Raw genomic sequence first — 57671 nt, 5'->3', positions numbered from 1 at the left:
GACCGCCCTCGTAAACAAATAACTTGAGACCTTTTTTTTGAGCCACATCTAAGAAATACTTAAAGTCATTCTCAACATCGGGCAAACTATCTTTGAACCCCGGCAGTAACCCGCCCTCTCTTAATTGCTTAAAAGCTTTGCCAAATCCGCCATCTGCGTCATTCAACCAAGACTCTACTGTACTAACACTTTCTTTCCCGCCCAAGTTTCCGCTAAAATATCCCGCTATAGCTACGGCATCAATCCCGTGTTGATAACAAGGTTTATTGCCCTCAGCTACCCAATAGGAACACTCTAAAGAATAAGTTTCTAACTCTCTCCAGGCTCTTTGAGTTCCTAACACGCAGACAACTCGATTCTTTTGAACCCCAAAAACACCTTTCCAGATATCGCACATTTGAGCCGTACGCATTCCGTACCATTGCATAAAAGCATCGCCTTTATCTCCCCACTTCGCTTTACCTTGTTCCAAAGCATAATTCGATTGTGGAAATGACCAATTCCAAACCTCATTAGAATACTCTACATAAACTTTCAGCTTGGGATCTAAACTATCTTTGACCATTTTAGCAAAGTTAGTCATATATTCATCCGTAGCCTGATGTGGCATATTAAACCAGGGTTCTTCTTGGACTTTGTTAGCTAAATTCACCATAACTTCTATGGGAACATTTCCTCTGTCAGCATAGGATATACTCTCTGGTTTAGGCCGGTTTGACCAGTCTTTTTGTTCGGAACCATTTGTCCCCATCCAGTCCATAAAACGCAAGACTCTAAATTTTTTAATCTTGTCTATAAACAGCGGATTAAATATTTCACCACGTTGAAAAAGCTGTTCATCTTGGGAGTGAACAACTTTAATATTGCGGATATACTTCCCTGTTTTATTGGGGTCGGTAGCAGTAATTATAATCATGATGCCTCCGCCTTGTGTGGCATCGACATTAAGGATATCTCTCCCAGGTTTCGACGCAGCCTCATCTTTTTTGGCATCAAAGCCATATTCGATCGCACCTTCACCCTCATAAGTAACAATATATTGCCCTGAAGGATAGCGATTGGGGATTTCCCTCAGTAATAGCGTACTTACCCTGGTATATTTAGGAGCATCTTCGGGGGATGGGAGAGACTTCACCCACCCATTTTCATCAAGATTTAAAAGATTATACTCCTCTGTATCCCATTCACCTTTACAGCTTGGTTCTCCGCTAACGCATTGAGTTATCCATTGTCTAGAAGATTTGAAAGCATCTAAAAAGGGTAATTGTGTGGAGTAGTCAGCAATACCATTAAGCCCAACTCCTAAAGAAGAGCGAGAATTTGATGTATTTTGTACATCTGCACGCACCGCTACTTTGTTATCTACTTGCCGTACTGGTGTGGGAGCAATATTAGTTGTTAAAGCCCAACATCCGGGAATAAAAATGACAAAAATTAATAAACCCACCACAAAGCCCAGAGCTTTGTTGTTCGATCTGATACTTAATCGAGACATAAATTTGACTAATTTGATTATTTTAGGTAAAATCGCAACGGGTGCGACCAGTTTTAATTTTGATATTTTATCAAAAAGTTCCTTCTCAAACTATCAGCTATAAGATTATTAACATTTTTGCCTCTCTGTGCAGGGGCGAGCGCCGTTTCTGTCCCCAAGTGCGATCGCCCATCTAATCCTCTTTATCCAAATCTTCTTTTTTCGGAGTTTCCTCAGTAGAGGGGAATTCTAGTCGAATGTTAATATCAATTGATATTGTATTTTTCTCAATCACACCTATACCAACTCTTTTTACTAATGCTTCTGTGGGTACAGAATTATTTATTTTAACTTCAGGAGAAGGCAGAGTTTTCGATCCGGCTTCCTGTAGCCGATCGCAAATATTGCGCCAATTTCCTACAGGTTCGTTAGGTACATCTGCGAGTTTTTTAACATATTGGTATAAAGTTTTACATAAATAAAATTCTGCACTTTTGGAACTCTGAAACAGTTGGCGAGCGATTTCGGCGGGACTGCAACCGGAAAGCAATCCTCGGATGTAAAGTTTTTCTGTTTCTGTTAGTACCCTTCGCGATCTCATAATTGTAAAGTGCTGACAACAAATTACAACGGAGACCATAACAGCGGCGACGATTTCGATCGGGTTCCCACCTGCAATTTTTAGCTGGGCTGCCCAGGTGAGATGCTCCCCACTCTGCTCCCATTAAGCAATTTTTTTATAGCCTAACTAAAATTAGTTGGCAAGAGGTATATTCAAAAAATACCCAAAAATATTTGGATAAAATTCAAAAATTTGCTCTATTGATAACTGATGAATCAATCAAATATGAGGCATTGAAACATCTAGCTCAAAAAAATCCTGGAAGCTAAAAAATACGATCGAGTTGTTCAGATTGCTACAATTCTAGGGCGAGAGCGAGTCAGAGTTACTTCTTGGGGGTTTATTGTTGCTCCCGATTGGTAAAGCTAGTACGGGACTAAATTAACAACTCATTCTCTTTGTCTCTCGCCCCTGCCCATCTCTGGATCAGGGCGATCGCCGCCGATCCCCCAGCATCTCGCATTCTCCTCAATTCATACTTTATGCGGATGAAAACGCTGACCCCAATTTGAGAAACTGAGAAGTGGCGTTACCCTTTTTTTAGCGATGGCAAACCGAGTTTTGATTGTCGGCGGTCGGGGACGAATTGGCAGCAGCGTTGCCCAAGACCTTGTTACCCATACCGACGCGGAAATTACTGTTACCGGACGCAATTCTGAAGCCTCTATTGGGCGGGGATTGCCGCCGGATCGGGTGCATTTCCAAACTTTAGATTTAGCAGACAGTGCAGCCCTGCACCAAGCGGTTTCATCCTCTAATCTCGTCGTTCACTGTGCCGGGCCTTTTCACTACCGAGACGCCAGTGTATTGAAAACTTGCATAGAAGCAGGTGTTAATTATACTGATGTCAGCGACAGCCGCAGTTTTACTCGCAGGGCTTTAGAATTGCGCGAAACTGCTAAAAATGCTGGGATAACGGCTATTATTAATACGGGAATTTTTCCCGGTGTGTCTAATAGCATGGTGCGGCGAGATGTGGAACAATTAGATGAAGCAGAACACATCCATTTGAGTTATGTTGTCGGAGGTTCGGGCGGCGCTGGCGTTACCGTCATGAGAACCACTTTTTTAGGTTTGCAAACCCCTTTTGACGTTTGGGCCGATCGCAAGTGGCAGCAAGTAAAACCCTACAGCGATCGCGAAACAATTGAATTTCCCGCACCCTACGGCAACACAGGGGTTTACTGGTTCGATATGCCGGAAGCAATCACTTTGCCCGAAACTTTCCCCGTCAAATCAGTTGTGACTAAATTCGGTACGTCTCCCGACCTTTACAATCACCTTACCTGGTTTGTTGCCAAGTATTGGCCGGCTAGCTGGCTCAAAAATAACTCCGTGATTGAATTTCTCTCCTATGTCAGTTATGGGATGACCAGTGTTACTAATAGTTTTAGTGGGGTTGGTGTGGCAGTGCGATCGCAAGTGACTGGTCTCAAAAACGGCAAACCGACTAAAGTTTGCTCGACAGCGGTACACCCCAGTGCTGCCGTCGCTACGGGCATCGGTACTGGCAGCATAGCTCAATTAATGTTAGAAGGTAAACTGGAAAAACCTGGCGTTTGGTCGGTAGAGCAAGCTCTTTCTACTGAGCTATTTGAACGAGCTATGCAGAACAGAAACCTAGAGATAGAGCAGGTGGTTTTGTAGTGAGTTAGGTTATTTATAGCAATTTAAAATGTTGAGAAATGGAATTTTTTCCAGAAGGGCGAAGACGCGAAAGACGCGCCGAAAAAGAAGAGTCAGGGGCTTCGTAATAGATGAGAAAACCCCTAGATAGGGTTCCTCGCAGGAATTGCGATCGCCGCTCATAGGAGATGAGTTCCGCTTGTATAACTAATCTATCTTTTGGTAGAAGGAATAGTAACAAGCAGGCGCTTAAGATATGGGATGTCACGAGAAACATCCCTTTTGCCTCGCTCTAGATGCGGTAGCTGCGACAAAGATTGCGCTTGAACCAAGGTTGTCAATGTGCGATCGCAGTGAAGGGGCGACAAACACCATAATTTTTGCGGAAAAATACGAGGAGAAGTTGATATGAAGCGGGTTTTAAAAGCTCTCGGAAAAACATTGAGCCAAAGCATTTTGCTGGTCTGTACCCTGGCGTTCATGGGTCTGCTAAGTCTAGCGGTAGTACCCAGTCAGACTGCTTACGCAGGTCAAGATAGAACTCAGGCGCCGCCAGAAGCTAAAATTACTGACCCCGCAGAAAGTTTCGAGGATCTCAATCCCCAAGCAGCTTACGAAGAAATAGTCAAAACCTCTCAAAATCCTGCCAAGGTCGAGAAAGCTTACGACGAAAGCTTAAAAGAGTACAAGGGAGAACACCCGCAAGAAGGAATAGTTCAAAAAGCTGAAGATTTGATCGAAAAGGTCACAGGCAACTAATAAATCAAGAGATTTATATATAACTCAAGTTGCTGGTAAATACACAGCTTCAGTGAGTACACAATAAAGCCGATCTCAGAACTCAATTGAACATAATGATTTAGGGTGCGCCTCGGCGCACCTTATCGCTTGAGAGTAGTGTGTAAAACTACTTTTTGATTGGAGAAGTATTTTCTCATTTCCCTCCTTTGGAAGCTAGCAGATTCATCCTTAAGGCAGATGAATAGATATGAATTTAAAAGGTAAATTTAATAATAGTTACATTTAGATAAAAGGAAAAAATATCATGAGCGATGACAAAAAAACGGTACATGAACCTGATGCTAACCTCGACCCGCTTTCGGGGGAAACAGGGGCTCATCCAGTGGCAACGGGTATTGGTGCGGCGAGTGCCGGTGCTGCGGGTGCTGCGATCGGCGGTGCCATCGGCGGGCCTGTAGGAGCAGTTGTCGGCGCTGTTGTGGGTTCGTTTAGCGGCGGTTTGGTGGGCAAAGGTGTGGGCGAGGCGATCGACCCCACGGTAGAAGATGCTTACTGGCAAAGCAACTATAGTTCCCGTCCTTACGTGGACACTAGCGCAACTTATGAAGACTATCAGCCTGCATACCGAACCGGTTATGAGGGATACAGTCGCTATGGCGCTACTGGTAAGAAATTCAACGAGATCGAACCGGATTTGCAGCGCGACTACGAAACAAATCGCGGTAAGTCTAAAGTGAGTTGGGAAAAAGCTAAGCACGCCACGCGCGACGCTTGGGATCGGGTGGAACGGGCTGTTCCTGGCGACATTGACAAAGACGGCCGCTAAGGGCTTACGCCAAGTATTTCTCAGTCTTGGAGACACACAAACTCAAATGTTCCGGTTATTTTTAGCCGGGTACCGGAATGGAGAGAAGTGTTTGATCAAAAAAAAACCCGGCTGCTGCGTCTTGGACTGTTGTTGATAGATAGCACAGTTTTTAACGCGAGTTTAGCGAAGTTTTTGGGGATTTTCAGCCCCTCTCTACATCGGAGAGGGTATTTTTATGATCCCTTGAAATCCCATTTTTCAGCACTATTTTTATTTCACAGGACTGTTCGCTGTGAGAACTCGCTAGATACGTAGAGGCTTTGCTGTGCGGGACGATCGCACTCCTAAAAAATGCTTTTTACAAAATCGGGATGCTTCCGTTTGAGATTAACATTTTTTTTTGACTATTAGCCTTAAAATTAAACTTATTCAGGACTGAGGCATCGATCGCATATTTCTGTCATTGTTCGCGATGCGCTTTATTCAATCGCAGCCCCAGCGTAAAGCGTTGGTTGCTTCAAGCCCGATAATTGTTAAAAATCTAAATCCTCTCATTCAAAATCGGTATAAATTGTGGATGAAATGTTGGAAAGAGCTTGGACACTCAAGCAAAATTTAATTGACTTTGTGCTGGATGCTGAGGGAGAGTTGGCGGTAGCTTTGGAAGCTTATGCTGCCGCTCGATCGACCGGCGAGCGCTACGATATTGCTCAGCAAAATCAAGTGATTGACAGTTTTACCATCGAAGGTAAAGTCGGAGAGAAAACGCCGATCGAGCTATTTGTCGAAAGTCAGCCGGATTTAACCGAGAGCGATCGTAGCTTGCTGGAAAGTTGGGAACACAGAAGCTTCACCGGCTTATTTGAAATCACTCAACTTTCCCCCGACAGGTTTGAACTGATGAACTGGCTGACGGCTAAGCACTACGTAGTCAAGCCCAACAGTCCTAATTTTCTTGCAGAAATGTCTCGCTTTAAGTTAGGAGAAATCTTGCGGGCTCGGATTGCTCCTCTCACCGATGACTGGTGGATACTATCGGGCCCTCCGATACCGATGGGGAAATTGGGCAAGCCGAAGTTGGCGGTGGCGATCGGCAATTTCAAGCAAAATCACAAAAATAACCTATACAGCGATGCGCCGGAATTGTTAGAGCAAGCTTGGCATTCGGTAGAACAGTACCACGAAGATTTTACCGAATTTTTTGGCAGTGAGGAAGTTACGCTATCGGGATATCACCTGAATAAACAGTTGGCTGAATTTCAGGAATTCATCACTAAAAAACGCCTAGCGGATATCGGCATTAATGAACATAAATCTCTGGCGGAGATCGTTGAAGATGCTGGAGTCGATGCAGAAGAAATTAAAGCAGCAGCTATAGCAGCAGCCGGTGCAGATCCGTCTTCAGTGGAGGTAGGGATCGATAGCGATCCTCACTCAAAAATGGTAATGCCGAAAGTTGAATTGCCCGATCGCTTCAAGAAAGCCGAACAGGTGACAGCACTTTCTCATCCTCGCTGGGGACAAAGCTTTTTGTCTACTTACACTCAATTTACTGCACTGCTAGCAGCCGAAGATTTTTCAACCGTTCCCGGTTACGAAAAGCTGGTGCGTAACTATCTAGAAGATCCTGCAATTAATGTCTGGATTTGGCAACGGTTAGCTAAAGTTAATCCAGCGAAATTAGAACAAATTTTGCAAACTGTATTGGAACGTAAAGACTTTCAGATTGATCGCGATTTAGATGCTTTGCTGCAAGAGTTTAAAAAACCCTTAGAACCAGAACTCCCCGAAATTGCCAGCGTTCCCGTGCACCTGCACAACTTATTTCAGGAAGCTTTAGGCGAAGTTAATAAGTCAAAGTCTAAACCGCAGGATAAAAAGAAAAGCTCTAAAGGCTTTAAATCCTAAGCAACCGAGTTCGTGGCATACTCACAGCTAACTGTGAGTTTATTGCCCGGTAATATAACTCAAATAGCTTTGCAGTCAGGACTTTAGTTTTTCTTCAGCGCGATCGAAAGAACTGAAGTCCTCACTACAAAAACTTTTTTTTAATCTTCAACTTGTCGGACAGCCATGCGTTGCAGCGGCAGGCTGAGTATGCTAGAAGCAGTCAACAAGTAAGAAAGAACCGTAGTCAGCTTCAAACTGAGCAATAACCAGCTATCCTCTGGTAGGTGAAGTTTCAGCCCGAAAAAAGAGATGCAGTACACTATCCAGTAAGTAAAGCTCATCTTGATTAGGATTTCTTCGCTCAAAGTGCGATCGTCCGTTGGCTGCGAGTCACGATTATCACCCAGCAGGACTAGACCCGCAATAGATGCCACAAAAGAAACCATAACGAGATAGTCATGCCAGTTAAGCTCAACCATTTCTAAACTCCGCTTGTATCCGAATTTTTGGAATCAGACATCAGTCTAAAGGATAAGTTTTCCCGGTCAAAGCAATAGTTACAAATTGAAACAGCCGCAGTTACAAATCGCAATGAAAAGCAACCGCAACCGCCAGCAACAGGCGCGTTTAGTCAGCCGCCAAGGACAATTCCCCTTAAATATTGTCAAGTTGGGAGTACCGCGCCTGCATTTTGCCGACCTCTACCACAGGCTGCTAACTCTTTCTTGGCCGCGATTTTTCCTGCTGATTTGTCTGTCGTATACAGTCGCGAATTCTTTATTTGCCTTAGCATACTTGGCGGGAGGAGATTGCATTGCTAACGCGCGGCCCGGTTCTTTCCAAGATGCCTTTTTTTTCAGCGTGCAAACAATGGCGACGATCGGCTACGGTGCTATGTATCCGCGCACGGATTACGCTAATACTATAGTTGCGATCGAAGCGCTTTTTGGTTTGTGGGGAGTGGCGATGGTGACGGGACTGGCTTTTTCGAGATTTTCCAGACCAACAGCTAGAGTTATCTTCAGCCGGGTAGCTGTGATCGCTCCTTTCAACGGCGTTCCGACTCTGATGTACCGCACTGCAAATCAGCGTTTCAACCAAATTTTAGAAGCGCAGCAGCGAGCTACTTTGATCCGCAACGAGGTAACAGCGGAAGGAGAATTTATGCGGCGTTTTTACGATTTGCAATTAGTGCGAAGTCACTCTCCGGTTTTTGCCTTAACTTGGACGGTTATGCACGCAATTGAGGAGAGCAGTCCTTTGTACCAACTTACTGCCCAAGACTTGATGGAACAGCAAGCGGAAATTGTAATTACTTTAACAGGAATTGACGAAACAGTTTCGCAAACTATTCACGCGCGACATTCTTTTGTAGCCTCTGAAATTATGTGGAATATGCGATTTGTAGATATTCTTTTGAAATCGGCGACGGGAGGGCGGGTGGTTGATTATACTCGGTTTCACGATGTGAAGCCGGTGGAAGAAAAGTTGTGAGTATAATAGTGCTAGAATACCTCTAGGACGATAAAAGTTGATATTTATGACTTCAGTTACTACGAAGATGACACTCAAAGAATTGCAACCGCAACTCTTGGCTTTAACTCCCGAAGAAAAGGCTCAAGCTATACAATTCCTAGCCCAAAGTTTAAGCAACTTTTGGCCGGGAATTCAAAAGACTCCCGGTGTCATGGGCGGAGAAGCCTGTATCCGAAAAACTCGGATTCCTGTTTGGCTGTTGGTAAGTTATCGCCGTCAAAGTGCCACAGATGCTCATATTTTAGAAGGTCATCCCGATCTGAGTGCCGTAGATTTGGTGAATGCTTTTAGTTATGCTGAGGCATATCCTGATGAGATTGAAAGAGCAATTCGAGAACAGGAAGAGGCATAAACTGTGGCAGATCTTTATACCGCGATCGCACAAAGCATTAAAACTGAAATATTTTACCATTTTAAATCAGGCTTTTATGAACGGGCAAGATGCCCGTTCCACAAGAAATTTATTCTTTGTGGAACGGGCATCTTGCCCGTTCTTGAAAATGGTACAACATCTCAGTTAACATAAACAAAAAACTCCTCGTACTATGCGAATAATTCATACTGCTGACTGGCATTTAGGGCGACGTTTTCGAGGGATCGATCGCACTTTTGAAATTGCGATCGCCCTCGAACAGATTTTGAAGCAAGCAAAAGCCTTGGATGTCGATGCTGTGCTCGTTGCCGGCGACATTTTCGACGTGCCCAACCCTCCCGCTTACGCTGAACGCATTGCTTATAACTTTTTCTGCGAACTCCAAGCGGCAGGAATTCCCGCAATTGCGATCGCCGGTAATCACGATTCGGCATCCCGCATCGACAGCATCGCGCAATTGCTTTCCCTCGCCGGTGTTCGCGCTTTAGGCAAACCCAGGCTTTCTGCAGACGGCGGCACAATTACTCTTAATACAAAAAGCGGTAAACTTTGTGTGGGAGCAATGCCTTTTGCTTCGGAACAAAGACTGTTAGATGCTAATTCTCTCTGGCAGTCGGGCGATGCCGATCGCCGAAAAGACTACCGCGAAATAGTAGCATATTTACTCGAAGATTTAACCAGGGATTTTAGAGACAATACTGTCAATTTTCTCATGGGACACATGAGCATTGACGGCGCTCGATTAGCAAAATCAGAAGTCGCTTATTACACGCGAGAAAAGTACCTGCTTTCATCGCAAACTCTGCCGCCGGAAGCTCAGTATGTCGCCCTCGGACACATCCACATTCACCAGCGGATTTCTGAGACTTCTCCCGCTTATTATTCCGGTTCTTTGATTCAGTTAGATTTTGGAGAAGCGGAACAGGAAAAAGGATTTTGCTTGATAGAAGTTGAGCCGGGAAGTCAGGCAAAGGTGGAATTTAAGCCGGTGGCTTGCCACAAGCCGTTAAAAGTGCTTAAATGTCATAACGACAATCTCGATGAAACTTTACAAGCTCATCAGTATCATCCGGGTTTCTTGAAAGTAATTGTCGAACTGGACAGTCCGCAAATCGGACTTGCCGATCGAGTGCGCCAAATTTGTTCTCAAGCGCTGTTAATTGAACCGCGCTATCCAGATGCAGCGCTAGAAGCAACAGAAATAACTAATATCGATCCCAATAATTTCGATCCGGCAGCAGAGTTTTGCAACTATTATCAAAACCGCTTGGGAACGACACCGAAACCAGCAGTATTGGAGGAATTTAAAAATTTGTACAAGAAGTTTAAGGAAACAGTTAACAATTAAATGGGTAAAAAGATACAATCCAAAATCCCAAATCTCAAATTTCAAATAGTTTTAAGACTGAAACCCACGCTCAATGTCGCTTGTAGTCGAGTCTAGATCCCCCTAAATCCCCCTGGTTGTTGGGGGACTTTGATAATACTCTTGTCCCCCCCTTAACAAGGGGGGTTAGGGGGGATCGGGAAGACTGTAGAAGGAAGACAGTAGAGCTGAATATAACAATCTAAAACCCCAAATCCTAAAACTAAAATCAGTATGCGTCCACTAGAACTTATTCTCGAAGGATTTACCAGCTTCCACCGCGAACAGCGTTTAGATTTTTCTCAACTCGATTTGTTTGCAATTACTGGTGCTACAGGTGCAGGCAAATCTTCCCTGTTAGATGCCATGACTTACGCTCTTTTTGGCACGACAACTCGCAGCGGCAAACAGGTAAGTGATTTGGCAAGTCAAGGCAGCGAAAATTTAAAAGTGCAGTTGCGTTTTGCTGTGGGTTCGGCACAGTATCGGGTGACGCGAAGGTGGCGTTTTCGTCCCAAATCTCCCGAAAATAAGGTGATTTTGGACAACTGGCAAAATGGTCAATGGGAAACTTTGGGGACGAGTATCGTTGCTGTTCAAAATACCATTGAACAGATTTTAGGAATGGATTTTGATACTTTTACACGCGCAATTGTTCTGCCTCAAGGCAAGTTTGATGAATTTATTAAAGGGGATACTTCAAAACGTCGGGAAATTTTGCGGCAGCTAGCGGGATTTGAGATTTTTGAGCAGATGCGGAAGGAAACAAATGAACTCGCAAAGTTGCTGAAACAGGAACGGGAAATGGTGGAAAGGCAGCTAGCGGATTTGAGTGCGCCGACGGCGGATGAGGTGGATCAAAGACGATCGCAACTTTTGATTTTAGAGCAGCAGTTACCCCAGTTCGATCGCGCTGTGATGAAAGCTCAAAAGGATCTAGATGAAGAGGAACAGCTATTTTCGCAAATCGCTCGCTGGCAAGAGTTACAACAACAACTGGCCCAATTAAATGCTAATTCTGCTGAGGTGGCAATTTTAGCACAGCGTTTAGAAAGAGCGCAAGCTGCCAATCATTTACAGGGAGATTGGGCTTTAGTGCGATCGGCTCGCAGTCAGTATGAAACTGCCGAAAGTGCCTCGGTGGCAGCGCGAAAGCAGTTAATTAAAGCTCGCTCTGAGCTGGCAGTAGAGCAGCACCAATTTGATGCGGCAAAAGCCAAAGAAGACGTGCTAGCGCCACAAATTAAGGCTCGCGAAGATGCTCTAGCTGCTGCTAAAGTATATGAAGAACAGCGCGCTCAATTAGAAAAAGAAGTGGCGCTTGCCCAAAAAGTTCAACAGGAAAAACTCCGCTTTTTTATGGCAGCAGATAAAGAACTGCAAGCTGCTAACACTAAAATTCAAGGCGCGGGTTTTCGAGTTACTCAAGCAGCGGCACAGCTCGAACAGTATGCGCCGGGAGGAAAGCGTTTAGAGCAATTGCAGCAAATTTCACCCTTATTGATGGAATTGCAGCTAATTACCAAGCAGCAAAAGACTCAGCAAGAACAGTTGGATAAATCTCTGGCAGATAAGGAAAAAGCTCAACAGAATTATGTGCAGGTTGCCGCTAATTTAGAAGCAGCAGAAATCCAACTAAAAGAGTGCGATCGCGAGTTAGAAGCGGCCCAAACCGCTAATGCGGAAGCCGCACGTTTAGAGAGTGTGGCTGCTGTCAGAATGTCGCTGAATTCTGGCGATACTTGCCCGGTGTGCGGGGGGGTGCATCCTGAGAGCGATCGGCTCCCTCCTTTGCCCGATTCTAATATTGTCGATGTGGCTGGTTTGCGGCAGAAATTGGCTGCTGCAAATCAGGTTTTTCAAGATGCTCAAAGGTTGGCTGCTGAGGGAAAAAGTGCAGTAGCAGCCTGCCTGCAAAAAGAGTCGGAAATTGCTCAAATGTTGGAATTAACTGCGAATAAAGTTGCTCAATTGCAGCAGGAAATCACTCATGTGCTGGAAAATCCTCAGTGGGAAAGCTTGGGGTTGCAGCAGGAGTTGGCACTCCTTAAAGAGAGCGATCGCCAATACCGCGAAACCGAACAGCAGTTCCAACTGGCATCATTGGAATATGATAATTTTCAGGAAAGATTTAATTTGGCGGTGGCGACTCAAGCAGCTAAACAGCAGGAATATCAAGATGCGATCGCCGAATCAGACCGTCGCCAGCAGCAGTTGCAAAGTTGTGTAAATGCGCTTTATCAAATTACCGAATATCAACCTTATGCTAATTTAGCAAAAGTTTTAGAACAAGACAAGCAAGACTTGGCAAATCTGCTAAAAGTTGCCGAAAAATCCTATCAAACTGCTCAAAATAAGGTTATTCAAGCCGCAGAGAGAGAGCAACAAGCTGGAGAGACTTTTGGGCAAGCCCAAGCCCAGAAACAGCAGCTAAACCTGGATTGGTCAGCAAAATTAACGGCGGCTGATTTCACAGAAGAGACATTTTTAGCAGCGGTTGCGACTGTTAAGGAACAATCAGAATGGGAAAATGCTATTCGCTCTCACCGCGAATCAAAAATTCAATTAGAGACGCGGGCGAAAGATTTGAGCGAGGCGATCGCAGGCAGAACTACCGATGAGAATAATTTAGCACAAGTGCGATCGGCAAAACATACCGCCCAAGAAAACCTCAAACAAGCCAACAACAACCGCGCCGAACTTTTAGCTTGGATTCAAGTAGCAGCCCAAAATCTCGAACAAGCCGAAAGACTGTCACAGCAAATCACAAATTTCACAGAACAAGAGCAAACTTATCACACATTAGCGCAGAATCTCAAATCCAACGAATTTCAATCCTACATTTTAGAACATTTAGAAGCAGAATTAGTCGGCAGCGCCACCTTAATTTTGCAAGAATTAACCGAAAATCGCTACAAACTAAAAAACCAAGACGGCGAATACTGGGTAGCAGATAATTGGAACGGCGGGGAAGCTAGACGAGTCCGCACTCTTTCCGGCGGTGAAACCTTTGCCACGTCCTTATCAATGGCTTTAGCTTTGTCAGAAAAACTGTCTCAAGGAGCTCACTTGGGCAGCTTGTTTCTCGATGAAGGATTTGGTACTTTAGATACCGAAACTCTCGAAAGCGTTACTCAAATTTTAGAATCTTTGCGGCAGCGAGACAGGCTGATTGGAGTGATTACCCACGTTCGAGAATTGGGCGAAAGATTGCCCGCACAAGTTAAAGTGTTTAAGTCACCGCAAGGTTCTAAAATAGAATTACATAGATCCTGAAGTGGAGAGGCGCGTGCGTGAAATAGTCAACTTGCTTAAGGACGTACATTATAACTAAACCTGCCCTACAATTACCTATAATATATGATGAAAAATCATGCGACTCGAATGCAATCGGTACAGTCGCCAATAATTCCAGTAGTTGGCGAACTGATCCGCCAAAATCCGGGAACTATATCTTTAGGACAAGGCGTAGTTTACTACAATCCGCCACAAGAATCATTTGAAAAAATCCCCGAATTCTTCGCAAATCCCGACAATCACAAATACAAAGCCGTGGAAGGAATTCCACAATTACAGGATGCAATCGCAGCCAAACTAAAAACAGATAACGACATAGAGATTAATAGCAAAAACTGCATTGTCGTTACCGCCGGCAGCAACATGGGATTTACCAACGCCATTCTCGCCATCACCTCGGCGGGGGACGAAGTTATTATCCAATCACCTTATTACTTTAACCACGAAATGGCGGCAATTATGGCAAATTGCCGACCAGTGATAGTAGAAACCGACGCTAAATATCAACTTAATATCGATGCTATCAAAAAAGCAATTACCGACAAAACGCGAGCCATAGTCACCGTTTCACCCAACAATCCAACTGGCGTCGTTTATCCTGGCGAAGCACTCCGGGAAGTTAACGAAATTTGTCGCCAGCACAACATTTATCACATCAGCGATGAAGCTTACGAATATTTTACTTATAACGGCGTCAAACACTGTTCGCCCGCCGCTTTTCCCAACAGCAGCGAACATACAATTTCTCTGTTTAGTCTCTCCAAAGCATACGGTTTTGCGAGTTGGCGGATCGGGTATATGGTAATCCCAGAACACTTGCTTGTTTCAGTGAGAAAGATTCAAGATACCATCTTAATTTGTCCGCCCGTAATTTCTCAGTATGCAGCCCTGGGAGCCTTGCAAGTTGGTAGAGGTTACTGCGATAATTATGTAAGGGCGATCGCATCCGTGCGCCAACTCGTATTAGACGAACTCAATACCATCCAAAATTTGTGTACAATTTCCCCAGCCTGCGGAGCATTCTACTTTTTCTTGAAAGTTGATACTGAAATCGATACAATGGAATTAGTAGAAAAATTAATTCGCGAATATCACGTAGCAGTGCTTCCCGGTACAACCTTCGGCATGGATAGCGGCTGCTATTTGCGCGTTGCTTACGGTGCTTTGGAGAAAGCAACCGCCACCGCTGGTATTAGGAGATTAGTTAAAGGTTTGAAGACAATTTTAAACAAGTAAAATAGGAAGATTCAACATGGTTGCCACTAATTTAAAAGCAAATACAAATATCCAAGATACCTCCGCTGCAAGACTGGCAGACTTGCGCGATTTGATGGCAGATTATGAATTAGATTGCTATTACATCCCAGCGGTTGACGAACACTTAAATTTATCAGTTCCAGCAGCCAAGCAGCGGCGAGCTTGGATGTGCGGTTTTACGGGTTCCGCCGGTGATTTGTTGGTTGGCAAAAATTCCGCTTGGTTGTTTATGGATTCCCGCTATTACGAACAAGCCGAATTGCAAGTCGATACTGGAATTATTCAAATATCGAAACTCGGCTTAGAAGGAAATTTAACCTTAATTGAAACTTTAGAAAAACTGGCGGTAGAATCGGCAGAAAAATCAACTAAAATTCGCCTGGGTTTTGACCCGTTTACCGTAGCGACAGAGCAATATCAAAATTGGGTGAAAAAATTCGCGAATGCAGAGATTGAACTCCTACCAATCCGGGACAATTTGACAGACAAAGTGCGATCGCAAACTCCTTGGCAAACAGCCGAGACTTTACCCGCGATTGATGCAGAGCCCATATTTAGCTTACCTGTATCCCTGACCGGAGAAACCGCCGCCGAAAAATTAGCCAGAGTCAGGGAAGCGATGCAAAAAGCCAACATCGATGTGCTTCCGATTACCAACCTCAATCAAATAGCGTGGCTGTTCAACCTCCGAGGCTCGGATATTCCCCACATTCCCATTTTCATATCCTATGCCATTGTCACCACAGATTCAGCATTTTTGTTTACAAATACCGAACGAATTTCACTAGAAATCAAGCAAGAATTGCGGGCGGATGTAACTTTGCTTCCCTACGCAGACTATCCGCATACATTAGAAACTTGCGTAAATTTGCCACATAAAGTTCGGGTACTTTTAGACCCGAAACACAGCACAGCAGGCACGTACCAGTTAATATTAAACCATCAAGAAGCGCAGTTATACAACATCGAAATACTTTTTGAGACACATCCGGTGGAAGGGATGAAAGCTCGCAAAAATCCCGTAGAAATTGAGCAGATGAAATCAGCCAATTTCAAAGCAAGTCGAGCGAAAACTTTGACTTTAAAGTGGTTGACAAAACAGTTAGAAAATGGTAATGTATTGACCGAGTTTGATGTCAAAGAAAGCATCGAAAGATTTTACCAGGAAGAAACTGATTTTCAGACTTTAACTTTTAGAACGATCGCAGGTGCGGGAGCCAATAGCTCGATCGTACATTACGGAACCCCCAGCCCAGAAGTCACCTTAAAACCGGGAGAATTGCTGCTGCTGGACTCAGGCGCGCAATATTTAGCCGGTACAACGGACGATACGAGAACAATAAGTATCGGAGAACCGACGGCGCTACAAATAGAACACTACACCACAGTTTTAATCGCGCACATCAACTGTGCAATGCAGCAATTTCCCAAAGGAACAACGGGAGCGCAATTAGATGCGATCGCCCGTGCGGTATTATGGCAAGAACAGCTAGACTACGGACATGGCACCGGGCACGGAGTAGGCGCGTTTTTAGCCGGTCACGAAGGGCCAAACGGCATCAGCAAATCTGTGCAGTATCCCCTGGAAGCCGGAATGGTAACGAGCATCGAACCGGGATATTACGAACCGGGATGGGGCGGAATTCGCATCGAAAATCTCTATGTTGTCAGGGAAATGCCATCAAAAAACGGTTCGGTTTGGTACGGATTTGAATCCCTGACGTATATTCCGTTTGAGCGCAAATTGATAAATGTCGATCGACTGTCACAGACTCAACTCGCCTGGTTGAATAATTATCACGCTTCGGTAGTCGAGAAACTGGAACCCGTACTTGATGCAGCAACAATTGAATGGTTGAAAACAGCCTGCGCTGCGTTAGGTAAAATTGAGGTTACTGTTAGCCAATAAGCCGATCGTACTCTGCGTGCCCGCCGATCCAAAACCACAAAATACCCTGCTCAATCCCTATACCCAAAGCTCGGTAGTCTTGTCCGGCTCTGACTGACCAATACTTGCCGACTTTTTTGAAATGCAGCGATGGATGAGTTGGATCGGCTTTGAGTAATTCGTAACATCGATCGGCTGAAAGCTTTACGGTTTCAGGTAAAGCGTTGTAGCATTCCCAAAATCGACGAGTCGTGTAGTGCATCAAATTTCCCGATAGCGCCCCGCCTCAAAATCTGCGATCGCCTCCTGGGCTAAATCTTCCAACTTACCGCCAGCAATATCTTGTTCTAACTGCTCGTCCCAACGCCGATAATCCAACTCAAAAAACCATTCCAAAAGTTGATGAAACTTATCTGGTGGTAAATCCAGGATAGCGGCTTCAATTTGCTCGATCGTCAACATAGAGCTTCTGACCTGTAGCTAGTTATATCTATCAAAATTATACTAATAAAGCTGGTGACAGGATTTGAACCTGCGACAGGCTGATTACAAATCAGCTACTCTACCAACTGAGTTACACCAGCAGTGAAACTTAATATAGCAAACTTATAGTCATTAGCGCAACCCCCCCAGCCAACTTTTTTTTCAAATTCGCCCAAAACCCCTCCCCGTAAGGGCAAAACCGAAATTGTCTGCCCACTGCCAATTAACTAATCGCACCGCCAAATCTTAATCGTCTGATCCGCACTGCCGCTAGCGAGCAAATTGCCCGAAGGTGCGATCGCCACCGAGTACACCGTACCCGAATGTCCCTTCAGACTGCTCAACAACTCCCCCGTCTGCAAATTCCAAATATTAATCGTATTATCATCGCAGCCACTAACCAGAGTCAAACCGTCCCCACTGATAGCAACCGAATCGCCCCGACTCACATAATTCTGCAAAATATGCACTGCCTCATTCGTTCCTAAATTCGTTACACCCTTTCCCTTCGCATAATTAGTATTTAAAATCCGCAACAAACTGCCCGTGTGCAAATTCCGCAGCTTAATCGTATAATCATTGCTGACGCTGGCAAGAACCTGACCGTCCGGCGCGATCGCCACAGAATTCACCCCAACATTCAACCCCGAAAGAGTCCGCAGCAACTTGCCGCTTTCCACATCCCAAACCTTGCTCGTCGCATCCGAACTGCCACTCGCCAATATTTTACCGTCCGGGCTAAAAACCACCGAATTCACATTGTCCGAATGACCCTTCAAAGTCCGCAGCAACTCACCACTCCGCAAATTCCACAGCTTAATCGTATTATCAGCCCCGCCGCAGCTAGCAATTACCAGCCGCTTGGGGTTAATCGCCACCGAATTCACCTCCATAGAATGTCCCGGAAAAGTACACAGCAAATCACCGTTGTGCAAATTCCAAAACTTAATTGTTTCGTCCGAACTGCCACTGACCAACATTTTTCCGTCATAGCTAATCGCAACCGAATTTACGCGATCGGAATGTCCCGTCAGAGTGCCAATTAATTCCGCTGTTTCTAAATTCCAAATCTTAATAGTTTTATCCCAACTACCGCTAGCCATAATTTTACCGTCAGGGCTAATCGCCAGAGAATTCACAAATGATGAATGTCCCGGCAGCGTATATACACACCGCCATTTTTGATGTTTTAATTTGTGAGCTAATTCCTTCACCCGCTTAGCTGCCGCCTCAGCTTCCTCTCTGCGTTTGAGTTCAGCCTCCTCCAAACGCTGGCGTTCCGCCCTAGCTTTCGCCTCTCGCAGTGCCAGCCGCCGCATCTCTCCCTTATAGACTATTCGCTGCTGCTCCTGAATTTCTTTAAGAGTTTCTATATACGGTTGGGCCCAATCTTTAGAAAACCATTCATGAGCAAATTCCGCCTCTAATTTAAATAACTGAGGTTCGTGAGTAAAATCGATATTTAAATAATACAAATCAGCTAAAAAAGCGGCCAATAACTTGTGAATAGTCACAATTATTTGCCGAATAATCCGCAGGCTCAGCTTTTTGTCTTTCCCCTCTGCTTCCAACTGGTTATAAACCTCTTCCCAATTCCAAGGCTGCATCGCCACTAGAGAAACGCTCTGATTGATGACTCCCCAAAAACCCACATGAAAATTAACTTCATAATCGCTAATATCGCTGTACAGTATAGCAGTCGGTACGGGAGACAACACAGTCTGCAACCGCTCCACATCAATATCAGAAATGGATTTTTTGAAATAGTCTCCGTAAAACTGAACCGGGCACAAATCTCCGTGCGGGGGGTAGTGCTGGTTCAAAAAAGCTCTTAACTTAGCCGGCAGCTCGATATTCAGATTGTGGCGAAACGAATCGGGGCAATCTTCGCTAATTTTTGCGGGAGCAACTAACAGCAGCAATCGGTGCTGCTGCTGCTGCAAAATCTGTTCCGTTTCCTGCCTGCTCAAATTAGAAAACCAGTTGTCCCTATCCCAAATTGTTTGAATTTCGCTCAGCTTAACTCGAATTGCTTCTGATTGAAACTCCCGCATTAAGTCGCGGCAAAGCCTGCTAATTGCCCGCTTATCTCTTACTTCTTGTGCCTTAATTCGATTAGCCCGTTCTTCCTTTACCCATTCTTCTGCGTCGGCGATGGCGATTAATTCTTGTTCTCTGGCCTGCTGCCGCTGCAAATATCTTACTTGTGCTTTAATCCAGCGGGGGTCTTTTTTGATTTGCTGATTCAAAGCTGAAGAACCAGAGGGCTCAATTTCTGCATAGCGTTCGTTGACAGCGCTTGCTCCCAATCTTTCTCCCAATTCAGAGGCTACAGGCTTCAACAGTTCAATTAGGGTGTCTGAGACGGGGCGGGGTAAGGACATACCAGTTAAAACTTTTTCTTATTTAAGGACGATCGCGCGAGTCAGGGATATCTCACTGGGGCGGGGACTCTTGGCAGGGCTATTAGATTTGGGCGATCGGCCGATGATATATGTAAGGCGTATCGTGCAGGCGTATCGTGCAGCGGCGCAAGTTTAGCACCTTAACTCAATAATAGTATTTATACACTTTACATTTTACCCCGAATCTGAATCCAAAGCACCGACGGAAAAGACTTCAGGATATGCGATCGACCCTGAGTTCCCCCAATTTGTTTTTTTTGTTGCCTTTTGACTCGCTCTTGTCTATAATCGTACTTCACAACCATAATTACGGTATTCCGACCTAATAACCGTACTTTCTCGTTTAGGAACAAATATAATGAGCCCGTGGCAACGCCTAACTCAACACCTTCACTGGCCACAGCAGCCATCAGCCAGCACAAATCAATCATTTACTGCCCTGAAAAGATTTGTGTCCCTATTTTTAGTGGGAATAACTTTAAGTCTGGCGGTTGCATCCTGCGGCCAGGGAACCACCAACAACCCCGCAGCCACTCCAGGCGGTGCTACCCCAGCAGCTAACAAAGGCAACGTAGAATTAACCCTAGTATCCTTCGCCGTCACCAAAGCCGCCCACGAAGCGATAATTCCCAAGTTTGTAGAACAATGGCAAAAAGAAAAAGGCCAAACCGTCACCTTCAACCAAAGCTACGGCGGTTCCGGTTCCCAAACTCGGGCCGTAATTGACGGGTTAGAAGCAGACATCGTACACCTAGCCCTCGCCCTCGACACCGCAAAAATCGAAAAAGCCGGACTCATTGAGCCCGGGTGGGAAAAAGAAGTCCCCAACGAAGGTATAGTCAGTAAATCCGTAGGAGCAATAGTCACCCGCGAAGGTAATCCCAAAGGCATCAAAACCTGGGAAGATTTAAGCAAAGACGGAGTAAAAGTGATTACTGCCGATCCTAAAACATCAGGCGTTGCACGCTGGAATTTCCTCGCACTTTGGGGTTCGGTTGTTAAAACCGGAGGAGACGAAACCAAAGCATTAGACTTGACTACTAAAGTTTACAAAAACGTCCCCATCCTGACTAAAGACGCCCGCGAAGCCACCGACGTATTTTTCAAACAAGGCCAAGGCGACGCCTTAATTAACTACGAAAACGAGATTCTTCTGGCTGGTCAGAAAGGCGAAAAACCGACTTATACTATTCCCGAAGTCAATGTTTCGATCGACAATCCGATTGCCATTGTCGATAAAAACGTTGATAAACACGGCACTCGCGAAGTCGCCGAAGCATTTGTCAAATTTCTGTATACCCCAGAAGCTCAGCGAGAATTTGCCAAAGCAGGCTTCCGCCCAGTAGATGCGACAGTAGCGGCGGAACCAGAATTTGTCCAAAAATATGCCCCCATCAAAACCCTATTTACAGCTCAAGACTTAGGAGGTTGGGGAGATATTCAGAAGAAATTCTTCGATGACGGAGCTGTTTTTGACAAAATCCAAGGTTCGATTAGACAGTAGTGGCCGGGGCGGGTTTACGAGATGAGTGGTTTTAGGCAATTATTTTTGGTAAAACCCTCCCCGGAGCGCAATTATTCTTTCCAACTCAAAACTATTGACTTATGGCTGAATCATCTGCAATCAGTAACCCTCAATCTCCGATCGAAAATATCAAAAGGGCGATCGGCAAAATCACATTACCTTGGGGAATCACCCTAGGCTACCTCAGCTTAATGCTATTGCTCCCAGTTGCAGCAATGCTGCTGAAAGCCAGCACAGCAAACCCCGCCGAATTTTGGGCAATTGCCACCAGTCCGATCGCCCTTTCCGCCTACGATGTCACCTTCTTTACGGCATTAATTGCAGCATTAATTAACGGAGTATTCGGCACATTAATTGCCTGGGTATTAGTCCGCTACGACTTTCCCTTAAAACGGATTGTCGATGCAATCGTCGATTTGCCTTTTGCCCTGCCCACCTCCGTCGCAGGTTTAACCCTCGCCACAGTTTACAGCGATAACGGCTGGATTGGTTCGCTTTTTGCACCTTTGGGAATCAAGATATCGTTTACTCGATTGGGTGTAGGTATAGCGATGATATTTATTTCCTTGCCATTTATCGTTAGAACGGTACAGCCAGTTTTAAACGAAATGGAAAAAGATATCGAAGAAGCAGCTTGGTGCTTAGGGGCTTCTCAATTTGAAACCTTCTGGCGAGTAGTTTTGCCGCCACTATTTCCGTCTATTTTAACCGGAGTAGCACTCGGATTTTCGCGAGCGGTTGGCGAGTACGGATCTACTGTAATTGTAGCTTCTAACATACCGTTCAAAGATTTAATCGCGCCAGTTTTAATTTTCCAAAGGTTGGAACAGTACGACTATGCAGGAGCAACAGTTATTGGCACTTTCATGTTAGCTATTTCCCTGGCAATGCTGTTCGCCATAAATCTATTACAAGCATGGAGAAGACGCTATGACGGCTAATATCAATTCACCCGTTGGTTACAAATTTCCGCCCAGTGGTTCTAGCCGGAGTCAGGAAAAAGCTTGGGTAAAACCAACTTTGATCGGAATTGCGATCGGCTATCTCGCTCTGGTCTTATTTATCCCCACTCTCAACGTTTTTTATCAAGCTTTCAGAAAGGGATTTGATCCATTTTTGTCTAACTTAACTTCGCCGGATTTTCTGCACGCAGCGCAACTTACCCTGGTAATTTCTCTGATAGTTGTGCCTATAAATACAGTATTCGGTTTGTGTGCAGCCTGGGTAATTGGTCGCAATAAATTTCGGGGCCGCACGCTATTAATCAGCCTTTTAGACGTGCCTTTTGCCATCTCTCCCGTAGTTGCAGGTTTAATGATTGTACTGCTTTACGGTCGGGTGGGATGGTTCGGACCTTGGCTGGAGGCGGCCAATATCAGGGTTATTTTTGCCTTCCCTGGAATGGTGCTAGCTACTGCCTTTGTTACCTTGCCTTTTGTGGCGCGCGAAGTGATTCCTGTTTTGGAAGAAGTGGGAACTGATCAAGAAGAGGCGGCGAAAACTTTGGGAGCAAATGACTGGCAAATTTTCTGGAATGTCACGCTTCCGAGTATTCGCTGGGGATTGCTTTACGGAGTAATTTTGACCAATGCTAGAGCAATGGGAGAATTTGGAGCCGTCTCTGTGGTGTCGGGAAATATTGCTAAAAAAACGCAAACTTTGCCTTTGTTTGTAGAGGATGCTTACAAGCAGTACGCGACGCAAGCCGCATTTTCGGCGGCGGTAGTTCTAGGTCTTTTAGCAGTTGTTACCCTCGTGCTTAAGGAGATTTTAGAACGAAAAACTAGGATCAAAGAAGTTGAAGAATAGTCATTAGTCATTAGTCATTAGTCATTAGTCATTAGTCATTAGTCATTAGTCATTAGTCATTAGTCATTAGTCATTAGGGCTTTAGGGTGCGCGCTGTGAACCTCATCCCTCAAACCAGTCAGTAGTAGGGTGCGGCGCTATCGACAATCTGGTTGGAAGCTCGAAAATCTCGCAGATCCGCACCCTACAAGATATTGGTGCAAAATGTAAACTGAAACAAACATTAGGAGTCCCAAATGTTAGATCACAACACTAGCGAATCTCTATTTGAGGCGATCGGCAATTTTGACAAAACCCAAGAATCAGATATTCTCCAATCTGATAGTCGTGACAACAGACCAACTCAAACGCGCATTCGCATTCGTATTCCTAAAGAATACCATCAGGAACCTGTCATTTCTCACCTGATTTCTGAATACGGTTTGACGGTGAATTTTAATGCTGCTTTGTTGGGTGTTAAAACTTTAGATGACGGTTGGTTTGACTTGGAACTTAACGGTACAAGTAAACAGATTGAAACGGCTCTGATTTATCTCAATGATTTAGATGTGGAAATCTGGAGCAATTCCAATCATCCCGATGAAGAAACTTGGTAATTAGTGAGTCTTTGACGCACCAACCTGGAAGAGGAGTTAATATTTTGGACTGCCACGCCTAATTTTCTTTCTTCGAGCCGGTTTATTGAGTCTAATAGGCTCCAGGAATGTTAGTCATGAGTCAGCCTATCTCTTCCTGTAAAATTACATTTATCACGCTTCTAGTGAGGAATACAAGTGGTCATAAAACTCAGAGGACTTGTATTCCTTACTGCCAAGTAATTTGATTGCGGTTGTTCGTTAGCGAAGCCCTCGAAGAGGATCGCACATACAGATAATTCAGCAGCCAACAAGTACCAAATAACACCAGCTTACAGCTAATAACCGTGATTGATGACTCTTGATTAACCCATATCGATCATCATCAGTTAACTATTCGATTGACATTTTTTATAAAATCTGGTGTTTTCTCCATCTCTGGCATATCAATAAACAGCGCGCAAGTCTTCTCCAACATTGTTGTAACAGCCGGAACAATATCCCCCTTTAAAACTTCTAAACAATCAAACTAACTCCGTTAGGGCGGGAGAGCACAAAAAAATGTTTTTGTCAATATTCAATTTAGGTGAAAGTTAGGTTAGATGAAATTAGGGGCGATCGACTCTCATCCGCGCTGGAAAAAGATCGATCGCTGCTGCGGTTGGTTTGTGATATGAATTTGATGTGTGTGTGTACCAGGAGAATTTGAACGTGGAACTCTATAAAGAACGGAAACACCAGATAGTTTTTGCAGATTCACAAGTTAAAGATTGTGAAAGTTTAACAGAAACGGTCAATCCCGATACAGAAATTGTTATTCTGAATGCTGATCGCGACGGGATCGAGCAAATCGCCGAAACACTTAAACAGCGGCAAAACATTGCAGCCGTCCACATTTTGTCTCACGGCGCAGCAGCCAGCTTACAACTGGGAGGCACAGAACTAAATCTCAGCAACATTGAAAGCTACCGCAATTATTTAGAAACATGGTTTGCTTTGCCAGCAGCCGAGGCAAACTCGAACTCTTCAATTACAGCTAAACCCGAAATTCTGCTTTACGGTTGCAACGTCGCCGCCACAGAAGCAGGTGTTGCCTTCGTGGAAAGGCTGAGCCAGCTCACGGGAGCAAATATTGCCGCTTCCGATAACTTGACCGGCAGTGCGGCACTGGGTGGAGACTGGGAACTCGAAGTAACTACGGGAAACATAGAAACACCTTTGGCATTTTCTGCTGAGGCGAGGGAAGCTTACAGTGCAGTTTTAGTCGCCACATTTGCCGAACTGCAAGATGCGATAACTCTGGCTAACGCTTTGCCCAATGCAGACACGATTTCCATCACCGGCAACATCACCTTAGCCGCCGGAGACGTTCTGCCCAGAATTTCCACCCCCATCACGTTTACCGGCGGCGGTTTCATCATAAATTTCGCTAATAACCGGGGCTTTTTTGTAGACAGCGGGACTGCCCCAGTCAGCTTTTCCAACCTGACATTGACTGGTGGTCGAGCGCTAGGCGGTGCCGGTACAGGCGGCGGTGGAGGTGCGGCCGGCATGGGAGGCGCACTATTTATCAACACCGGCGATGTCACAGTTAATAGCGTTACCTTCAATGGCAACAGCGCTACGGGCGGCGCGGGCAGCGCCGCCCCCGTCAGTCCTGCAGTCGCAGGCCCTGGCGGCAACACCGATTTTGCAAGCCTGTTTCCCTTCGTTTCCGCAGGTGGCCCCGGTCAAGCAGGCCTCCCGGGCTTGCCAAGTATCGGCGGGGCAGGTGGGCCCGGCGGCCCCGGCGGCAATGGTGGCGCTGGCACTGGCGGATTGCCAGGAACCGGTCTCAACGGCGGAATTGGTGGCGCGGGAGGGGTTGGTGGCAGCGGTTTACCGGGCGGTACTAATGGCGGAGTTGGAGGCATCGGCGGCGCTGGCGGCGCTGGCGGCCTCGTCGGAGGCGGTGGCGGTGGCGGTGGCGCTGGCGGCACCGGCGGCCCGCCAGGTTCGGGGATTGCAGGCGCTGGGGGCAGTGGTGGCGCTGGCGGCCTGGGTGGCTTTGGCGGCGGTGGCGGCGGTGGCGGCGCTGGCGGTACCGGCAGTGTCGCAGGTGCGATCGGCGGTGGCGGTGTCGGTGGCTTCGGTGGAGGTAGCGGCAGCGGTGCAGCATCAGTAGCCAGCACGACCCTCGGAGGTTTCACCCCAGGTGGCACTAGTAGCCCAGCCAGTGGCGGCGGCGGTGCTGGTTTGGGAGGCGCAATTTTTGTTAAGGGTGGCAGTTTGGCTCTCAACAACAGCACTTTGTTCAACAACACAGCAATAGGCGGCGATCCGGCCGGCCCAATACCCGCTACACCTGGTTTTGGGGCGGGTGCCGCGATTTTTGTCAACTTAGGCGCTAGTGCAACTCTCACTAACAACACCATTACGGCCAACACTGCTGATCCTGATCCGGTTTTTGGCCGCGGCGGCGGAATTGCTACTAACGGCGGTACGGTAAATCTCAGAAATTCGATCGTCGCAGGTAATGTTGGCGGCGCGAATCCTGACGTGTTCGGGACCTCTTTCGCCGCCACCAGTATCAACAATTTGATCGGGAATGTTACTGGCAGCAATTTACCTGTCGCCCAGCAACTGACAGTTCCTCTAGCAAATGTCATCGCCCTTACCCCAGGATTGAACCAGGCTACAGGCGTTCCCGTGACTTATGCTTTGGCTGACAGCACTGCGACTCCTAATCCGGCGATCGATACTGGGGATGCCACGGCTGCGGCTGCTGCTGGCGCGACGGACCAGCGGGGTGCTGGCTTTCCTCGGACGATCGGCGCTAGTGTTGATATCGGTGCTTATGAGTACGGCCCGATCGTCACAGGGGTTAAATTCAACGACCTTAACGGGGATAGCCTGCAAGGTGCCGCGGCGACTGAACCAGGTCTTCCGGGCTGGGTGATTTCTGTAGGCACGAAGAGCGCTACTACCGCAGCCGACGGCACTTACATCATCCGCGACGTAAAAACAGATACTCCGATTACAGAAGCGCCCCCCGCTGGAACGCCTGCGACTGCTTGGGTGCAGACTCTCGGCCCGACTCCGGCAAATACGGGTATTGTTAATGTCACCGGTGCCAATTTCGGCAACTTCCAGAAAACATCGATCGCAGGCAAAACCTACACCGATCTCGCGGGCAACGGCTTCACGCCCGATGACACCGTATTAAACGGCATCACCGTTAACTTATACAAAGACACCAACAACAACAACACGCTAGAAGTCGGCACAGATACTGTTGTCGGCACTGCACAAACCACTGCAGGAGCAGGAGATTACACATTCTCGGAGATAGGCCCCGGCAATTACCTGATACAAGCCACTGCCCCAGCCAACTCCAGCATCTCTTTCCCCGCTGCCGCAATTCTCGTTAGTGCCCAAAGCGGTACTCCCGTCACCGGTCAAAACTTCGGCGTTTTCCAAAACATCACCGTTAGTGGCACCAAATTCACCGACATCACAGGCAACGGCTTCTCTGCTGACGACACCCCCCTCAACGGCACTACCGTTCGCTTGTTCAAGGATACTAACGATAACAGCACTTTAGATAGCGGTGATGCGGAAATTGCCTCTCAAGTTACCGGAACAGCGCCAGCAGCTCCTGGCACTTATACCTTTCCCAACGTCGGCTCCGGTCGGCACTTTGTGAGAGAAGACGTGCCGACTGGTTTCTCACAAACCGCCGGCCCGACTTTTTATCCAATTAACCCAGTCAGCGGCACAAACATTACGGCTCAAGACTTCGGCAACTTCCAGTTGGGCAAAATCAGCGGGATTAAATTTAACGATCTCAACAAAAATGGCATCCAAGAAGCGCCAGCAGAAGAACCCCTAGGAGGCTGGACAATCTACCTGGATGCCAACAACAACGGCGTCCAAGACGCAGTAGCCGCCGAAACAGGCACTAACGCCGCCGTCACCGATGTCGCCGGTAACTACCAGTTCACCAACTTGCCAGCCGGCACTTATACAGTGCGGGAAGTGCCACAAACAGGCTGGACGCAAACTGTACCCCCGGTCAATGCAGCCACGCCTACTCTTTCCGGCGCGTTTACGATCGCCGTCACTAGCGGTACCGACTCCCAAAATAACAACTTCGGCAACTTCAAGCCCAATAGCATCAGCGGTCTGAAGTTCAATGACCTCAACAACAACCGGGTACAAGATACCGGGGAACTAGGGCTTGCCAACTGGCAATTTTTCCTCGATACCAACGATAACGGCACTCTCGACACTGGGGAACCGAACACCCTTACCGATGCCGCAGGCACCTACAAATTCCTCGATTTGTCAGCCGGAACCTACAAGGTGCGGGAAGTCTTGCAACCTACTTGGACGCAAACTACCCCCAACCCCGATGACATCACTGTCACCAGCGGTCAAGACATCGCTAATATCAACTTCGGCAACTTCCAGTCGAGCACTATTAGCGGTCAAAAATTCAATGACCTCAACAACAACGGCCTTAAGGATGCCGGAGAATTGGGGCTAGGTAACTGGCAAATATTCCTCGACAGTATTAATCCCGATGGCATCTTTCAGCAGGGCGAACCCACTACCATCACTGATGCAGCGGGCAACTACACTCTCCGAGATATACCCGCAGGTACTTACCAGGTAAGGGAAGTCCAGCAAAATGGCTGGACGCAGACGACCCCCAACCCCGCCCCCGTTACGGTTAATCCCTCTGATAACATCACAGGCATTGACTTCGGCAACTTCCTGCCGCAACCCGGGGCGATCCGAGGTCTGAAGTTCCAAGACACCAACAACAATGCCACTCAGGATGCTGGAGAACCGGGTTTACCCAATTTCCAAATTCAGTTAACCAATGTTGTAGCTGGAACTGCTCCTGCTCCTGTTACCACTACCACAGACAACAGCGGCAACTACCTGTTCGCGAACCTAACGCCGGGAACCTACCGCGTCAGGGAAGTCAACCAACCTGGGTTCACCCAAAGCACACCCGAACCCGCCGACATCACCCTAACTTCAGGCGCTATTGTCAGCGGCATCAACTTCGGCAACTTCCCAGCGCCGACGCCGACGCCGACACCTGAACCGACTCCGACGCCGCCACTGCCACCTGTACCGACGCCGACGCCTGCACCTACACCGACGCCGACGCCTGCACCTACACCGACGCCGACACCTGCACCTGTAACGACGCCGACGCCTGCACCTGTAACGACGCCGACGCCTGCACCTGTAACGACGCCGACGCCTGCACCTGTAACGACGCCGACACCTGCACCTGTAACGACAGATTTGGTTTGCCCTGAGAACTTCCCCAGGATCGCTACTCCCAATCAGCCCGGCACTCCTTCAGCGGGTGTGAGCAACGGCCCTAACGGCGACGATACGATCGTGGGTAGTGTCGCCAGTGACTCTATCTTCGGGTTGGGTGGCAACGATTTGATCTTTGGTCGAGGGGGCGGTGACTATATCAATGGCAATATAGCCAACGATACTATCTACGGAGGCATCGATAACGATACTCTCTTTGGTGGCAAAGGGTTTGACCTGATTTTTGGCGATCGCGGTAACGATACGATTTATGGCAATCGTGGCAACGACTCTCTTTCTGGCGACGAAGGCAATGACATATTGTACGGGGGCAAAGCCGATGACGTAATTTTGGGAGGCGCGGGCGACGACGTGCTATTTGGCGATCAAGGCAATGACACTCTCTGCGGCGGCGAGGGTAACAATACCTTAATTGGCGGCAGCGGCGATGATTTGCTCTTTGCTGACACCGGCGATGACTTGCTCTTTGGCGGCATTGGCAGCGATACCCTCGTCGGCGGCAGTGGCAGCAATGGCTTTGTCTTGTCAGCGGGCGGAGGAATTGACACGATTTTCAACTTCACCGCAGGAGTTGATTCGATCGGGTTGGTGGGAGGCTTGGACTTCAATCAACTGTCATTGACCGAAACTAATGGCTCGACGGCGATCGGAATCGCCAACAGCGACCGGATTTTGGCTATACTTACGGGCGTACAGCCGAGCCAGTTATCGGCTCAGAGTTTTAGCTTGCTGGTTTAGTCTGCATATCAAACTCGGCAGTTAAAACCGAGCATACACTTGCCTGCTGTCCCTGCAGAGAGGGACTAGCGGGAAACAGAACCTCTAAGCATGGGTTTCGAGGCTCTGCCAAAGAAGGGGAACGAATTCCGTTCCCCTTCTTTGGTCAAATTTGTTCGAGATACTTGAGCAAGTCGGCCATTTCTTGCGGACTCGGTTGAAACTGCGGCATTGGTGGGGTTTGCCCGCTGGTGACTTGCCGGATCAGATCGAATTCGGATTTGCGCTCGGACACTCCGTGCAAGTTGGGCCCGACTTGACTGTCTGAAACGGAGATGTGACACCCCGCACAGTTCATTTGAAAGATGGCGGAACCCTGAAACGGGTTGCCCGTGAGGGATAGTACGCTTTTGACGTAAGGATCGGCGACTTGAAACTGACGAATTGCGAGCGTCGCCAAGATGATGGCAAGCAACACCGCTAGCGCAAATATGGCAAGTCGCTCGATCGGGTTTTTAATTTCATTCCGGGCAAGTTGGTTATTCAAAGGAGTTCAATTAAAAATAGTATCTACAAGAAAATTTATTTCTCATAACATAGCTTAATCGTTCGCAGCGGGGAGAGCAAGGTCTGATACTCCCGGAAGGGCGTTTTTTGGCAAATTCATCTGTGTAAGTGCTGGTAATATTAAAAATAGGTTGTTAAATCTTAACGTTAAGGAGATCTCATGGTAGAACCGCTGCTTTCAGGTATTGTTCTGGGTCTAATCTTTGTTACTCTGGCGGGGCTGTTTTTTGCTGCTTATCAGCAGTACAAGCGCGGCGATCAGTTGGGTATCAATAAGTAAAAGGGTCTACAGTCCCTCACTCAGGCTGTCAGGGGAATTGGGAATTGGGCATGGGGCATGGGGCATGGGGCATGGGGCATTGGTTATTAAATCGGCCTACTGACTTCTTCCCTCTTCCTTTTTCCCTCTTCCTTCTTCCCTCTTCCTTCTTCCATCCGTTACATCCGTTGCCGAACTTCCGTCTTCCTTCTTCTCGACATCCGTTACATCCGTTACATCCGTTGCCGAACTTCCTTCGTTAAAGATATCGATCGAGAATAGCAGCAGTTTCCAAGCCTGTTTTTTCCCAGCTAAATAGTTTTGCTCTGGCTAAACCGAGCTCCCGCAAGTGCGATCGAACTTTGGCATCGACTGCAAGCTCTTGCATAGCAGAGGCAATTTCCTCGACGTTGTAGGGGTTGACTAACCATGCGCCGTCCCCCGCCACTTCCGGCATTGAAGACAGGTTAGAGGTGATGACAGGAGTGCCACAGGCCATTGCTTCAAGCACGGGGAGACCGAATCCTTCCCAAAGACTCGGGAAAACCAGGGCGATCGCTTGGTTGATAACTTTGGGCAAGTCGGCTGGGGGGAGGTAATCTAGGAATTTTACTCGATCGACCAATCCCAATTCTTGAACCTGCGCTTTCAGCAGCGGCGTATAGCGCTTATCTTCCGAACCTGCTATCCACAATTCGTACTCGGAATTATCAGGGACAGCCGCAAAAGCTGCTACAACTCGCTGCACGTTTTTATAAGGATTGTGGCGGCCGATATAAAGAAAATAATTGCTTGTTGGCAAGTCTAAAAAACGGAAAAAACTGGTATCGTATCCGGGGAAAATTGGCGTAATTAAATTAGTAGGAATATGGCAAAAATTATTGATATCTTTAGCAGTTGCTTCCGAGTCGCAAATGACGTGTTCAGCCTGCCGCAGGACTTGGGGAATGTAATAGCGGTGGTAAGGTGTCAGAGGATCGAAGCGGCGGGGAAATCGCAGCGCTATCAAGTCATGTACTGTAATTATATAGCGGCAACCTGCAAATAGAGGAGCTTCGGGAATTGGGGAAAATAACAGGTTAGATTTTAGCTGTTTGTAAATTTTGGGGAGTTGGGTTTGTGTCCACAGCAATCGGTTGATGTGTCCTTTGGTTCCTTGTTCTGGTGTGAGGTTTGGGGGGATTTGGTAGCAGTTACTATTGGGGAATTTTTCGGCTGTTAGTAATGTTGGATTGAGGGATTTTAGATGGGGAAATAGGTTTTTGGCGTAGATGGCTAAGCCAGTCGGTTTGGAAATTAGGAAAGAAAGGTTAATTAGTAAGTTAGATTGGGGATTGGGCATGGGATAATATGTAGATTGCGGTTTTTGGGTGGGATTTTTTTTAACCGCAGAGGGCGCAGAGGACGCAGAGAGGAGAAAGGAAGAGAGGGAAGATTTAAAGATATTGCTGTAAGATGTTGGCGGTTGCTGTTCCGGTTTTGTGCCAACTAAATTGAGATGATCTGGCTAAACTAGCAGTTTTTAAGTTCGATCGCACTTTTGAATCTGTTGCTACTGTTTGCATGGCTTCGGCTATTTCTCCGACGCTGTAAGGATTGACTAATAATGCGGCATCTCCGGCGACTTCTGGCATCGATGACAGGTTGGATGTGATGACGGGTGTGCCGCAAGCCATTGCTTCTAAAATTGGTAAGCCGAATCCTTCCCATAGTGTAGGGAAAACTAGGGCGATCGCCTGATTCATCAGTACGGGCAATTCAGAATAGGGAACGTAACCGAGAAACTTTACCAAAGATTGTAAACCTAATTTTTCAACTTGTGCTGTCAACTGCGGTGTGTAGGCATTGGGAGGCCCTGCTAGCCACAATTCGTAATTTGTGCGATCGGGCAAACTCGCAAATGCACCGATTAATCTTTCCAAGTTTTTGTAAGGATCGTGTCTGCCGGTATAAAGAAAATAATTTTTGGCTGGCAAGTCGAGATATCTAAAATTGATATTATCGCAAGCTAGGGGAATTGCGGTCATCTTTTTATGAGGAATTTGGAAAAAGTTAGCAACATCTGCCGCCGTTGCTTGAGAATCGCAAATAATGTGTTCTGCTTGCCGCAAAACCTGCGGTATGTAGTAGCGAAAATAAGCTGTTAATCGAGAAAACCGTCGGGGAAATCGCAAAGGAATTAAATCGTGAACTGTGACAATGTAGCGACAGCCGGAATACAAAGGTGCTTCGGGAATAGGGGAAAATATCAGGCTTGACTGCAATTTTTTGTAAATTTTAGGTAACTCAAACTGAGTCCACAGTAGCCTGTTAATTTGTCCTTTCGGGCCGCGATTCGGTGTCAGAGTTTCGGGAATTTGGTGGCAAGTATAATGGTTAATTTGCTGGGAAGTCAGTAATGTTGGTTTTAGCTTTTGCAGTTGCGGGAAAAGATTAGCTGCATAAGTTCCGATTCCCGTTGGTTCAGGACTTAAGAAGGATAAATTGATTAAAAGTGGGTTAGACACGCTTGAATTAGCCTTTAAGTTCGATCGAGCATTTGAGCTATATCGGCAGGATTTGGCAGCCGAATTGTAGCATACTCTTGGTGAAGAATATCAAAAAAACTATTGACTTTTTTCTCAAAATGTGCAAGTCTAAAGTTCTGACTGCGTTGCTGTGCACCAGCTTGAAGTTCTGCTAGCAAATCAGGATTAACAATTAGTTGATGTGAATGCTGGCACAGTTCCTCAAGGGTATTGAACACAAAGCCCGATCGCCCATGTTCGACAATTTCCGGTTGGCCGCCACCGTTGAAAACAATCGGAGCACAATAGTTGTGCATTGCTTCCACAGTCGCCATCCCGAAATGCTCAAATCTTTGAGGATTGACTTCACCCAAACCGCAGCCGTGCCAAAATATACTTGCTCTAGCATAAAGTGATTTTACCTCATCAAAGTCAACATTGACTTTGAGATCTATCGCCCTTGAATCTTGCTTCAATAAATTCTGAACCGTCTTTAAATAAGGATTTTTCGGAATGCTGCTGCCAACTAAGATTAGTCGCCATCCTTCAAGTTCTTTGGGATAATCGGCTAGCAAACAGCGGAAAGCTTTAATTAGTTCAATTTGCTTTTTTGTTCCCCCAGCTTCAAACTGTCCCACAGCCAAAATTATGTTTTCTTTCGGCACTTTAACTGTTGCCATTTCCACGGGCGGATAAAGCAGAAAAGTTGGCTGTAGGTTCCAGCGTTTCTCCAACCACTTGACGGTAAATTGACTGTTGGCAATAATGAAAGTGTAATCATCGACAGCAAAGTGACGGTTGCGGAAGGTATTGGGAAAGTGGCAGAAAAATACTGAGATCGGCGACAGTGGTTTAACTTTTTCCAGTTGGTTCGCGTTGATGAAAATATCGTAGTTTTTGCTTTCTCTGGCAATTTCATCAAAGGGATTTTCCATATCTTCCACGATGATGCTGGAATCGATACACTGCATTCCGCGTTTCTCGTAAAACGCCAAGGGCATAATTTTAATTTTGCATCCTGAAAGGTTGAGTCCGTACCAGGATTCTAAGTCGGAAACAGCAACTGGTTTGTTGGCGATAAAAGTAATGTCAAATTCATTTTGTAGCAGCGAGGCGAGGGTAGCGACGTATTTTTGACCCCCACCAATAAAATGCAGTCCGTGATCGTAAATGGCGATCGACATTTTGCGATCGCCCCGAACCACCTGCAATCGAGACAAAATGCGATCGATCTTCATCCGACTGTAAATCACCGCCAACTTTTCCGACAACTGTGGTAATACAGTTTCAATGATTTCTGGTTTCTGATAATCTAGAAGTTTTTTAATCGCGACAAATAAACTCTCGAACAGCAAATCGTACTGCTTGTTAGTAAAAAAATCCGAAGTATGAATTCCTTTGACTAATTGCAACGGTTCATGTTTTGCCAAATACAAAAACCGATTGCGGTTGCAGAAATACTCGGTAAGTTTGCTACCTTTACTCGAACCGCGATACTCGTGATGGGCGATAGCTGCGGGAGTATAAAGCATTTTCCAACCGCGTTTGTGGCAGCGTTTGGCAAACTCTACATCCTCAAAATACATCACAAAATCTTCATCTATCGGCCCCACATCTTCGAGACATTTCCTGCGGAAAAGCACCGCCGCCCAACAAAGCCCTTCGACTTCCCGTTCTGTATCGTACTGTCCCGAATCTTTTTCGCCAAAGCCGACATCTTGCCAATAAAAATTAGGTAATTGCTGAATACCAGCGCTGTTAATTCGCCCGTCTTTAAACAACAATTTGCCGCTAGTCGCACCTAATTCTTTATTAGTTTCTAGCCGTTTTACAAGAATCTCTAACCAGCGACTGTCAAGGGTAGCATCGTTATTTAGAAAGCCGATATATTGCCCTTTTGCTTCGCTGATGCCGAGGTTGAGGGCTTTCGCAAAGTTGTTGGCGGAGTTGACAAAAATCCGAACTTTGGGGAATAGTTCGCGCAGGGAAGTAACGGAATCGTCTTGAGAACAATTATCAATTACAATTAAATCGAGTTGCGATTCGGGATACGCAAGTTTTTGTAGAGATTTTAAGCAATCTTTCGTGTGGCGCAGACCGTTATAGTTGACGATAATTAACGAACATATGGGCAGTGCAGTCATTCGATTTGAGATTTGAGATTTTAGATTTGAGATTTGAGATTGAGTAATTGAAGGATTGAAGAATTTTAGATTTTCGATTTGGAATTGAAGAATTGAATAATTTTAGATTGAAAAATTGAATGATTGAGGGATTTTAGATTTGGGCTTTGGGATTTTAGATTGAGGAATTGAATAATTTTAGATTTTTGATTGAAGCATTGAAGCATTGCTCTCGCGAATAAATATGGGGCCTTGTGACCAAATTATTTTGGGTCATCTTTGATGCTTTATTTTTGTCGATCGAGTAATTGAGCGGTAATCTTCTCTAAAATAGCAGTATGTTGCTGCTGCACTGCTTTAATTTGCTCTATTTCAGACTGAAAAGTTGCAATCGCTCTTTGTTGAGTCTCAAGCTGTGCTGTAACTTCAGGATATTCGCTGCTGAATTCCGATTCAATTTTTTCAAAGATAGTTTGTTGATTTTCTTGCAATTTTTGCAATTGTGTGCTTAATGTATGCACGACCCGCGTATTAGCAAAATTGTAAATTACTTGTCGTTCGAGTACCGGTCTGAGCAATTTTCGGACTATTTTCCTAACGACGATGACTGCGGAACCGAGTCGCCTTTGGTAAGAGGTAATAGGGATATTATAAATGTCGAAACCTGCCTTTAAAAGGGCGATATCTTCATCATCTTCATTTTGGGCGATCGTACTATTTTCTGTTCCCAACAGCGACAGCTCAGCAATACCAATTCGCGGCTCCAAAGTTTGCCGCAATTTATGTATTATCTTTTGAGTTGGTATTTCTTCGTACTCCAAACTTTACTCTCCTTGAGATAACTTACTATGACTTAATTATGGAACAGGCATCTTCGCTGTTGCAATCATTGTAACTAATTGTGAACAAGCCGCTTTGCTGTGTGAATAATTGTAATTAATTGTGGAACAGGCACCTTGCCTGTTCAAGGGCGGGCCGGATGCCCAACCCCTACTCCCCACAAGAAAATTTATCTCTTGCTAAATCAGGATTATTGCTTCCGATATTGGCAATATCTCAATTTAAGCTATAGCAATCCTAAATCATTTGTGAATTTCTTACTCCCTCCCCGAACCCGCGGGGAGGGTTGGGGTGGGGTAAAAAGTTTACGACTCCTGCAAGGATTGCTATAACTCAATTTGACTGTCATCACCAATCATAAACCGCAGAGCTTTTGGACGAGCCGGTGCATTGGTGAGTTGAGCTCGCTGCCCGATCACGCTGTCAACAATTCGCTGGTGAATGCCAACTATTTTCGCCCCTTGCAATATTACACTGTGTTCGATATCAGCATCAATCATCGTCACGCGATCGGCAATACTGCTGTAAGGCCCGATAAAGCAATTTTCAATGCGGCAATTTTCCCCAATTACCACTGGCCCGCGAACTGTAGAATTAATGATTTCCGTTCCTTCTCCTATTTGGACTCGCCCGATAATTTGACTTTTCGCATCTACTTTTAATTCAGTTGAAGCTACGATGCAGCTATCTAAAATGATTTGGTTTGCACTCAGCAAATCATCTTTTTTGCCCGTATCCAGCCACCAACCCTCTAAATTGCAGGCTTCTACGTGTTTTTCCTGATTGATGAGCTGTTGAATGGCATCGGTAATTTCGAGCTCGCCCCGGGGCGAAGGTTGAATTTGATCGATCGCCTCGTGGATAGTAGGAGCAAAAAAGTAAATTCCCACCAGTGCTAAATTTGACGGCGGAACTTTGGGTTTTTCTACTAACTGCAAAACTCTGCCTTTCTCATCAACTTTTGCCACACCGAAAGCAGAGGGATTGGAAACGGGACGCAGCATAATCAGAGCGTCTAGTTTCTGCTTGTTAAAAATCTCTAAAAACGGATCTAACTGATTCTGAATTAAGTTATCTCCCAAATACATAATAAACGGAGAATCGCCCAAAAACGGTCTGGCAACTTTTACCGCGTGAGCGAGTCCTGCCGGCTCTGCTTGCAAGATATAAGTAATTTTCGCCCCGAAGCGAGATCCATCTCCTGTTTTCGTCTTCACCTCTTCCCCGGTTTCGGGACTAATAATAATCCCAATATCAGTAATCCCAGCCGCCACAATTCCTTCAATTCCGTACCACAGTATCGGTTTATTTGCTACAGGAACCAACTGCTTAGCACCCGTATAGGTGAGGGGACGCAAGCGTGTTCCTTTACCGCCAGAGAGGATGAGTGCTTTCATTGGGTGAACTCTGAGTTATCCTTTAGGGTTTGCGGTGCTGGCAAGTATTGCCTGCACTTGTTAGCTCTCGTTGATTTTAAACCACTGCTACCCCGCTGGCAATAGTTGCAGTGTATCCTGACACAAATGATTTATTTTGCTCATACTTTTATAGTGCGGGAGGCACAGAGTGTCAGAAACCAGGTTTATTGCCACAGGAAGCAGTTAAAAGCTGAGGTTTTTGGTCAAAAAAACCCTTTCTTAAGGTCGCGGGTGCGCCCGTTCCGATTTAATTGCGTACCCTTTTAATAGCGGCCATATCGGGCAATCAATTGACTACCACTATTGTTTTGATTTGTCAACCAAGCCCACATCTGATCGCCCTGACAAAAATGCCACCATTCGTTAGGATGTTGCTGAAAACCCGCAGCTATCATCGCATTTTTTAATATTTGCCTGCGACGGTGATATTCCTGTTTTTGCGGCTCCTTGCTATTACAAAAATAATCGGGATAAGAACGTTCTGATATTTCATCAATCGGAGAACCCATATCAATTTGCCGATTGTTTTCATCCACTAAAGTTATATCTAAAGCTGCACCTGTACTGTGAGGGGGAGGCGTTGCGCGATCGAGGCTGGGTACTGCCCAAAATTGATAGACGTGTTCTATAATCACTTGGCCTTTGTCTTCGGAAACCGGAAATTCGCAGCCTTGAGCTAGGGCAATTTGATTAAAAGTATAATCTACCATAAATTGCTGCACTTCCACCGGCCGATAAGCGTCAAATATCAGAATTTTCCAATTTTGATAATTTTGCTGTAGCTGGGTTTGAGCTGCGATTAAACTATCTACAACTCCTTGCCGCAAGTAGTAAGGGGAATCTGCTTTGCTGTTGTGATACGGTGCACCCAACTTTTGATAAGGGTGGGGCATTTCAAAGGCAAAATGTTCTGCTGGAATAGGGACTAAAGGTTCGCCACATTCGTCGATAGCTATTTGCTGGTATGGTTTCATATCAAGGTTTTACCCTACTTTATGATTACTGATGAACTACAATACTCAGTATATGCTTTTCACTTGATTCCGTCGCGCTGCAAATAGCAAAGCAGCTAGAATATCCTTATGTTCTAAATTCTCATAGTCATCTATAATTTCTTTAGCATTCATACCCGAACTAAGTAATTCAATAATTAACTATACTGGATATCGGAGACCGCGCATACAGGGTTTTCCGTGACAGATATTTGGATCGAGTGTGATGCGCTGCAAAAGTTGGTTTTCCATATTTTAGGAGCAAATATTAAATATATCCTAACCTAAAGAGCGTAGCTTTCGATCGGTTTGTAGTAAGGACTTTAGTGCTTTCAATCTCCACCTAAAGTCCTAAAGTCCTTACTATAAAAAATCCTAACTTTGGCGGTAAGCAACTACCGCATAAAACGGATCGCCGCTTGGTATTCGCAGCATTTGCATAAAACTCGGCAAGTTAGGCTTGCGAACAATTACTTCCGGCTTGCTAAATCCAGGTATATTCGCTCCTTTGACAGAATCAAAGTAACCCTTAACTAATTCGACCCGATCGCCCTCGGAACCTTCCCGCCAAGCCGCGATCGCCTTTTGATAAAACATCCGGTTGGAAAAGCTCATAATTGCTATGCCACCAGGCTTCAAAATTCGGTGAATCTCGGCAAAAATCGCATCTGGGTGCTGCAAATACTGTACCGAAACGCAGTTGACAACCGCGTCAAACTCTGCATCCGGCAGTGGCAATTTGGGATTTGCGTTCAAATTCTGCACGAAATAATGATTCAGTCTGCGATTTTTTGCCAACTCTTCTTCATTCATGCCGTGCCCTTCTACATGGGCAAATTGCATCTCGTCGGGCAAGTGAGAAACCCAACTGCTCATCATATCAAAAATCCGAGTATTCGGTTTCAGCCGTTCCCGATATAAATCGGTTAGTTGCTGAATAAATCCATCGTCTACGTGCGTTACAAACCGGGGATAGGAGTAGAACAAATTGTCGTCGGTGTCGTCTAACTTGGTGCGTTGGTCGGCTGGAAGCAACATAAATTCAGATCGCAACTAGATTTACTCTTTCTAGTTTAAGAACAATTAAGAATTGTTAACCGATCCGACAGAGGGCGGATTCCCCGTTTTAGCGTAGCATTCGATCGCCAAAAAACCGACTTACACCCTTTGGGGCTTGTGGCAAGAAGACGGTTTGCCGACTTCCGGCATTGGCGACAAAACTGCAAGAGGTAGGCGGGACGCTGACAGGCGCGATCGCATGGCAGAAAGAGGCCTATTCCGTCGGGAGAGAGCCACGCGCATTTGGCGCATTTGGCTGAGACACTCTGGCGTCGTCTGCGATCCAAAAGCGATGGCTGCCGCTGTTGCCACCGAATTACTCAGCCAGCATTTCGCCAACTTCATCGAGTTGGTTCGGCTCGAACAGGCCGGTGGCGTCGGCCAGGGCGATCGGCGCGGCGGTGTCATTGGGTGTAGTTGGTCCAATCATGGTGAACTCCATCGAACTTTTTTCCACAACTACATCATGCTCGATCGCACATCCCAATCATTGCACTGACCAGTCTTCAAACCTCAATCCAGGGATTCTTTCAAAATCTCCGCGATTCCGGGTAAGTAGAATACCGCTTTTTGCAAGTGCGATCGCGGCTATCCGTAAATCTTGCGTGCCAACGCAGATTTTTGGCCGCCAAAATTCCCTATAATTTTCAGCATCTAGATCGAAGTCAAGCAACTCAAAATCGGTCAGATAGTTAATGGTTTTTCGCAGACTTGCATAAGCTGATATTATTTCATTCCCTGATGTCGCTCGTCTGATACGGTTAAGTCGTCCATACATTTGCTCTTCAAATTTAACGATCGTAATAGCAATATCTTTTGGATTAACTTCACTGACACGCTGCACTATTTGTAGATTACCCTGCCCAAAAAGTGTGGCAGGGTCTGTATCAAATATCCACAAAGTCACTTAGCTGTTTCCTCCACCTCAATTTTATTGGTGGCTTCTGCTTCATCGAGTCGATCGTAATATTCTGCGATTTGTGCATTCCTGTCGCGGCGCAGTTCTGCAATATCTTCTAGCATCTCATCAAAGTGCGGATCGTTTTTAAAAGCTCCTGCCCACTTCATTAAAGGATTTTCAGTTTGGGGAATGTCTACTGTCAGAGAGACTATTTCGACTTTTTTTAGACGCTCGGTCAACAATCGGTGCAAAATTTTTAAAGCTTCTTCTTTAGTAGATCCTGAGCTTCTGCACTCTGGCAATTTCCCAAACTATTGCGCTGTAGAGGTCTTGATCGTGCTTTTCAATTAGAAGTTGATAAGTTAATTGGGTTAAAGGATTCGGAGTAGGGGTTAATACTGTGGCATTCTTCTGTTTTTTCTGGTTGGTTATATTTGGCATTGTAACGCATTGTTTTTCCAACATCCAATTAATTCTTTTCGCAAGGCTTTCAATAGATGTCAGCGGTTCAGAACGCCACCGCACTTAAAGCCTGCGGGATTCTAGCCTTTACCAATCATTCAAGGCTGCGATCGCAACTTCACTCTTAGTCTCAATTCAAATCATCAAAACATTATTGCCAAGAAAACAACTCTATGGTACACTAGAAGATTGTGAATATTAATCAAAAGTAAAGTAACAAGCCGGGAGAAATCAAAATGACACAGCAAACCCTGCACGGAACCAGCCGCAAAAGAAAAAGAACATCCGGTTTTCGCGCCAGAATGCGTACCGCAACCGGTCGATTGGTAATCAAAGCTCGCCGCAGCAAAGGTCGCCACCGCCTCGCAGTCTAGCACTGCATCAAGGTTGAGAGGCCTCCACGATCGCCCTACGCCATGTTGCCCGAGACAAACCGACTTAAGCACCGAAAAGACTTCAGCGCCGTCTACCGCAAGGGAATGCGCCGCAACTCGGCCCATTTCAGTTTAAGAGCTCTGCGTAAACCAAAAAGCGCCGAATTTGCGAAACCGACAGACGAAAAATCCTTGCAGCCCACTCGCACAGGCATTTCCATCAGCCTGAAAGTCAGCAAACGCGCTGTAGTCCGCAACCGGATTAAGCGTCAGATTCGGGCAGCTTTGCGACAGCTATTGCCCCGATTAAAATTCGGGTGGGATTTAGTAATTGTCGTGCGTCCGATCGCACAAGAGTGCAATTATGCAGAAATTCTGCAAGAATTAGAGCAGTTGTTGGTAGAAGCCGAGGTACTAGATGGGAATTCGAGAGGAAGTATATTATGAAGGCGGCCCCGCGCCCGGAGACTTGATCCTGAATTTACTCCTGGGGCTGACTGTGGTGGGAATCCCCCTAGCAGTAGGAGCAATTGTCCGGGCTCTGTGGCTACGCTATCGGATTACGAGCCGCCGAGTGTCCGTAACTAGCGGTTGGATGGGGGGCGAGCAGACAGACGTTATCTACTCAGATATAGTCAAAATCGTCACTGTACCTCGCGGTTTCGGGACTTACGGAGACATGGTGCTCACCATGAAAAATGGCAGTCGCTTGGAACTCAGAGCTATGCCGAAATTTCGAGCAATGTATGACTACATTAACGAAAAACTGCCCATAGCCGCTCAAAAAGCAAACGCGGCCAAAGCTAAATAACCGAACCGCTTCGCCCTCAAATCAGGGTAAAGTGAGTGCGAGTATTGGCAAACTCATTACAACAAACCCGCAGACTGGGCGGTCGATCGACAGGCAATGTCCTAAGATAGAGACAAAACCCGAAAAATTGAGGCGGCTCGCGTTCAGCGGGTGAAAATAGTTCTCAACAGTAAACATAGAGCACCTAAATTAACTCAAAGCGAATGGATTTTGGTATCTCGTTTCTCTCCAACAACCTCATGCTCCCGATCCTAGATTTTTTCTACGGGATCGTGCCAAGCTACGGTTTAGCGATCGTAGCTCTGACGCTCGTGATTCGCTTTGCTCTTTATCCTCTCAATGCAGGCTCTCTTCGCAATATGCGGCGCATGAAAGTAGCGCAGCCATTGATGAAAGAGCGAGTAGATCAAATTCAAAAACTCTATAAAGAAAATCCTGCAAAACAGCAGGAGGAAATGAGCAAAGTATACAAAGAATTTGGTAATCCTTTAGCAGGATGCTTCCCATTGGTGCTGCAAATGCCAGTGCTGTTTGCACTGTTTGCAACGCTCAGGGGTTCGCCGTTTTCTGACATAAATTACAGCGTTAACGTTCAAGTTTTGCCGAAAGAACAAATCGAAACTGTTCAACCGCAAGCTTTTGCTACACCGCCACAAAATATTTACGTCACAGGTACTTTTCATGCTCCTGTTGTGGGCGTAATTCCAGGCGGCGACAAACTCGCAATCGGCGACACAACCAAGATTAATTTTCAAACCCCAGAGGGCAAACCTCTCAAAGTTTTAGCAGCAGAAAATAAGAGCGAAATCGACTTTGAACCCGGCTGGAAAGTCATCAAAGGCGAAGAAGTGGTCAAGGTAGATGAACAGGGTAACATCACGGCATTAGCGCCCGGTGAAGCCACAGTTCAAGGCACAATCCCCGGATTGGCTACTAACAAAGGATTCCTGTTTATTGAAGCTCTAGGCCGCGTTGGCGCGATCGACTCAGACGGTACAATCCACTGGGATATTTTGGTAATGATCCTGGGCTTCGGCATCAGTTTGTACATTAACCAAACCCTTTCAGGACAAGCACAAGGGCCAAACGACAACCCCCAACAGGCTACAGTTAACAAACTAACGCCAGTCATATTTTCAGGGATGTTTTTGTTCTTCCCGCTGCCCGCCGGTGTGTTGATGTATATGCTTATTGCTAACATCTTCCAAACAGTTCAATCGTTTATTTTGTCGCGAGAACCGCTGCCCGAAAACCTCCAAAAAATAGTGGACGAAGCAGAGGCGAAAACCCAAAAAGAACAAGGATTAGATGCACTTCCCTTTGAGCCCAAGCGTTCTAAGAAAAAGGCTTGATTTTAACAACAATGAAAGACTCTCAAATGCAGCGCGGACAGGCATGGTTAGAAGAATTGCTACAACTGTCCGCAATTCCTTCAAAAGTGGTATGCGAACAACAAAAAGATTGCTATTGGATGACAATAGATGAAAGCAATTTGACTCCAGAACAAGTTGCAATCTTAGTCGGGCCAAACGGTAATGTAATAGATGCCATTCAGTACCTCTGTAACACGGTTCAGAATATAGGTCAGGAAGTAGAGGAGTCAATTCCTTATACAGTTGAACTAAATGGCTATCGCATCCGCCGCCAAGAGGAATTGCGATCGATGGCAGAGTACGCAGCAGATCAAGCCCGATCGACGGGAGTTGAATTTGAACTCAAATCGCTGTCTTCGGCAGAACGCCGTCAAGTCCACAGCTTTTTGAGCGAATGTGAGGATATAGAAACTTACAGTCAAGGACAAGAACCTGATCGGCGTTTGGTTGTGCGACTGCGCTGACGCTAGAGAAGGAAGAAGGAAGAAGGAAGAAGGAAGAAGTTAAAAATTAACTATTCCTTTTGACCTTTGAATTCAAGAAGTAGGAAGGCAAAAGATTATGGAGACAATGTATATCCCTCATCTCCTCACAAAAACAGAGCGGAAAGAGGTCATTGATTTTGAAGAATTTATCCCCGATTTAGAAACTCTTACTCCGGTGCGAGGACGACTGCAAGTGACTCACCAAGGGAATTATCTTGAGGTGAAGGCGAAAGCAGAAACAATAGTTACTCTCACCTGCCACAGATGCTTGAAACAATACAATCATCGTTTGGCACTTAACTCATCGGAACTAATCTGGCTAGAAGAAACAGCAAATCAAACAGATTCAAGTTCAGCAGAAATAGAAGTGGCTTTAGAAGATTTGGTGGAAAATTTGTCGCCAGGTGGCTATTTCTCTCCGGGCGATTGGGTGTACGAGCAAATGTGTTTGGAACTGCCGCACAAACAGATCTGCGATACAGAATGTCCGGGAATTTCTTTAACTGATGATGCAAATACAGAAAGCACCGAAACAGTCTCAGATAGTCGCTGGGCGTCTCTGGAAGCACTTAAACGGCAATTGCCTTAGTCAGTGGGCAGTGGGCAGTGGGCAGTTGGCATTAGCTAATAAGAAATAACAAATAACAAATAACAAATAACCACTGACAACGAACAACTAACCACTGACAACTGACTAATGACTATTTTTAGCGACGAGTTTGAACTACTCCTGCGATCGCGCTACCCCCTCATTTACATTCCCACACGGGAAGAAGAGCGCGTAGAATCGGCGATCGCCCAATCCGCCAAAAAACAGGGTTCTCGCGCTGTCTACATCTGGGATTTTGTTGATGGCTACCAAGGCAATCCCAACGATACCGGTTTTGGCAAGCGCAACCCGCTGCAAGCTTTGGAATTTCTCGAAAAATTGCCAGCCACCGCGCCGGCAATTTTTATTCTGCGCGACTTTCAGCGGTTTTTGGAAGATGTCTCGATTTCCCGCAAGCTGCGGAATTTGGCGAGACTCCTCAAATCTGTGCCCAAAAATATTGTCATCGTATCTCCTATAGTTTCGATCCCGGAAGACCTCAGCGAAGTGATGACTGTTTTGGAGTTTCCCCTGCCTGCGGCCGCGGAAATCAAAATTGAGGTAGAAAGGCTATTAGGGGCTACCGGACAAGCCATTGAAGGGCGTTTGCTGGACGAAACAGTGCGCTCCTGTCAAGGGCTGTCGCTCGAACGAATCCGTCGAGTTTTGGCCAAGGCGATCGCCACCAGAGGCGAACTCCACCCCGACGACGCGGAACTGATTTTAGAAGAAAAGCGCCAAACAATTCGCCAAACTCAAATTCTGGATTTTTACCCGGCCCGCGAAAATATATCCGATATCGGTGGTTTGGACAATCTCAAAGAATGGCTGCTGCGGCGTGGCGGTGCTTTTTCCGATCGAGCCCGCCAATACGGTTTGCCGCATCCCAGAGGTTTGTTGTTAGTCGGAATTCAAGGAACCGGAAAATCCTTAACAGCAAAGGCGATCGCCCACCACTGGCATTTGCCTTTACTACGCTTGGATGTCGGGCGTTTGTTTGCCGGATTAGTAGGAGAATCGGAATCCCGCACCAGGCAAATGATTCAGCTAGCCGAAGCTTTGGCCCCCTGCGTGCTGTGGATTGACGAGATAGACAAAGCTTTTGCGGGATTAGACGGTAAAGGGGATTCCGGCACAACTAGCCGGGTGTTCGGGACATTTATTACTTGGTTAGCAGAAAAAACTTCGCCGGTGTTTGTGGTAGCAACAGCCAACAACATCCAGTCTTTGCCGCCAGAAATGCTGAGAAAAGGCAGGTTTGACGAAATATTTTTTGTGGGTTTGCCCAGCCAGGAGGAACGGCGGGCGATTTTTGAGGTACATTTGTTGCGGTTGCGATCGCACAGCATCAAAAATTACGATTTAGAGCGCTTGGCTTACGAAACTCCCGATTTTTCAGGGGCCGAAATCGAGCAAACTTTGATTGAAGCAATGCACATTGGGTTTAGCCAAAATCGAGACTTTACGACAGATGATATTTTAGAATCAGCTAGTCAGATGGTGCCCTTAGCCAGAACGGCTCAAGAACAAATCCAGTTTCTCCAAGATTGGGCCGCTGCTGGGAAAGCTCGCCTTGCTTCTAGATACGGCAGTTTGAGCCGCCGGATTCAAGGTTAAGCTTTTGAAGTCAGTAGTCAGTAGTTAGTAGCCAGTTGTCAGTTGGCAGTTACCAGATTTTACTCAACATTCAGCAGTCAACACTCAAGAGTCAACCTTCTTCCCTCTTTCCTCTTCCTTCTTCCCTCTTCCTTCTTCCCTCTTCCCTCTTCCTTCTTCCCTCTTCCTTCTTCCCTCTTCCTTCTTCCTTCTTCCTTCATTTGCGGTTTTATGAACAGTGTATATAGCGTTTTCAAATTTTTAGTAGGTTTTCTGCTAGCGATCGTCCTGATGGCAGGTGCTAGCGTGGCTGCTGCACTTTACTTTGCCGCTAAGCTAACTACTTTGCCCGAAAAACCAGTTTTTTCCAACGACAAAACACCAGCTCAGGTTGCGGGCGCTGCGCCGAAGTCAACAGCCCAGGCTAGCCCTGTTTCTACATCTAGCGATGCCCCGTCTCCCAAACCGCTGGAACCGGGAGCTTACCGCGCGATGGTGACTCAGCCGATCGGCTTAATTCTCCGGGATACTGGTAGCCGAGACTCGAACCGCATTGGCGGTGTTGGTTACAAGGAAAGAGTCGTAGTTTTGGAAGAGTCGCCCGACAAAGAGTGGCAGCGAATTCGGATTGAGGATGGCAATCGCGAAGGTTGGGTCAAAGGTGGCAATACTGAAAAAGTTGAGGACGAATAAAAATTAGACAAAAAATATACTCTTGTGATTGTGAGGGCAGCGAAGCAATCGCAGTGTGTGGATTCTTCACCAAGGTCGGTTTTTTTTCTGTCTTTTGCTTCAAATGGCAAGGTACATATTTTTTACAAAAAGTCAAGTTAAATTTATTTACGATATTGGAGATTGCTGGGTAAGGCGCACAGATTGTGGGTGCGATCGCCACTGCCAAATCCTGAATTTGACATAAAAGCCCATCAGACAAAAGGTTTCCAAAGCTAAAACTCAACAGAAAAACTCGAAAATACATAATCCCAACTTATGTTATTCAGGAGAGTATGTTAAGAAAATTAGCAAAATTTTAAGGTTAGTTGCAAAACTCAGGCGGTTGTCACCGCCGCAGAGGCAAGAGTGGTAGCTTGGATTACAAGATGTAAGTTTTCAGCTTAACAGCTACCAACAATAAAAAATATGTACGACAAACGTCCCGATCGAGATTTGGCGACTGCTGCTGTTACTGCAGCTTTGGGAGCTGGGGTCGTTACCTCTTTTGCGGTGAGCAGAGGGCAAAATCCGCTGGTAGCTATCGCAATTACTATTTTTGCAGCGGGAGTAGCTGTAATTTGCGATCGGTTCGGCTTAATTTAAGCGATCGTCGATTTTTTAAGAGAAAGTCAACTTATCAAAAAATCCCCGCCCTATTTGCAATTAGCAAAAGTGGGGATTTTTAGTGGCTAGTTTTTTGGTTAATCAGCGGTACTTTCCCAGATGCACTCGCCACATGAAAAAGCCGCGTTTCTTAACAAAAAACCTGCGATTTCAGGCTCTTTACCCGACAACCAATTAAGGTGATGACAACCTGCACCCAAGTCTTGTGGTAATTTCTGCTGCAGCCAGATAAAATATTAGCCAGCACTACCCCAGAACTTATTCTTTTTTGGCCTTAAAGGCTAAGACTATGCCTGCAAACTTTTTTGCTGAGTCTCGCGCCTCTAGAAGCAGCGATGCTATCTTAGTTGTTACCTGTAATTATTTTTGACGGTAAATTTTTTAGAAAAACGGGTGCTTCGCGCTTTCCAGGTAGAACTTAGCGTTGATAGAATCCAAGCCAAGCGTGCCAAAAATGATTTTTGGCAGTTTGCTCACACAACCCACCCACAATTTCACACTAAAAAATTATGGAATCTCTTGCTTACCTCGAACTTGCTCTTGTTTGCGAAGCACCCGCAGAGTCGAAAATTTTTGATGAACCCAAGTGGCAAAACCTATCGAGTCAGGCTTACGTCCGTTTGCTGTCTGTGGCTTTGATGCTGTCGGTTTTGAGTGCAGCCGGTGCAGCTTTTGCTCAAATAGATCCGGGATATCCCAATGTGCGAGCGGTTCAAGACAGGTTGCGGGATCTCGGTTATTTTCCCAGATCTTCGACAGGTCAACTCGGCCCGGTAACAAAACAAGCGCTGACTAACTTTCAGCGAGACTATCAACTGTCGCTGACTGGTAGGCCCGATCGAGCTACTGTGATAGCACTCAATAGTTTTGCCGGGGATGACGATCGACCTTTTAATACTATTTATACAAATTATCGGGAGCTGCGTTTTGGAGACGCAGGTGCAGGTGTTTCTGCTCTCCAGCGCAGGTTGAAGCAGCTAGGCTACTTCAACGCGCATCCCACAGGGAGTTTTCGGGAAGTGACTCTTCATGCGGTGAGATACTTCCAGCGAATTAATCGACTGCGGGTGACTGGAGTTGCTGACAGGCAAACTTTAGCTTTGCTGTTTGGTTCCACCAGGCCGATTCCCCCCGTTACGCTTCCAGGGAATATTTCGGGAAATGGCGGTTGCAAGGGGCTGCGGTTCGGAGACAGAGGAGCGACGGTAGACTTGATCCAGCGGCAATTAAAAGCTTTGGGCTATTTTGAAGGTGGCGTTGACGGTAAGTTTCGGGAACGCACTCTCTACGCTGTGACTCGTTTTCAGCAAGATTACAATCTGGTTTCTGACGGCTGCGCTGACACTGCTACTTTGACTGCTATCGATGCCCAGATGAGGCAAGCTGAAATTACCTCATGGACTGAGGAAGATGATCAACAGAGTAATGGCGGAGATTTTCTAGAGTTGGGCGACAGAGGCCGACAAGTGGAATTTGTGCAGCGGCGGCTGCAAGAATTGGGTTATTACAGGAGCCAGATTCACGGTTGGTTCGATCGACCAACTCAGGCAGCTTTGATCCGCTTTCAGAGGGATAGCGGGCTGTTTGGGACTGGAAGGGTCGATCGCAGCACTCGATCAGCTTTGCGGCAAGGTAACAGGCAGGCGGCAGAGCCTGTGCCGCAAATGGTTGCTGGTCTGCGACGGGGCGATACTGGGCCTGCTGTTCGACAACTTCAGTCGGCGCTCAGAAGTCTGGGCAAAAACCCCGGCCCGGTGAACGGAGTATTTGGAGCCGAGACCGAGTTTGCGGTGCTGTCGTTTCAGCAGGAACGCAATTTGTCACCGGCGACGGGTATTGCCACTCCGGCGACTTTGGCTGCGCTCCAAAATGGATTAGCTGGGCGGGTAGCTGTTCCTGCTGTTCCAATTAGCAGCAGTTTCAACTCTCGATCGAGCATTCAGCAATTACAAAGGCGACTGCAAGACCTCGGCTTTTACGCAGGCCCCATCGGCGGAGTTTTCGATGCTTCGACGAGAGACGCCCTCGATCGAGCTCAGCGCAGTTACGGGGTCAGCAGCGACGATTTGTTGAGCCAAACTTTTTAGCCCCAGGCTTGGGGACGCTACATCAAAGAAATCGGGTTTCTCGTTTCCGACTCATTCCTGAAATGATGTATTTTTCTGAAGAAACCCGGTTTCTGCGTAACTGTGATCGCACTTGGGCTACCGATTTTTGTTAAAACTTGTAACAAGCCGTACTTGAAATGCGAAAATAGTGTACTATCACTCGATTGAATCCGGGGCGCTGCTGCCGTTCTGGGCGATCGACCTCGGACAAGACCAATTGCTGGAAACCAAAGACGGCCATCCCATCCGCAAAGCTTCGTGGCAAACCGTATGAATGGTTAGCTGGCAGTCTAGCAGGTGCAACCCAGACTTTTCAGCTTGCTTCATGCCAATTTTTAAAATCGAATCGTTGTTAAATTCGATCGTTCTGTTGCACTGAACGCAGACTAGGTGGTGGTGGTGATGCGGGTAAGGCTGGTTTATTTCATAGTGTTTGTGACCTTCTGCTAGTTCGAGTTCGCGGAGCAGGCTCATCCTTGCCATTAACTTTAAAGTTCGGTAAATGGTGGACAAGCTAATGTTTTCTCCGCGATTTTTTAACAAAGTGTACAAATCCTCCGCACTCAGGTGATTGCCTTTGGGGAGGTTCTGAAACACGTGCAAGATGGTTTCCCGTTGGGGAGTCATCCGCCAGCCTTTGTCATTGAGTTCGGATTTGAATGAAGACGCGGTGTAAAGTGCCATTGTGACCCTCTCAAGAAAGTCTGCCTATTGACAATAATACACAACGATCGAGATATTTTGCAAATATCGCAGCTTATTGAAAAAAGATTGAGGAAAAAATTTGGTTTTTGATATTGTTTGACTTTTAACCACCTTTATGACTGAAAGCATCCAGGATACAAGCCCCCGAATTCATCCGTGGAGAAATAAAAAACCTGTATCCGATGAAACTTGCCCCCCGAATTTATGCGTGGGGTCAATGCTTCAATTCTTTAATCTAAAATCTAAAATCTAAAATCTAAAATCGATTGACTTGCTGCAGAGGACAGAGAAGTTGTTTAGAAGTAAATATTTTTACTTCTGCCGAATGCCTCATGCCTTCTGCACAAGTGCCAAATGCCTTGCTCCCTGATTAATAATCGCGCTGACTGACCTGCCCAATTTAAGTTAGAGACTCCAGATAGTCGCGGACGCGGTTGCGACGCTTGGGTTGGCGGAGTTTTTGCAAAGCTTTGGCTTCAATTTGGCGGACGCGCTCGCGGGACAAGTCGAGGGCACGACCGATTTCTGCCAGCGAATAGGGGTGTCCGTCACCCAAACCAAAGCGCATCAGAATTACATCTCGCTCGCGGCTGGTCAAATCTGCCAGCAGTTGCTGCAAGTCGCGGTGCAGAGCTTCTCGCATCAGCATTTCTTCTGGGGAGATGCTGTCGGTTTCGAGCAAGTCGCCCAACTCCGTATCTTTTTCGTTGCCCACTTTAGTTTCCAAAGAAACAGAACGGGGGACTCGCAGCAAAACTTCTCGGACTTGGGGGGCCGTCATGTCCAACTCGACAGCGATGTCTTCGATCGTAGCTGTCCGACCTTTTTCTTGAGAAATTTTGCGCTGGGCTTTTTTGATTTTGTTCAGTTTTTCGGTAATGTGGACGGGGAGGCGAATGGTGCGGCTTTGAGTGGCGATCGCCCGCGTAATTCCCTGCCGAATCCACCAGTAGGCATAGGTGCTAAACCGATAGCCCCGCGTCGGGTCAAACTTTTCTACAGCTCGCTCCAGTCCCAGAGTACCTTCTTGTATTAAGTCGAGCAATTCTAAACCGCGATTTTGATATTTTTTCGCCACCGAAACCACCAGGCGCAGGTTCGCCTTAATCATGTGGTCTTTAGCTTCGACGCCTTCAGCTTGAATTCTTTCGATCGTCTCGACCGTCATCTCGGCTAACTCGGCCCACTGGCGCTTGCCTTCGGACATAATTCGCTTGAGTTCTGGCACGTCATCGACCCCGGCAGTTAATGCCCAGCGTTCCAAGGAAGGTTTATGTCCCAACTGTGCTGCTAAGCGATCGCGCACTTCAATTAAATGCACGAAGCGCCCAATTAGCCCTTCTTCTTGGGATGCGACGGTGTTGCGTAATTCCAGCAATTTGATATAGCGCTGAACTTTTTGAGCCTCCGAGACTTCTTCGTCTCTACCCAAGAGACGAACCCGACCTATTTCTTGGAGGTACAGGCGCACTAAATCTGTAGTGCGACGGTTGGCATTTTTTTGCAATTTGGCTGCTGGGTCTGCATCTTCTGTCTCTGCTGGGTCTTGGTCGAGCAGTTCGTCTCCAGCTTCTTCAGCATCTTCATCCAACACATCACCTTGCAAGGGATTGACTCGCAGTTGTTCGTCGAATTCAGCTTCAGCGTAAAAAGAGGTGGCTGGCATAGTGATTTTCTCAGTTGCTCCGGTGAAAAGATGCTACGCTTAGCGGTTTTTTATAATTAAGATGCCCACTTGGTTAAGACGAAGCATCACCGCTTTGTGTTTCTTTACTAACTTTCCTGACTTTTCTGCTGTTGGAGAGATCGAACTTTTGCTGCCCCACTTGTTTTACCAAGATTCTGGAAAACGCTAAGAACTTTCTGATGTAACAGGTTGAAGGCCCGAAAAGTGTGTTGTACTTCTTTGTTTATGTAGCTAGTATAGATAGTGACTCGCTATAAACAAGTGACGTTAGTCAGAAGTTAAGTTAATCTTCATCACCAATAAGCTGGTTCCCGATCACTTCGGAAAATTAGCCATTTTTTTAATAAAACTTTATATAACTCGGCGCTCTTGATTAAATACGCGGCAGTGGGCGCAGAAGTTTAATCCATTATAGAATAGGGGTTTCAGAGTTGCTCGACTCCCCAGTACCGAGTTATTGGCTGACGCAAAAACCGGGTTTCTTCCTCAATTTTCTGGATGAAAACCTAGAAGTGTGAGGAAGAAACCCGGTTTCTGGATCTTTTTTAGGTAAGTCGCGACTTTGAGGTGGCGATCGACCGATAATTGTTTTGCTGTTGGCTGCTGCTTCTCGCTTAAGATCACGCCCCGAACACCAGCATCTGAAACCGGGTTTTTGGCCCAGGGCCTGCATATCAAACGCAAGTTTTTCCTCGCTGTTACCCGGTTGATCTGGTTTTAGTGAGAATGGTGCGATCCTCTTCGAGGGCTTCGCTAACGGGCGTGAGTCAACTCAAATTAAAATTGCTAGCGTGGGTAAAGTTTCATCAGTTCCCTCACCTGTTCGGCGTGATAGGAACTGCGAGTTAAGGGAGAAGCGACAACTTGCAAGAATCCCAAAGATTCGCCAAACTTTCTCCAAGCATCAAACTGTTCTGGAGGCACAAAGTTTTCTACGTTCAAGTGCTTTTGAGTCGGTTGCAGGTACTGTCCAACTGTTAAAATATCGCAGCCGACAGCCCGTAAGTCCTGCATCGCCTCCCGAATTTCGGCGTCTGTTTCTCCGAGTCCCACCATGATGCCGGATTTGGTGTAAACCCCAGGTGCGAGTTCGCGGCTTCGCTGTAATAGTTCCAAGGTGCGATCGTACTTTCCTTGCGGCCGCACCTTGCGGTAAAGTCGCTTTACGGTTTCGGTATTGTGGTTGAGTACCTCTGGCCGGGCTGCGAGAATGATTTCTAAAGCCTGCCAGTTGCCGCACAAGTCGGGAATCAAAACTTCTATAGTTGTATCGGGCATCGCCGATCGCACTGCTTGAATGCACTCGACAAACTGAGACGCGCCCCCATCCGGCAAATCGTCCCGGTTGACAGAGGTAATCACGACGTGGTTGAGTTTGAGCCGCTGCACCGCTTGCGCCAATCTTTGGGGTTCCGTGGGATCTAATGGTTGGGGCTTTTTCTCAAAATCGATGTCGCAGTAAGGACAGGCGCGGGTACAAGCCGGGCCCATAATCAAAAATGTCGCAGTACCTGCGTTGAAGCATTCGCCGATGTTCGGACACGACGCCTCCTCGCAAACCGTATTCAGGGACAAATCCCGCAAAATTTCTTTGACGTTGCCGACGCGCTCCCACTGGGGGGCTTTAACTCGCAACCACTGGGGCTTAACTGTCACGTCTGTCTCCGCCTGAGTAGTGTTTTACAAATAATTATATACGAGCTTGCTCAATTTTGACTTGAGTGTGATAAGCTAAAAATCTATTGACTAAATCCGGGATGTAGCGCAGCTTGGTAGCGCACCTCGTTCGGGACGAGGGGGTCGCAGGTTCAAATCCTGTCATCCCGATTATAAAATTAAATTGGATATGCCCCAGCAAGTGAGTGTGTTTTGGGCGATCGTCCGGGTGTGTATATTTTTGGTACGCATAAATTAGTCGATCGGGCGATTCCCTAGGGGATAGCTGCGCTTCACGGACTTGTTAATTCGCCTTGGCTAAAAAATTAACTGTAGCGACTGTTTTGGCAGAGGGAATTAGAGAATAAGGCGTAAAAAATCACAGCAGCAGTAGAGAGTAGCGAACAAGTCTTTGCCTTCTCCCTCTGTGATGATTTGGAACAGTGTTTTATCACAGGTACTTGCTTAATACTGAGAACTTTGACCAAGGTTTGAAACCGGAGGTCAGTATAAATACTGCAATAATTCTTAAATACAAGTTCATCACGATTTACATCTTGAGATAGATGAATTAATAGGTGAATGAGCTTATAATAAAACTTAATTGCTAGCGTGTCTAAAATCCACTCAAAAACCGGAGGATATTCCAATGCAAATAAGTGGCAAAGCCTTCGGCTCCTGCTCTCGCTGCGAAACAGTACCAGCCAAAATAGAGAACCGCGGAGGTCTATACCTGTGGTTTCCAGTATATCATACGCTGACCAAGGTTATTTCTGCACTAACCAAGGCTGAATTTGAATTCCGGCTGTTAGAAGAGAGCAAGTGTTTGTACATTATGCTTGAGGGAATAGCAAAAGAAAAGTTTAACGCCCTAGCATCATCGGTGCTGACAACTCAAGAGTTGAAAGAGACAAAAGTTTTGTGGATGCGGGAAGTTGAACAGCCAAAGCTTAGCGATTTTTATCGCAGCACTTCCTTAGACTCTTTTATTAATTTGAGTAACTCTGATTGGCTGTTAGATTTATTGTCCGAAGAACGCATTACTACGCATTTTCAGCCTATTGTTTATACCTCAGATACTTCTAAAATTTTTGCCCACGAAGCGCTGCTCCGAGGAATTGACGAGCAAGGAAACTTAATTTATCCGGGTCGGATTTTTGCCCAAGCAGAATCAGCAGGCCTAATTTTTCAACTAGATGTTTTAGCCCGGACTCGCGCTATCCGCGAAGCCCATGTTTACGATATCAAAGAACTACTTTTTATTAATTTTTCTCCGACTTCAGTTTACGATCCCGCTACGTGCCTGCGAAGAACAGTACAGGCTATTGATGAAGCTGGAATTCCTCACAGCAATATTGTTTTTGAGGTAGCGGAATCTCAGCACCCTCCTGATCTGGCTCACTTGATTAAGATTCTGAGGTTTTACCGAGAAGCGGGATTTTTAATTGCCCTGGACGATTTTGGCAGCGGTTCTTCTAATTTAAATTTGATGCACCAACTGCGTCCAGATTTTATTAAGTTAGATATGGAATTAATTCGCAACGTCCATCAAGATTATTATAAGGCACTAATTACTGAAAAGATGTTAGAAATTGCGGCTCAATTAGAAATTAAAACTATTGCTGAAGGTGTGGAAACTTTGGAAGAGTTTGAGTGGGTGCGGCAACGGGGAGCAACTTTTGTTCAAGGTTATTTGATTGCTAAGCCGACTTCTCCGCCGATCGCAGTTACGAGCTATATTGGTGCTGAACCAGTACCTATTTCTGCTTAAATGGTTTTCAGTTGCGATTTGGCGCTACATTTGCTCGTTCGCAGGCAGAGCCTGGGGACGCATATAGGAAGGCTCTGCCTCCATTAAAATGAGACAAGGGTTTGGAGGCAGAGCCTCCGGATATTCATTACCAGGCTATGCCTGGTAACGAGAATGACTAGCATTTTAAACGCTCAAATTGCGCCGCAACAAGCTTTCTAAGGATTCCATTCTCATGCCGTAGATTGATTCCAAGTTTTGCACTTCTTCGGGAGTGCAGAAATACTCGTTACCCAGCAATACGCGCAAAGTTCCTAAGTCTTTTTGAGCTTGAGGATTCAATAAACCCAAGGCATTTCTCAAACCGTCAAACACAACCAGTGGCGGGTTGATTACCATCGGTTCGCGATTGAATAAGCGTCCAAAAATGCGGGGAATGTCGTCTCTTGTGAGCACATCCGGACCACCGACTCGCAGAATTTGGTTGCGGGCGCCTTCGACTGTTGGCGAGTCTGCGGCAATCTTTGCTAAGTCGTCGGTACTGACAACAGATGTGCGGTTTTTGCCGTCGCCAATCAGCAGGTAAAGTCCGGTTTCTCGAAATCTTTCTGCTAGGGGTAACAAGCTGGAAGCAAAACCGGCAGGCCGCAAGATTGTATAATTCAAGCCGCTATTTTGCAGGTATTTTTCTACTTCTCGCTTGGCTTTGAATACTGCGGAATCTTCGTATCCTCGATCGACTCCCAGTACCGAAATAAAGACAAAGTGCTGCACTCCGGCTTCTTTGGCGCAGTCGATTAATTCTATGTTAGCGCGGTAATGTACTGCTTGAACGTCGCCGCCGGTGCCGTGGCTGCTGATGATGTATTGCACTCCTTGGCAGGCTTTTTTAATATCTTTGTCTTGTTTTAAGTCGCCGATAAAAATCTCGGCGCCTCGGTTTTCTAGTTCAGAGTAGCGAGATGCGAGGCGAACGAATGCGCGGACAGGCTTTTCTTGCTGTCGGATTTCTCGTACAATTCGGCGCCCTAGCGCGCCTGTTGCTCCGGTTACTAAGAACATGATTTTTAGTTGTTGGTTGTTACTTACATCTTGCACTTTTCTCAATAGTAAGCAAGATGCCTGTACCACAAAGAGTTAATTTTCTTGTGGTGTGGGCATCCTGCCCGCCCATCCAATGCTTATTGAGAATGGTGCAAGATGTCAATTGTTATTAACCTTATAACTTATAAATCAAATTTCGACAATTACGGGGGCGTGGTCGCTGGGTTTGATTAATTTTCTAGGAGCAATATCTATTGTACAGTTTTTTGCTTGTTCGTACAGGGGAGGGCTGAGATAATGGTGATCGATTCTCCAGCCGTTGTTGCGGGGAAATGCGGCGGCGCGGTAGTCCCACCAGCTATAATGGCCACCTTCTGATGTGAATTTGCGAAAGGGGTCGTTTAATCCTAATTCTATGATTTCTGTGAGTGCGAGGCGCTCGGCGACAGACAAGCCGACGGAGTTAGCATTGGCTTTGGGATTGTGGATATCTCGATCGTCCGGGACGATGTTGAAGTCGCCGCAAATGCACAAGTTGGGGGATTTATCTAGTGCTATTTTGAGGTATTCTTGCAGCAGTTGGAGCCACTTTAGCTTATACTCATATTTCTCGCTGCCGACTTCGGAACCGTTGGGAACGTATACGCAAATAATGCAAATATCGTCTATAACCCCGGCTATTAGGCGTTTTTGTTCGTCAAAAATACCTGTGGTTTCTTCGCCGAGAATGGGGGCAAATCCGGTGCTGATTTGCGTTAGAGGCGATCGGCTAAAAATGGCGACACCGTTGTAGGATTTTTGACCGGAAATGTAGCAGTTGTAGCCGAGGTTGGTGAAGGGTTCTAGGGGGAAGTCTTTGTCTGTAACTTTGGTTTCTTGGAGGCAGAGAACGTCTGGGGAGTTTGTGTGCAACCAGCTAGTAACGTGTTCTAGGCGGGTGCGGATTGAGTTGACGTTCCAGGTGGCGATTTTCATTAATACAGTAATCCTAACGGTGATGTGGGGGGAACCCAAATTCGAATGACTCGGCGCTTGAAAGAGACTGTTGGCGAAGGTCGGAGGGGTGAAACCCCTCCGACATCGCCATCCTGAATAGGCAGAATGATTGTGTAATCACGCAGCATATTAAATAATTTATTATGACTCTTCACCCCCGCGACTGCTCGTCAATTCCAGAAATGACAGCAACTGTTGCACGGGGAGCATGTCACTTTTGCAGTGAGTAATTATACTTATGAAGTTTTTCCCTGATTTCCAATTAACCCGTTCAAGTAAGCACAACTCGGAGCTAA

The 57671-nt window shown here is 46.3% G+C and carries 50 protein-coding genes, 2 tRNA genes and 2 pseudogenes (1 of these 54 running past the window's edge); 29 read left to right on the top strand and 25 right to left on the bottom strand.

What is annotated here, in order from left to right:
• A protein-coding gene (locus tag QUA90_RS13020; protein ID WP_333328499.1) for a cellulose-binding protein crosses the window boundary here: on the bottom strand, positions 1 to 1495 show its 5' portion. The gene continues 293 nt to the left of window position 1, outside the view; only the first 1495 of its 1788 coding nucleotides appear in the window; the start codon lies at positions 1493 to 1495; its stop codon lies beyond the left edge, outside the window.
• Positions 1496 to 1667: 172 nt separating this feature from the next.
• Entirely contained in the window at positions 1668 to 2075 is a 408-nt protein-coding gene (locus QUA90_RS13015) for a DNA-binding response regulator (RefSeq protein WP_333328496.1), read from the bottom strand.
• Between the two features lie 567 nt (positions 2076 to 2642).
• Between QUA90_RS13015 and QUA90_RS13010 the strand changes: the two genes are divergently transcribed.
• From QUA90_RS13010 to QUA90_RS12995, 4 genes are all read left to right on the top strand, one after another.
• Positions 2643 to 3743 carry a saccharopine dehydrogenase NADP-binding domain-containing protein gene (locus tag QUA90_RS13010; protein WP_333328493.1) on the top strand — a complete coding sequence of 367 codons (1101 nt, stop codon included), beginning with the start codon at positions 2643 to 2645 and terminating at the stop codon, positions 3741 to 3743.
• A 387-nt stretch (positions 3744 to 4130) separates the two neighbouring features.
• A complete protein-coding gene (locus QUA90_RS13005) occupies positions 4131 to 4481 on the top strand; it encodes a hypothetical protein (protein WP_333328490.1) in 351 nt (116 codons plus the stop codon).
• Between the two features lie 286 nt (positions 4482 to 4767).
• Positions 4768 to 5289 carry a hypothetical protein gene (locus tag QUA90_RS13000; RefSeq protein WP_333389966.1) on the top strand — a complete coding sequence of 174 codons (522 nt, stop codon included), beginning with the start codon at positions 4768 to 4770 and terminating at the stop codon, positions 5287 to 5289.
• A gap of 555 nt (positions 5290 to 5844) precedes the next feature.
• A complete protein-coding gene (locus tag QUA90_RS12995; protein ID WP_333445857.1) occupies positions 5845 to 7179 on the top strand; it encodes a hypothetical protein in 1335 nt (444 codons plus the stop codon).
• 140 nt (positions 7180 to 7319) lie between these two features.
• On the opposite strand, the gene QUA90_RS12990 is transcribed toward QUA90_RS12995, so the two are convergent.
• A complete protein-coding gene (locus QUA90_RS12990; protein ID WP_333328482.1) occupies positions 7320 to 7640 on the bottom strand; it encodes a hypothetical protein in 321 nt (106 codons plus the stop codon).
• A gap of 112 nt (positions 7641 to 7752) precedes the next feature.
• Between QUA90_RS12990 and QUA90_RS12985 the strand changes: the two genes are divergently transcribed.
• The 6 genes from QUA90_RS12985 (at position 7753) to QUA90_RS12960 (ending at position 16899) form a co-directional block, all read left to right on the top strand.
• Positions 7753 to 8655, top strand: coding sequence for an ion channel (locus QUA90_RS12985; protein ID WP_333328479.1), 903 nt, complete (start codon positions 7753 to 7755; stop codon positions 8653 to 8655).
• Between the two features lie 67 nt (positions 8656 to 8722).
• Complete coding sequence (locus tag QUA90_RS12980) at positions 8723 to 9049, top strand: DUF433 domain-containing protein (RefSeq protein WP_333083023.1); 327 nt, start codon at positions 8723 to 8725, stop codon at positions 9047 to 9049.
• A gap of 193 nt (positions 9050 to 9242) precedes the next feature.
• Positions 9243 to 10418: an exonuclease SbcCD subunit D gene (locus QUA90_RS12975; protein ID WP_333445855.1), complete on the top strand. Its 1176-nt coding sequence runs from the start codon at positions 9243 to 9245 to the stop codon at positions 10416 to 10418.
• A gap of 252 nt (positions 10419 to 10670) precedes the next feature.
• A complete protein-coding gene (locus QUA90_RS12970; RefSeq protein ID WP_333445853.1) occupies positions 10671 to 13712 on the top strand; it encodes an SMC family ATPase in 3042 nt (1013 codons plus the stop codon).
• An 87-nt stretch (positions 13713 to 13799) separates the two neighbouring features.
• Positions 13800 to 14969 carry a pyridoxal phosphate-dependent aminotransferase gene (locus QUA90_RS12965; protein ID WP_333445900.1) on the top strand — a complete coding sequence of 390 codons (1170 nt, stop codon included), beginning with the start codon at positions 13800 to 13802 and terminating at the stop codon, positions 14967 to 14969.
• A gap of 16 nt (positions 14970 to 14985) precedes the next feature.
• The gene (locus QUA90_RS12960; RefSeq protein WP_333445851.1) at positions 14986 to 16899 is read left to right on the top strand and encodes an aminopeptidase P family protein; all 1914 of its coding nucleotides are present in this window, start codon (positions 14986 to 14988) and stop codon (positions 16897 to 16899) included.
• Here the strand turns inward: QUA90_RS12960 and QUA90_RS12955 are convergent.
• The 5 genes from QUA90_RS12955 to QUA90_RS12935 form a co-directional block, all read right to left on the bottom strand.
• Positions 16889 to 17140, bottom strand: coding sequence for a hypothetical protein (locus QUA90_RS12955; RefSeq protein ID WP_333445849.1), 252 nt, complete (start codon positions 17138 to 17140; stop codon positions 16889 to 16891). The two genes, QUA90_RS12960 and QUA90_RS12955, sit on opposite strands and share 11 nt — an antisense overlap.
• Complete coding sequence (locus QUA90_RS12950) at positions 17140 to 17340, bottom strand: hypothetical protein (RefSeq protein WP_333103120.1); 201 nt, start codon at positions 17338 to 17340, stop codon at positions 17140 to 17142. The genes QUA90_RS12955 and QUA90_RS12950 overlap by 1 nt, the downstream gene beginning before the upstream one ends.
• Before the next feature lie 49 nt (positions 17341 to 17389).
• A tRNA-Thr gene (locus tag QUA90_RS12945) sits at positions 17390 to 17462 on the bottom strand.
• 126 nt (positions 17463 to 17588) lie between these two features.
• Entirely contained in the window at positions 17589 to 19745 is a 2157-nt protein-coding gene (locus QUA90_RS12940) for a WD40 domain-containing protein (RefSeq protein ID WP_333445847.1), read from the bottom strand.
• A gap of 188 nt (positions 19746 to 19933) precedes the next feature.
• Positions 19934 to 20197, bottom strand: coding sequence for a hypothetical protein (locus QUA90_RS12935; protein WP_333445902.1), 264 nt, complete (start codon positions 20195 to 20197; stop codon positions 19934 to 19936).
• On the opposite strand from QUA90_RS12935, the gene QUA90_RS12930 reads away from it, so the two are divergent.
• The 5 genes from QUA90_RS12930 to QUA90_RS12910 all read left to right on the top strand — a co-directional run bounded on the left by QUA90_RS12930 (position 20125) and on the right by QUA90_RS12910 (position 29756).
• Entirely contained in the window at positions 20125 to 21270 is a 1146-nt protein-coding gene (locus tag QUA90_RS12930; protein WP_333445845.1) for a sulfate ABC transporter substrate-binding protein, read from the top strand. The genes QUA90_RS12935 and QUA90_RS12930 overlap by 73 nt on opposite strands.
• A 101-nt stretch (positions 21271 to 21371) precedes the next feature.
• Positions 21372 to 22232, top strand: a complete 861-nt coding sequence (gene cysT / locus QUA90_RS12925) for a sulfate ABC transporter permease subunit CysT (protein ID WP_333310642.1) — start codon at positions 21372 to 21374, stop codon at positions 22230 to 22232.
• Positions 22222 to 23100, top strand: a complete 879-nt coding sequence (gene cysW, locus QUA90_RS12920) for a sulfate ABC transporter permease subunit CysW (RefSeq protein WP_333328463.1) — start codon at positions 22222 to 22224, stop codon at positions 23098 to 23100. The genes cysT and cysW overlap by 11 nt, the downstream gene beginning before the upstream one ends.
• 236 nt (positions 23101 to 23336) lie before the next feature.
• Positions 23337 to 23696, top strand: a complete 360-nt coding sequence (locus tag QUA90_RS12915) for an NIL domain-containing protein (protein ID WP_333328461.1) — start codon at positions 23337 to 23339, stop codon at positions 23694 to 23696.
• 690 nt (positions 23697 to 24386) lie between these two features.
• Complete coding sequence (locus QUA90_RS12910; RefSeq protein WP_333445842.1) at positions 24387 to 29756, top strand: DUF4347 domain-containing protein; 5370 nt, start codon at positions 24387 to 24389, stop codon at positions 29754 to 29756.
• A gap of 145 nt (positions 29757 to 29901) precedes the next feature.
• Here QUA90_RS12910 and QUA90_RS12905 read toward each other — a convergent pair whose 3' ends face one another.
• Complete coding sequence (locus QUA90_RS12905; protein ID WP_333170167.1) at positions 29902 to 30282, bottom strand: c-type cytochrome; 381 nt, start codon at positions 30280 to 30282, stop codon at positions 29902 to 29904.
• A 180-nt stretch (positions 30283 to 30462) separates the two neighbouring features.
• Here QUA90_RS12905 and petG point away from each other — a divergent pair, with 180 nt between their 5' ends.
• Positions 30463 to 30582 (top strand): cytochrome b6-f complex subunit V, encoded by a 120-nt coding sequence (gene petG / locus QUA90_RS12900; protein ID WP_006632329.1) that lies wholly within the window; start codon positions 30463 to 30465, stop codon positions 30580 to 30582.
• 238 nt (positions 30583 to 30820) lie between these two features.
• Here the strand turns inward: petG and QUA90_RS12895 are convergent, their stop codons facing one another.
• The 8 genes and pseudogenes from QUA90_RS12895 to QUA90_RS12860 all read right to left on the bottom strand — a co-directional run bounded on the left by QUA90_RS12895 (position 30821) and on the right by QUA90_RS12860 (position 39479).
• The gene (locus QUA90_RS12895) at positions 30821 to 31903 is read right to left on the bottom strand and encodes a glycosyltransferase family 1 protein (RefSeq protein ID WP_333445840.1); all 1083 of its coding nucleotides are present in this window, start codon (positions 31901 to 31903) and stop codon (positions 30821 to 30823) included.
• A 94-nt stretch (positions 31904 to 31997) separates the two neighbouring features.
• Complete coding sequence (locus tag QUA90_RS12890; RefSeq protein ID WP_333445838.1) at positions 31998 to 33068, bottom strand: glycosyltransferase family 1 protein; 1071 nt, start codon at positions 33066 to 33068, stop codon at positions 31998 to 32000.
• 14 nt (positions 33069 to 33082) lie between these two features.
• Positions 33083 to 35212: a glycosyltransferase gene (locus QUA90_RS12885; protein ID WP_333445836.1), complete on the bottom strand. Its 2130-nt coding sequence runs from the start codon at positions 35210 to 35212 to the stop codon at positions 33083 to 33085.
• A 266-nt stretch (positions 35213 to 35478) separates the two neighbouring features.
• Positions 35479 to 36012, bottom strand: a complete 534-nt coding sequence (locus QUA90_RS12880) for a hypothetical protein (protein ID WP_333445834.1) — start codon at positions 36010 to 36012, stop codon at positions 35479 to 35481.
• A gap of 345 nt (positions 36013 to 36357) precedes the next feature.
• Positions 36358 to 37428 carry a glucose-1-phosphate thymidylyltransferase gene (locus QUA90_RS12875; RefSeq protein ID WP_333083001.1) on the bottom strand — a complete coding sequence of 357 codons (1071 nt, stop codon included), beginning with the start codon at positions 37426 to 37428 and terminating at the stop codon, positions 36358 to 36360.
• Positions 37429 to 37712: 284 nt separating this feature from the next.
• A complete protein-coding gene (locus tag QUA90_RS12870; protein WP_333445832.1) occupies positions 37713 to 38423 on the bottom strand; it encodes a M15 family metallopeptidase in 711 nt (236 codons plus the stop codon).
• Positions 38424 to 38468: 45 nt separating this feature from the next.
• Positions 38469 to 38693: pseudogene (locus tag QUA90_RS12865) on the bottom strand (DUF433 domain-containing protein).
• 123 nt (positions 38694 to 38816) lie between these two features.
• Positions 38817 to 39479 (bottom strand): class I SAM-dependent methyltransferase, encoded by a 663-nt coding sequence (locus QUA90_RS12860; RefSeq protein ID WP_333445830.1) that lies wholly within the window; start codon positions 39477 to 39479, stop codon positions 38817 to 38819.
• Between the two features lie 136 nt (positions 39480 to 39615).
• On the opposite strand from QUA90_RS12860, the gene QUA90_RS12855 reads away from it, so the two are divergent.
• Positions 39616 to 39999 carry a hypothetical protein gene (locus QUA90_RS12855; RefSeq protein WP_333328435.1) on the top strand — a complete coding sequence of 128 codons (384 nt, stop codon included), beginning with the start codon at positions 39616 to 39618 and terminating at the stop codon, positions 39997 to 39999.
• Here QUA90_RS12855 and QUA90_RS12850 read toward each other — a convergent pair.
• Entirely contained in the window at positions 39988 to 40407 is a 420-nt protein-coding gene (locus tag QUA90_RS12850; RefSeq protein WP_333328431.1) for a type II toxin-antitoxin system VapC family toxin, read from the bottom strand. The two genes, QUA90_RS12855 and QUA90_RS12850, sit on opposite strands and share 12 nt — an antisense overlap.
• Positions 40404 to 40703: a type II toxin-antitoxin system HicB family antitoxin gene (locus tag QUA90_RS12845; protein WP_333445828.1), complete on the bottom strand. Its 300-nt coding sequence runs from the start codon at positions 40701 to 40703 to the stop codon at positions 40404 to 40406. Before QUA90_RS12845 ends, QUA90_RS12850 begins: the two co-directional genes overlap by 4 nt.
• Before the next feature lie 396 nt (positions 40704 to 41099).
• Between QUA90_RS12845 and rpmH the strand changes: the two genes are divergently transcribed.
• The 7 genes from rpmH to QUA90_RS12810 all read left to right on the top strand — a co-directional run bounded on the left by rpmH (position 41100) and on the right by QUA90_RS12810 (position 46112).
• Positions 41100 to 41237: a 50S ribosomal protein L34 gene (rpmH, locus tag QUA90_RS12840; RefSeq protein WP_006632320.1), complete on the top strand. Its 138-nt coding sequence runs from the start codon at positions 41100 to 41102 to the stop codon at positions 41235 to 41237.
• 42 nt (positions 41238 to 41279) lie between these two features.
• Positions 41280 to 41684: a ribonuclease P protein component gene (rnpA, locus tag QUA90_RS12835; protein WP_333083007.1), complete on the top strand. Its 405-nt coding sequence runs from the start codon at positions 41280 to 41282 to the stop codon at positions 41682 to 41684.
• Positions 41656 to 42048 (top strand): PH domain-containing protein, encoded by a 393-nt coding sequence (locus QUA90_RS12830; protein WP_333161710.1) that lies wholly within the window; start codon positions 41656 to 41658, stop codon positions 42046 to 42048. The genes rnpA and QUA90_RS12830 overlap by 29 nt, the downstream gene beginning before the upstream one ends.
• A 203-nt stretch (positions 42049 to 42251) precedes the next feature.
• The gene (gene yidC, locus QUA90_RS12825; RefSeq protein ID WP_333083009.1) at positions 42252 to 43400 is read left to right on the top strand and encodes a membrane protein insertase YidC; all 1149 of its coding nucleotides are present in this window, start codon (positions 42252 to 42254) and stop codon (positions 43398 to 43400) included.
• Positions 43401 to 43411: 11 nt separating this feature from the next.
• Positions 43412 to 43885: a R3H domain-containing nucleic acid-binding protein gene (locus tag QUA90_RS12820; protein ID WP_333389589.1), complete on the top strand. Its 474-nt coding sequence runs from the start codon at positions 43412 to 43414 to the stop codon at positions 43883 to 43885.
• A gap of 97 nt (positions 43886 to 43982) precedes the next feature.
• Complete coding sequence (locus tag QUA90_RS12815) at positions 43983 to 44495, top strand: YceD family protein (protein WP_333389590.1); 513 nt, start codon at positions 43983 to 43985, stop codon at positions 44493 to 44495.
• A 108-nt stretch (positions 44496 to 44603) separates the two neighbouring features.
• The gene (locus tag QUA90_RS12810) at positions 44604 to 46112 is read left to right on the top strand and encodes an AAA family ATPase (protein ID WP_333389592.1); all 1509 of its coding nucleotides are present in this window, start codon (positions 44604 to 44606) and stop codon (positions 46110 to 46112) included.
• 77 nt (positions 46113 to 46189) lie between these two features.
• On the opposite strand, the gene QUA90_RS12805 is transcribed toward QUA90_RS12810, so the two are convergent.
• The gene (locus QUA90_RS12805) at positions 46190 to 46312 is read right to left on the bottom strand and encodes a hypothetical protein (RefSeq protein ID WP_333328416.1); all 123 of its coding nucleotides are present in this window, start codon (positions 46310 to 46312) and stop codon (positions 46190 to 46192) included.
• A gap of 10 nt (positions 46313 to 46322) precedes the next feature.
• On the opposite strand from QUA90_RS12805, the gene QUA90_RS12800 reads away from it, so the two are divergent.
• From QUA90_RS12800 to QUA90_RS12790, 3 genes are all read left to right on the top strand, one after another.
• Entirely contained in the window at positions 46323 to 46784 is a 462-nt protein-coding gene (locus QUA90_RS12800; RefSeq protein ID WP_333312207.1) for an SH3 domain-containing protein, read from the top strand.
• A gap of 447 nt (positions 46785 to 47231) precedes the next feature.
• Positions 47232 to 47408 (top strand): hypothetical protein, encoded by a 177-nt coding sequence (locus QUA90_RS12795; RefSeq protein ID WP_242724391.1) that lies wholly within the window; start codon positions 47232 to 47234, stop codon positions 47406 to 47408.
• A 530-nt stretch (positions 47409 to 47938) separates the two neighbouring features.
• The gene (locus QUA90_RS12790) at positions 47939 to 49516 is read left to right on the top strand and encodes a peptidoglycan-binding protein (RefSeq protein ID WP_333445826.1); all 1578 of its coding nucleotides are present in this window, start codon (positions 47939 to 47941) and stop codon (positions 49514 to 49516) included.
• 177 nt (positions 49517 to 49693) lie between these two features.
• On the opposite strand, the gene QUA90_RS12785 is transcribed toward QUA90_RS12790, so the two are convergent.
• The 3 genes and pseudogenes from QUA90_RS12785 to lipA form a co-directional block, all read right to left on the bottom strand.
• Positions 49694 to 50221 carry a transcriptional repressor gene (locus QUA90_RS12785; protein WP_006632310.1) on the bottom strand — a complete coding sequence of 176 codons (528 nt, stop codon included), beginning with the start codon at positions 50219 to 50221 and terminating at the stop codon, positions 49694 to 49696.
• A 421-nt stretch (positions 50222 to 50642) separates the two neighbouring features.
• Positions 50643 to 51908 carry an RNA polymerase sigma factor SigC gene (sigC, locus tag QUA90_RS12780; RefSeq protein WP_333328408.1) on the bottom strand — a complete coding sequence of 422 codons (1266 nt, stop codon included), beginning with the start codon at positions 51906 to 51908 and terminating at the stop codon, positions 50643 to 50645.
• 807 nt (positions 51909 to 52715) lie between these two features.
• A pseudogene (lipA, locus tag QUA90_RS12775) lies at positions 52716 to 53591 on the bottom strand (lipoyl synthase); the annotation flags it as partial.
• A gap of 91 nt (positions 53592 to 53682) precedes the next feature.
• Here lipA and QUA90_RS12770 point away from each other — a divergent pair.
• Together QUA90_RS12770 and QUA90_RS12765 are read left to right on the top strand one after the other, a co-directional pair.
• A tRNA-Pro gene (locus QUA90_RS12770) sits at positions 53683 to 53756 on the top strand.
• A 478-nt stretch (positions 53757 to 54234) separates the two neighbouring features.
• Positions 54235 to 55356, top strand: coding sequence for an EAL domain-containing protein (locus QUA90_RS12765; protein ID WP_333328403.1), 1122 nt, complete (start codon positions 54235 to 54237; stop codon positions 55354 to 55356).
• 165 nt (positions 55357 to 55521) lie between these two features.
• Here the strand turns inward: QUA90_RS12765 and QUA90_RS12760 are convergent, their stop codons facing one another.
• Positions 55522 to 56397: an SDR family oxidoreductase gene (locus QUA90_RS12760; protein WP_333328400.1), complete on the bottom strand. Its 876-nt coding sequence runs from the start codon at positions 56395 to 56397 to the stop codon at positions 55522 to 55524.
• A gap of 171 nt (positions 56398 to 56568) precedes the next feature.
• Positions 56569 to 57354, bottom strand: coding sequence for an exodeoxyribonuclease III (gene xth / locus QUA90_RS12755; protein WP_333328397.1), 786 nt, complete (start codon positions 57352 to 57354; stop codon positions 56569 to 56571).
• Positions 57355 to 57671: the final 317 nt, after the last annotated feature.

This window comes from Microcoleus sp. D3_18_C4, assembly GCF_036702355.1.
GTDB lineage: Bacteria > Cyanobacteriota > Cyanobacteriia > Cyanobacteriales > Microcoleaceae > Microcoleus.
This window is presented reverse-complemented; position numbering and strand designations above follow the sequence as displayed.

Excerpts from the sequence above, each read along its gene's own strand:
- QUA90_RS13015 (WP_333328496.1), bottom strand. The coding sequence starts at position 2,075 with ATGAGATCGCGAAGGGTACTAACAGAAACAGAAAAACTTTACATCCGA.
- QUA90_RS13010 (WP_333328493.1), top strand. The coding sequence starts at position 2,643 with ATGGCAAACCGAGTTTTGATTGTCGGCGGTCGGGGACGAATTGGCAGC.
- QUA90_RS13005 (WP_333328490.1), top strand. The coding sequence starts at position 4,131 with ATGAAGCGGGTTTTAAAAGCTCTCGGAAAAACATTGAGCCAAAGCATT.
- QUA90_RS13000 (WP_333389966.1), top strand. The coding sequence starts at position 4,768 with ATGAGCGATGACAAAAAAACGGTACATGAACCTGATGCTAACCTCGAC.
- QUA90_RS12990 (WP_333328482.1), bottom strand. The coding sequence starts at position 7,640 with ATGGTTGAGCTTAACTGGCATGACTATCTCGTTATGGTTTCTTTTGTG.
- QUA90_RS12985 (WP_333328479.1), top strand. The coding sequence starts at position 7,753 with ATGAAAAGCAACCGCAACCGCCAGCAACAGGCGCGTTTAGTCAGCCGC.
- QUA90_RS12980 (WP_333083023.1), top strand. The coding sequence starts at position 8,723 with ATGACACTCAAAGAATTGCAACCGCAACTCTTGGCTTTAACTCCCGAA.
- QUA90_RS12975 (WP_333445855.1), top strand. The coding sequence starts at position 9,243 with ATGCGAATAATTCATACTGCTGACTGGCATTTAGGGCGACGTTTTCGA.
- QUA90_RS12970 (WP_333445853.1), top strand. The coding sequence starts at position 10,671 with ATGCGTCCACTAGAACTTATTCTCGAAGGATTTACCAGCTTCCACCGC.
- QUA90_RS12965 (WP_333445900.1), top strand. The coding sequence starts at position 13,800 with ATGAAAAATCATGCGACTCGAATGCAATCGGTACAGTCGCCAATAATT.
- QUA90_RS12960 (WP_333445851.1), top strand. The coding sequence starts at position 14,986 with ATGGTTGCCACTAATTTAAAAGCAAATACAAATATCCAAGATACCTCC.
- QUA90_RS12955 (WP_333445849.1), bottom strand. The coding sequence starts at position 17,140 with ATGCACTACACGACTCGTCGATTTTGGGAATGCTACAACGCTTTACCT.
- QUA90_RS12950 (WP_333103120.1), bottom strand. The coding sequence starts at position 17,340 with ATGTTGACGATCGAGCAAATTGAAGCCGCTATCCTGGATTTACCACCA.
- QUA90_RS12940 (WP_333445847.1), bottom strand. The coding sequence starts at position 19,745 with ATGTCCTTACCCCGCCCCGTCTCAGACACCCTAATTGAACTGTTGAAG.
- QUA90_RS12930 (WP_333445845.1), top strand. The coding sequence starts at position 20,125 with ATGAGCCCGTGGCAACGCCTAACTCAACACCTTCACTGGCCACAGCAG.
- QUA90_RS12935 (WP_333445902.1), bottom strand. The coding sequence starts at position 20,197 with ATGATTGATTTGTGCTGGCTGATGGCTGCTGTGGCCAGTGAAGGTGTT.
- cysT (WP_333310642.1), top strand. The coding sequence starts at position 21,372 with ATGGCTGAATCATCTGCAATCAGTAACCCTCAATCTCCGATCGAAAAT.
- cysW (WP_333328463.1), top strand. The coding sequence starts at position 22,222 with ATGACGGCTAATATCAATTCACCCGTTGGTTACAAATTTCCGCCCAGT.
- QUA90_RS12915 (WP_333328461.1), top strand. The coding sequence starts at position 23,337 with ATGTTAGATCACAACACTAGCGAATCTCTATTTGAGGCGATCGGCAAT.
- petG (WP_006632329.1), top strand. The coding sequence starts at position 30,463 with ATGGTAGAACCGCTGCTTTCAGGTATTGTTCTGGGTCTAATCTTTGTT.
- QUA90_RS12895 (WP_333445840.1), bottom strand. The coding sequence starts at position 31,903 with ATGCCCAATCCCCAATCTAACTTACTAATTAACCTTTCTTTCCTAATT.
- QUA90_RS12885 (WP_333445836.1), bottom strand. The coding sequence starts at position 35,212 with ATGACTGCACTGCCCATATGTTCGTTAATTATCGTCAACTATAACGGT.
- QUA90_RS12875 (WP_333083001.1), bottom strand. The coding sequence starts at position 37,428 with ATGAAAGCACTCATCCTCTCTGGCGGTAAAGGAACACGCTTGCGTCCC.
- QUA90_RS12870 (WP_333445832.1), bottom strand. The coding sequence starts at position 38,423 with ATGAAACCATACCAGCAAATAGCTATCGACGAATGTGGCGAACCTTTA.
- QUA90_RS12860 (WP_333445830.1), bottom strand. The coding sequence starts at position 39,479 with ATGTTGCTTCCAGCCGACCAACGCACCAAGTTAGACGACACCGACGAC.
- rpmH (WP_006632320.1), top strand. The coding sequence starts at position 41,100 with ATGACACAGCAAACCCTGCACGGAACCAGCCGCAAAAGAAAAAGAACA.
- rnpA (WP_333083007.1), top strand. The coding sequence starts at position 41,280 with ATGTTGCCCGAGACAAACCGACTTAAGCACCGAAAAGACTTCAGCGCC.
- QUA90_RS12830 (WP_333161710.1), top strand. The coding sequence starts at position 41,656 with ATGGGAATTCGAGAGGAAGTATATTATGAAGGCGGCCCCGCGCCCGGA.
- yidC (WP_333083009.1), top strand. The coding sequence starts at position 42,252 with ATGGATTTTGGTATCTCGTTTCTCTCCAACAACCTCATGCTCCCGATC.
- QUA90_RS12820 (WP_333389589.1), top strand. The coding sequence starts at position 43,412 with ATGAAAGACTCTCAAATGCAGCGCGGACAGGCATGGTTAGAAGAATTG.
- QUA90_RS12815 (WP_333389590.1), top strand. The coding sequence starts at position 43,983 with ATGGAGACAATGTATATCCCTCATCTCCTCACAAAAACAGAGCGGAAA.
- QUA90_RS12810 (WP_333389592.1), top strand. The coding sequence starts at position 44,604 with ATGACTATTTTTAGCGACGAGTTTGAACTACTCCTGCGATCGCGCTAC.
- QUA90_RS12805 (WP_333328416.1), bottom strand. The coding sequence starts at position 46,312 with ATGAAGGAAGAAGGAAGAAGGAAGAGGGAAGAAGGAAGAGGGAAGAAG.
- QUA90_RS12800 (WP_333312207.1), top strand. The coding sequence starts at position 46,323 with ATGAACAGTGTATATAGCGTTTTCAAATTTTTAGTAGGTTTTCTGCTA.
- QUA90_RS12795 (WP_242724391.1), top strand. The coding sequence starts at position 47,232 with ATGTACGACAAACGTCCCGATCGAGATTTGGCGACTGCTGCTGTTACT.
- QUA90_RS12790 (WP_333445826.1), top strand. The coding sequence starts at position 47,939 with ATGGAATCTCTTGCTTACCTCGAACTTGCTCTTGTTTGCGAAGCACCC.
- QUA90_RS12785 (WP_006632310.1), bottom strand. The coding sequence starts at position 50,221 with ATGGCACTTTACACCGCGTCTTCATTCAAATCCGAACTCAATGACAAA.
- sigC (WP_333328408.1), bottom strand. The coding sequence starts at position 51,908 with ATGCCAGCCACCTCTTTTTACGCTGAAGCTGAATTCGACGAACAACTG.
- QUA90_RS12765 (WP_333328403.1), top strand. The coding sequence starts at position 54,235 with ATGCAAATAAGTGGCAAAGCCTTCGGCTCCTGCTCTCGCTGCGAAACA.
- QUA90_RS12760 (WP_333328400.1), bottom strand. The coding sequence starts at position 56,397 with ATGTTCTTAGTAACCGGAGCAACAGGCGCGCTAGGGCGCCGAATTGTA.
- xth (WP_333328397.1), bottom strand. The coding sequence starts at position 57,354 with ATGAAAATCGCCACCTGGAACGTCAACTCAATCCGCACCCGCCTAGAA.